This window comes from Proteiniphilum sp. (assembly GCF_034331125.1).
Classification (GTDB): Bacteria; Bacteroidota; Bacteroidia; order Bacteroidales; family Dysgonomonadaceae; genus Proteiniphilum; species Proteiniphilum saccharofermentans.
In genome coordinates this window covers 57,672-115,342 of the sequence record NZ_JAXQGC010000014.1, presented here as the reverse complement: position 1 = coordinate 115,342, position 57,671 = coordinate 57,672, and the positions used below count along the sequence as shown (strand labels likewise).

The following is a 57,671-nucleotide window of genomic DNA, read 5'->3' as shown; positions in this document are numbered from 1 at the left end:
AAAAGCTGATTGTCTTCGATAGGAATGTCGTTTTGAAACCTGACGACAAGACGTCGGTCTATTTTGATGATTTCATTACTACCGGGGATAATTCCGAGTCGTTGGCATTGGTGAATGCCAGGTTGAAGCAACTGGATAATAACGACCTGGCCACTATTATCTATACTTCAGGGACTACCGGTGAGCCGAAAGGAGTGATGCTGACACATGCCAATTTCTCTGAGATATTCAGGATACATGATATCCGGCTTACCGATTTGTCGGAAAAAGATCTTTCCATGTGTTTTCTTCCTCTTACCCATATCTTTGAAAAGGCCTGGAGTTATTACTGTCTATACAAAGGAATAACTGTGGCAGTGAACAAGGAGCCGGGGGAAATCAGGGAAACCATTAAACAGGTGCGTCCCACATTGATGAGCAATGTCCCCCGTTTCTGGGAAAAGGTATATGATGGTGTGAAAGAGAAAATGGACAGCGCTTCGGGAGTTATGAAATGGCTGTTTACAGATGCCGTGAAAACAGGCCGCCGTCATAATTTGGAATTTATAAACGAAGGGAAGAGGCCTCCGATAGGTAACAGGATAAAATTCTTTCTCTACAGGCATACCGTTTTTTATCTGGTAAAACGGGTAGTGGGTATTGACCGTGGAAATTTCTTTCCTGTAGCAGGGGCTCCTTTGTCGGATACCATTAACGAATTCATGCAGTCGATAGATGTGCACCTGATATATGGTTACGGCCTTACAGAAACTACCGCCACAGTGAGTTGTTTTCCTGCAAGGGGATTCCGTATCGGTACCGTGGGAAAAGTAATGCCTGATGTGGATGTGAAGATCGGGGAGAACAATGAGATATTGGTAAAGGGGGCAACAGTGACGTGTGGGTATTATAATAAACCGGAGGCAACGAAGGCTGCTTTTACCGGGGATGGCTATTTCAGGACAGGAGACGCCGGTTCCCTTACGGAAAATAATGAGATTATTCTCACCGATCGGATTAAGGACCTCTACAAAACTTCCAATGGAAAATATATTGCACCGCAAATGATCGAAACGCGTATAGGGGAGGATAAATATATTGATCAGGTAGCGGTGATTGGAGACGAGCGCAAATTTGTAAGCGCGTTGATCGTTCCTAACTATGAAGCCCTCAAAGCCTATGCCAACCAACAGGGTATTGCGTTCGATTCGATGGAAGGGTTGGTGAACAATCCTGATATCCACGCTTTTATTTTCGGCCGCATCGAACTGCTGCAGGCACAATTCACTTCCTATGAGAAAATTAAACGCTTCGCTCTACTATCCGAGCCATTCCGGATGGAAACCGGTGAGTTGACCAATACCCTTAAACTTCGCCGAAAAGTAATCCTGGAGAGGTATGCAGATGTGATTGATAACCTGTATGTTTAGTTAAAAATTACCAATGACTAATTACTAATTACCAATTATCGGTGAAGGCATTATCGTATGGAGCATATTATCGGCGAAGCCACTATCATTGGCGTTACCCGTCCCGATTTATCGGGATTGGCATATTAATCTCATTGACATATTAACTGCGTTTCGCTCCGTTGAACGTTGTTTGGCATATTATTCACATTAATCATCACATCAACAAATCATCACTACCTGTCCCGACTTGTCGGGATTAGCACATTAAATCATTATCTTTTCATAATACAGGATGCACCTCGGAAAAGTTCAATAAATTAGATTATTCCTGCGTTCGGCAAAACAAGTAAACTCGTTCTGCTCTCTCTTAACGGAATAATTCAAACAAGTTTGGCTCTTCTCTCGGCTTTCACTATCTTTGCACCGTTTTTAAAGTGTAAAAGAATGGATTACAATTTCAGAGAGATAGAAACTCGTTGGCAGCAGTACTGGATTGATCATCACACGTATAAAGTGAGCGAAGACCGGTCGAAACCCAAGTTTTATGTGCTTGATATGTTCCCGTACCCTTCAGGAGCAGGGTTGCATGTAGGGCATCCACTGGGATATATCGCATCGGATATCTTTTCAAGATATAAGAGACTACAGGGATTCAATGTGTTGCATCCCATGGGATATGATGCCTATGGTTTGCCGGCCGAGCAGTATGCCATTCAAACCGGACAACATCCGGCCATTACTACTGAAAACAATATCAGACGTTACCGTGAGCAACTGGACAAAATAGGGTTCTCTTACGACTGGAGCCGTGAAGTACGTACCTGTGATCCTGCCTATTATAAGTGGACCCAATGGGCATTCATCCGTATGTTCCATTCCTACTATTGTAATCAGGCACAACAAGCCCGCCCCATTGCCGAACTGACAGAGGTCTTCTCACAACAGGGAACTGCCGGTCTCGACCTTGCCTGTAATGAACCGATGGAGTTTTCTGCCGAAGAGTGGAATGCCAAATCAGAAAAAGAGCAACAAGAGATATTGATGAACTACCGTATCGCCTATCTGGGAGATACCATGGTAAACTGGTGTCCGGAGTTGGGAACGGTACTCGCCAATGACGAGGTAAGTGAAGGCCTTTCTATTCGCGGAGGTTATCCTGTGGAACAGAAGAAAATGCGGCAGTGGTGCCTGCGGGTATCTGCTTATGCGCAACGCTTGCTCGATGGATTGGATAAAGTAGACTGGACCGACTCTTTGAAAGAAACACAGCGGAACTGGATAGGACGCAGTGAAGGGGCTGTGATGCATTTTAAGACCTCCCGGGGTAGCACTTTCGATATTTTCACCACCCGTGCTGATACCATCTTCGGCGTGACATTTATGGTGCTTGCGCCCGAAAGTGAACTGGTGGGCGAGCTGACTACCGATGGACAGCGTGAAGCGGTAGAGGAATATATCATCAAAACCAAGAAAAAAACCGAACGGGAACGTATTGCCGACAAATCGGTCAGTGGCGTATTTTCCGGGTCGTATGCCATACATCCCTTTACGGGAGAACAACTTCAGATATGGATTTCGGATTATGTGCTGGCGGGATATGGGACCGGAGCCATTATGGCAGTACCGGCGCATGACAGCCGTGACTATACCTTTGCCAGGCATTTCAACCTGCCTGTCATCCCCCTGGTCGAGGGATGTGATGTGTCGGAAGAGAGTTTCGATGCCAAAGAGGGGATCATGATAAACTCAGATTTCCTGAATGGAATGACCGTAAAGGAAGCTATCCCCGCAGCCATTGATGAGGTAGAGAAACGAGGACTGGGTTATAGGAAGATCAATTTCCGACTCAGGGATGCTATTTTCTCCAGACAACGCTACTGGGGTGAACCTTTCCCTGTCTATTACAAGGACGGAATGCCCTACACTCTTGATGAAAGCGAATTGCCGCTGGAACTTCCGGAAGTGGATAAATACCTCCCTACTGAAACAGGTGAACCTCCGTTGGGACGTGCTGCAAACTGGTATACCAAAGAGGGCTATCCGCTGGAATTGAATACGATGCCCGGATTTGCGGGATCGTCGGCCTATTACCTGCGCTATATGGATCCGCAGAACGACAATGCATTGGTATCGGAAGATGCCGGCAGCTACTGGCGCAATGTAGACCTTTATATAGGGGGGACGGAGCATGCTACCGGACACCTTGTCTATAGCCGTTTCTGGAATAAATTCCTGTTTGACCTGGGTGTCTCCTGCGAGGAGGAACCCTTTAAAAAGCTGGTGAACCAGGGGATGATCCAGGGAAGGAGCAATTTCGTATACCGGATAAAAGGATCCAATACATTTGTGTCGCTGAATCTGAAAGAGCAGTATGATGTGACACCTATTCATGTGGATGTTAACATCGTGCACAACGATATCCTCGATATAGAAGCATTCAGGAACTGGAACCCCGAGTACAAGACGGCGGAATTTATCCTGGAGGATGGAAAATATATCTGTGGATGGGCTATTGAGAAAATGTCGAAATCGATGTTCAACGTGGTCAATCCCGATGATATAGTGGAGAAGTATGGTGCCGATACGCTCCGTCTTTATGAGATGTTCCTTGGGCCGCTTGAGCAATCCAAACCGTGGGATACTAACGGAATTGATGGTGTACACCGCTTCCTCCGCAGGGTATGGAATCTCTTTTATAAAGAGGGCAATTTATCAGTGACTGACGACGAGCCGACGAGAGAGGAGTTAAAGGCGCTGCATAAACTGATTAAAAAGGTGTCGTTCGATATCGAACATTTTTCTTTTAATACGTCGGTTTCCGCCTTTATGATTTGTGCGAATGAACTCACCTCATTGAAATGCTCCAAAAGAGCGATCCTGGGCGATCTGGTTGTTTGCCTTGCTCCTTTTGCTCCACATATGGCAGAAGAGCTCTGGCACACGTTGGGTAACAACACAACGGTATGTGATGCGGAATGGCCGGTGTGGAACGAAGAGTTCCTCAAGGAGGATGCCTTCCCTTATGCGATCTCTTTTAACGGGAAATCACGGTTTGTATTGGAATTCCCGACAGATGCAACCAACGAAGAGATCGAAAAAGCAGTGCTTGACCATCCCAATTCCCAAAAATGGATAGAAGGCAAAAGCCCGAAAAAAATAATTATTGTACCAAAGAAAATCGTGAATGTGGTGATATAAATGGGAAAATTACCTGAATTCAGCCTGAAGAGGTTTTACTGGAAAGACTACCTGGTCATCGTCCTGGGTACTTTCATGTATGCATTGGGTGTTACCCAGTTCATTATGCCGCACCATTTTGTGATGGGTGGACTTGCAGGAGCCGCTTTGCTTTTAAATTATGCTTTCGGGTTACCTGTGTCGTTGATGGTATTTGTAATGAATGCCGTGCTGTTATTGGTAGCCTTTAAGGTGCTGGGATGGCAGTTTCTGGTAAAAACTATCGTGGGAGTTTCATTACTGTCCTTTTTCCTGGGTATGTTCGAGAGTTTTCAATGGCAACCGATTATGATGGACGAGCCGCTTATGGCAGGACTGATCGGCTCCATCGTGGCGGGTTCGGGAGTAGGGTTGGTAATGTCGGTCAACGGTAGTACTGGTGGAACTGATATTGTAGTGCTTATTATCAATAAGTACAGGAATATTACCCCCGGCCGCACAATGTTGTTTGTCGACCTTGTCATTGTGGCCTCTTCTTTTCTTATTTTCAAGAGTATGGAGACCATTGTATTTGGAATCATTATTATTGCGGTGATGGCTACTTCGGTCGATTGGGTGCTGAACGGTATTCGACAATCGGTGCAGTTCTTTATCTTCTCAACCAAGTATGAAGAGATCGCTACCCAGATCAATCTCCAGTTACACCGTGGCTGTACCGTATTGGATGGCGTCGGATGGTACTCCCAAAAGCCACAAAAGGTACTTTTGGTGATGGCCAAGCGAAATGAGTCTACATCCATTTTCCGGCTGGTAAAACAGATCGATGGCAATGCCTTTATCTCACAAAGCAATGTGGTGGGCGTCTATGGACAGGGATTTGACCGGATGAAATAATTTCAGGACTTTCCACTACTCGCCTTATCCACCAGATAGATCATAGATTTATAGGAAATACCACTGTTTATTGATAATCCTATCTCACATGTCCGACTGTTGGAGTATCCCTCTGTGGCATCTCGAATTCCTTGCCTTAGTGGTGCAAGTGCCGAGTTGTTGAGCTCAGGATAGAAAAACCCCCTATCGCCCGCCCAACCACAACAGTTGATATTTTCGGGGATGATCACCTTTTCTGCACAACGTGACGCCACTGCACGAAGTTTCTCTTCCAGATGCATCTTCGTAGAGCTGCAGGTAGTATGGATGGCAATAGATATAGGTTGTAGGGTAAATTGCAGCCGGTCGAGTAAAAAATCGTGGATAAACTCTACCTGGTCATACAGCCTAAGGCGCTTGTCGAGTGTTTCGCGCATATGCAGCAGGCAGGGACTCATATCACAGACAATGGGCAATTCACCGTTTCGACTAGCTTTCAATAGTGCCTCGTTCAACTCATTCTCCTTTTTTTGTGCCTGCTTCCGGAATCCCTTACTGCTAAAAGCCATTCCGCAACACAGGTCATCTTTTCCCTCAGGAATAATAACCGCATAGCCTGCTTTTTTCAGCACTGAAAGCATTTTTTGAGGTATATCTTCCTTCTCTTCATAACCGGATGAAGGACCACCCATGGCACGGGTGATACATGCAGGGAAATAAACAACCATAGGTGCATCGGGATTGGTAGCAGGGAAAATATTGCGTTTGATTTTTTTACTGCCGGAGGGCGTATGGCGTGTCCATAGCGGGAATGCTCCGTCACCTAACCGGTAAAGCCCTTTTGTCACGCTTTCCATCGTCCGGTACCCTACACTCTTTCCGATGTAATGAGGGATCGGTAACAATCTGCGTAACAGGGAAGTCATTCCTGCCATATTATCGGCAATGGTGTCGGCAACCCGGTTGGCGAGCCTGTTGTTTTGCTGCCATCGCAACTCTTTGATAAGTTTTCCTGTATCGATCCCTACCGGGCAGGCAATACCACACAATCCGTCGGTAGCACAGGTCTCTTCCATAGGATAGGAGATATCTCTCAGCTGTTCCTGTACCGGGCTTTTTTTCTTATTCCCGGAAACTGCCTGCTCTGACAGATGCCGGTAAGCGATGATCCGTTGCCGGGGGGTAAGGGTCAGATTCTTTGACGGGCAGCTCACCTCACAAAAACCACACTCGATACATTTATCAATAATAGGATTGGCTTCCGGAATCCGTTTCAGGTTCTTGATAAAGATTTCATGGTCATCATTGATCAATACGCCCGGGTTGAGTATATTTCTTGGATCGAAGGCCTTTTTGATGCGTTTCATCAATCCATAGACTCCTCCACCCCATTCTTTTTCTACAAAAGGAGCCATATTCCGGCCGGTACCATGTTCCGCCTTGAGGCTGCCATTGTGTTTCACTGCGACCAGTTCACAGAGCTCCTGCATGAAAACGGCATATTTTTCTACTTCCTCGGGAACATTGATGTCGGGGAATACAGTGAAGTGTACATTCCCGTCTAACAGATGTCCCCACATCACTGCATTTCCATAACCGGTACGGACAAGTAATTCGCGAACGTCGGTAAGTGCATCACCCAGAGACTCGGCCCTGAATGCGATATCTTCAATAATACTGGCTGTACGGGGTGGGCGGGTAGCGGCTGCCGAAGTGAAGAGCCCGTTCCGGACATTCCAGTAGAGGTTGTATAGATGTTTGTCGGTAGTGAATCTGATCGGAGTAAGCGTATCTATATGTGCCAGCTTTTCTTCAATCTCAGCCATTTGTGCCAATAAAGTCCCTTCGTCGTCGGCTGAGGTATCGATTAACAGTGCGGCAGCACCCTCCGGTAATGACCTCAACTCTTCGGGCATACCCTCCTGGTCTTCCACGGCACGTAACGCGTTACGGTCCATCAACTCGGCAGCGCTTACCTGGCAACTCCGCAGCGGAATGATCGTATTACTCACATCGTGAAGGTTGGAGAAATAGATCATCGCCGTAGCTTTAAGAGGCGCATCGTGAACTGTCTCGAAGGTGGCCTGTGAAACAAAACCCAGGGTTCCTTCCGAACCGATCATCAGGTGCTGGATAATCTGGATGGGATCGCTGAAATCGATCAGCGAGTTCACCCCGTAACCGCAAGTGTTTTTCAATTGGAATTTTGATGTAATCTTTTCCCGGATAGCTTCGTTATTGACAGTCTCTTTGTGCAACTGTTCTATTTCTGCAATAAGCTGAGGATGGTCGGCAATGAAGGCACGGCAACTCTCTTTATCTGCGGTATCCAATAACGAGCCGTCGGCAAAAATAATACGCATCGACCTGATAGTATTATAACTGTTATACCGGATACCGTAGCTTGATCCACTCGCGTTATTGGCAATGATCCCTCCAATCTTGGCAGAATTGATGGAAGCCGGTTTGGGTCCCAGCTTACGTTTATATCTCATCAATATACGGTTGGCGGCAGCACCGGTGAGTGCGCAGCCGAATGTGGCAGTAGCTCCCTCATCAGTGATGGTGGAGAATTCAAAACCATTCCCTGCTTCCATTAATATGGAGTCGGAGATGGTCTGTCCGCTTAAGCTGGTGCCGGCAGCTTTAAATGTTACAGGCATATTTTCTGTCCGGCAGAATTCCAATAAGCGGATTACCTCATCTTCGGAGTTCACCCTTACCACCGCTTTGGGGATAAGCCGGTAGAGCCCTGCGTCAGTTCCTTTGACAAGACGCGAAAGTTCATCAGTGAACACCTGATCCTGAGGGAGTAATTGTAAGAGCCGGTTGCGTAATTGTTTAACTTCCATACTGCAAAGCTACGTATATATTCTTAAAAACGCAATAAATATGTATTGGAAGATATGGCACTAAAATATTGATATGAAACCTATTAAAAACTTTTTACAAAACGTTTAGCGATGGTGCAGTCATTCTTTATTATGAACCGACAAACGAAAGAATAAAAAAAGCTGTCGTTTCGGACAGCTTTTACACACTTTTTCATTTAAACGATGAGTTTCCTTGTCAGCTCAATGATGCGAAGACTTCTTTTTCTTCGGCTTCCAAAGCAACTTTTCCTTCTCTTGCCAGCCATCCCAGTGCTGCGTAGAGGTCTTTGTCGGTTAATTTCGTTGCTTTTTTGATCTCTTTTACATTCTGCCGGCCATTCTCGTCCAGAATTGTCCATACTTTACCGGCGTTGATTCCAATTTGTTCAACCATTCATTTTGATTTTTAAAAATAGTATAACCTAATAATTTCGGAGCAAAGTTACAGTTATATTTGCAGAAAAACAACAAATCAGGATGATAATCAATCAGGTAGTGTTTTCATGTCAATTTTTAGTTACCTTTTTCATCAGGTCTGAGACTTGACTGATGAGTGAATGCCGGTTGTCATTACAGATCACATAATCGGCATATTTTATTTTTTCCTCTTCAGGGAGTTGGCTGTCCATCCGGGCTTCTACCTCATTGCGTACCGACCCGTCACGTTGAATGACCCTTTCAATGCGAAGCTCTTTTGGGGCTTGTACCATGATCACTTTGTCCACAAATTGGTGAAAACCCGCCTCTATGAGCAGGGCGGCGTCGAGAATCACCATAGGGTAATGTTCCCGTTGCAGGCACCATGCCGTAAAATGTCTCGCCAGTTCGGGATGGATAATGGAATTGACAATGGCGAGCTTACGACTATCATGAAAAATGATGGAAGCTAACTTTTTTCTATCGAGCTTGTCATCTATATAGAGATCTTCTCCGATTTGTAATGTCAGTTGTTCTCGGATATGCGGTGATGAATCGTTCAGTTTTTTTGCTTCCAGATCAGCATTGTACAAAGGAATCCCGTGCAGATGAAAAATTTCTGATACAACTGACTTGCCGCTCCCTATTCCTCCTGTGATGCCAATCCTTATCATCTCTTAGTCTTACTTTCAAACAGGAATTCCACCGAAGTGGGAGAAATACGGGGATTGATAATAGAAGAGGGTGCGTCGGTGAGTTCAAGTACCACACGCCCATCCTCGTTAGAATGAAACTTCCTGTAGTCGAGCTTAATGGAGAAATCTTCCGGGACGATCTTCTTGTACTCATCAAGTGTGACAGAGAAAGTGACATTGGCGCGTGACGGGAAAAATTTTACATCGAGGTTTGACGGTATATGGGTGGCGGTAATGGGAACCTCGATGGTCCGTTCTGTATATTCACGTATGGGAATATATATATCTACCTGTGAAGGTATAAATTTTACCCCTTCTACATTGTTTATTTTGACTGGCAGTTGCGAAGTGGCTTTCAGGTTTTTGAATACGGTATATTCGGTTACAGCACCTTTCAACTTGTCTAGCGACTGCTGGGAACCGTATGCCATTACTACTTCCGGTATAAAGGTCGCACTGTCTGCCACTAAATTGGCCCTGCTTGTGGTAATCTCACCATCAAAAATTACAGGCAATTCTTTGTTCTGTAACTTAGAGGTTGCCAAAGAGATATTCATAGGATAATAACCCCTTATGGTAGTGCTGGGAAATAACTGGTTCCTAATAAGTTGCCTGTACTGGTCACCCTGAAGTACCGTATTGTTGCCTTCAGTAATTTCGGCAACATCGATTTCGAGTGAATCTCTTTTTCTCATATCGAGACGAAAGATCTGCGCTCCATTATCGGCTACACTTACCTCTAAAAAGGAAGGTAAGGGGTTGTCAAACACCACATCGTCGGGGATGTTCGTATATTTTAACGGTATCCTGTAAGTGCCCTCTACGTTTTCTTTCTGAAAGAAGAGCATTAACCAGAAAATAAAAGCCAGCACTAGAAAGAAAAGGAAAGCCAGTACATTTTTCCACTGGACAGTGGAAAAAAAGGCCTTAATCCCAGGGAGCCATTTTTTGATGATAGCTTTTACTTCCATCACAAACGCAGTTTACTTGGTCTGTTGTGCTACGTCGGCCGGTGAGGCGTATACTGAACCCTTTTCAAATTTTAATTTTACGCCATCAGCTACTTCCACTAAAAACCATGTGTCGCCTACCTCTCTGATCCTTCCATGGATACCCCCTGAAGTAACAACCTTATCTCCCGCTTTCATTGCTTCGCGGCTTTTCTGCAATTCTTTCTGTTTTTTCTGTTGCGGACGTATCATAAAGAAATAAAATACGGCGAAAATGGCAACCATCATTAACAGGGTACCGCCCATGCCTCCTGCACCACCTGGCGCTGCTTGTAATAAAACATTCATAAAAATTATTGTTTAGGTGTTTATAATTAATTTTTAAAGATACGCTTTTCTTTTTTTATCTCCTGTACAATCGCATCCAAAATTCCATTGATAAAGGTGCCGCTTTTGGGTGTACTGTATGATTTGGCGATCTCGATATATTCGTTTAGTGAAACATTGGTTGGAATAGACTCAAATGTAAATATTTCGGTAAGTGCTACCTGCATTATGATAAGATCCATGAATGCAATGCGGTCGAAGTCCCACTTTTCGGTGTGTTTCTCGATAAGTCCGCGATATTCCTTCTCGTCCAATATGGAATTATGGAGTAACTTCAACGCGTACTCCTTATCTTCTTCGTCCTTAAACATTGGCAGCAGAGGTTGTTTATCGCCATTCTTTGGAGAAAACCGCTTGATGGTCTTCATTACAAAAGTTTGTACGATCTCCACATCGTCATTCCAATAAATGCACTCATCCTCCAAAATATCATCCAGCTCTTCGTTCACGTAGATAAACTGTTTGAACGTTTTCCGCCAGAACTCCTGGTCCTCTTCGTAAGAAGGAGAAGCAATCGCCGTATACTCTTTGTAAGTTTCCGAAGATAAAATCTCGTCTAACAGGCTCTTGATAAATGCCTCGTTAGACTCCCATGACATAGGACGTTCCGCAAGCTGTTTTTGGAACTGTTTGTTCTCGCGCAACTGCAGGATGAACTTATTGTCAATAAGATGGGTGTTGGGATGCAGATCCTCCTCCGTCGGCAAAAATTTATTCCGTTTTGTCTCAATCCTGTTTTGATACGTATCGGTGAGCTCTACCATCAGAAGAAGTAGAAAATAATAAAGATCATATGATTTTTGTAAGCCGAACAATAATTCTTTTTCAGCGTTACGCAAATCTCTATTCGTATTTTGGTACCAAGCATAAACCAATTGTACAACCCTGATACGAATTAAATTCCTGTTAATCATTGTTTTAATGAACGTTTTCGTTAAGCTAAATGAGCATAATACAAACTTGCGTGTATTATGCCATAGCGAGAATTGAAAATCGAGGAGCGAAGGCGACTCAAATTGTCTAACTTTAGTAAACTTAGTTTTAGAGTTGCAAAAGTAGCTATTTTTTTGGTATTAAACACACTGTTGGACGAAAAGTAAGCATATGGGGGTGAAATTAGGACAGTGACCGGTGAATTATTTCAACAAATTTCGTAGATTTGCGTGTATTGTGGAAAAGTGGGAGAGACTGGAGGGGAAATGATGGTGTGCTTCGCACGATAAAAGTGGACTGGGGAGACAAGGAGATCTACATCCTACATCTGAAGTCTTACATTTGAAATTAAAACTAAGTTATATGAAGAAAAGAATTTTTATACTTGCACTTATGTTGGTCGGTATATCGGTTATGGCACAGCAACAGGAACGGAATATTTCTATTATCCCCGAACCTGTTTCGCTTCTTAAGAAAGGAGGGCATTATGTGTTGCCCGATGAAATAATTATTTCAAGTCCGGCAGACAAAGAAACTGCCTACATAAGTCGATTATTGAAAGAGAAACTTTCAACGGCACCCGGGAAAAAAGTGAAGGTAACCACCTCCGCCGCCAATGCGAATATCCAGATCTTATTGAATAAGACGGCCGATAAGGAGATTGGCAGCGAAGGATACCGATTAGAAGTTACACCTGAGAAAGTGGTCCTAAAAGCCAATAAGCCTGCCGGCCTGTTGTACGGGGTGCAGACGCTTTTCCAGCTTTTACCTCCCCAGATCGAGAGTGATAAAAGAGAGGAGAATATTTCATGGCAGATACCGGTGGTGGAGATTGTGGATTATCCCCGGGTAAAATGGAGGGGATTGATGCTTGATGTCTCACGTCATTTTTTCACGGTAGATGAGGTGAAGCAATTTATCGATAACATGGTGAAATATAAATACAATATATTTCACTGGCACCTTACTGATGACGAAGGTTGGCGTATTGAGATCAAGAGCCTGCCGAAACTGACAGAGGTGGGGGCCTGGCGCACCGAGCAGATAGGCTGGTTCGGCAGCCTTTCCGATCCTGATCCCGATGCTGCTAAGAACTATGGCGGTTTTTATACCCAGGATGAAATTAAAGAGGTGATTAACTATGCTATGGAGCGCAATGTCCAGGTGATGCCTGAGATAGACGTGCCGGGACACGCTTCTGCGATACTCGCAGCCTATCCCGAATTGGCCTGTTTTCCGGAGAGTGGCGACCATTTTGTGCGTACGGGTGCTCCTTTCCTCGACTGGAATACCGGAGGGCGACCTGCTGCCATTTATGAGAATACGCTTTGCCCTGCCAATGAAAACGTCTATGAATTCATGGATAAGGTGATTACTGAAGTGGCGGAACTTTTCCCGTTTGAGTACATTCATACCGGTGGCGACGAAGCTCCCTATACTTTCTGGGAAAAGAGCCCGGCTGTCAAACAGTTAATGGCCCGTGAAGGAATAGAAGATATGGCCGGCGTACAATCCTATTTCGGTAAACGGGTAGAACAGATCATTCTTTCCAAAGGGAAAAAAATGATGGGTTGGGACGAGATCCTTGAAGGCGGTATCACACCCACCACCGCATTGATGAGTTGGCGTGGGATTGAACATGGAATTGAAGCTTCCAAATCGGGACATTATGTAGTGATGAGTCCGACTAATTATGTATATATCGATTATATGCAGGGTGATCGTTCTACTGAGCCAATTGTATATAACAGTCTGCGATTGAATCAAACCTATCAATTCGACCCTATACCGGAAGGTGCCAATGCACAGTATATATTGGGTGGACAGGCAAACTTGTGGACTGAACAGGTATATAATATCCGTCAGGTGGAATATATGGTTTGGCCGCGTGGATTTGCCGTGGCTGAATCGCTCTGGTCTCCAAGGGAAAAAAAGGATTGGACCCGTTTCACCTCCAAGACGGAAGATCATTTTGCGCGCTTGGATTATGCGCAGACTAAATATTCCCCGGCGATGTACGATCCTATTGTAACAGTAACAAAAGAAGGGGAGGAGCTTGTTGTGACGCTCACGACGGAGATCGATGGGTTGGATATTTATACCAGTTTCGATGCCTCTACTCCCGACAATTTCTATCCGGTCTATAAGGAGCCGTTACGGATTCCAAAAGATGCTTATATGCTGAGAATTATTTCCTATCGTGACGGGAAACCTATCGGGCGACTGATGAGTATTTCCGCAGAGGAACTCAGGAAAAGAGTAAAATAAATAATCTCTTAAAAAATATTGGACTGTTGTTTAATAAAAAGAAAATCATTACCTTTGCGCCGCTTTTTTGAAAGCTCCCGTGTGATGGGAAATAAAGAAAGCACTTTATTTTGAGTAACACAAACAAATTGTAAAAATGAAAACATTTGAATTGAAAGGCGAGATCAGAGACGATTTCGGAAAAAAAGCGGCCAGGGCATATCGCAGCGAAGGGCTGATCCCGTGTGTTGTATACGGAGGACATAGCGAAGGCAATGTGAACTTCGTAGTGAAGCAGGGCGACGTGCGTAAATTGATTTATACGCCGGAAGTCTTTCTGGTAAATCTCGACCTTGGGGAAAAGAAATTACAAGCCATCGTAAAAGAGTTACAATTTCATCCGGTAAAAGATACCATTCTTCATATCGACTTCCTGCATGTGGTTGAAAATGCACCTGTAGTGATTGAAATTCCTGTTCGTCTGGTTGGTCTGGCTGCCGGTGTGAGAGCTGGTGGTAAGTTGTCACTCGATACACGTAAACTGAAAGTAAAAGCATTGCCTTCCAAATTGCCCGAAGAATTGGTGGTGAACGTAGAAAAACTGGAATTGGGTAAATCTATCCAGGTTGGGCAGTTGAATTTCGACGATGTGGAAATATTGAATGCCAAGAATGCTGTCGTATGCCGTGTGCAGTTGACACGTGCTGCAAGAGGGGCAGCAGCAAAGGCTGAGTAAAAAGAGAGAGGTATGAAACGAGCATGAGAGCTGTTCCCATCCGGAAACGTTTTCGATAAGCGAATACAGAGGAAAAACTTGTTTTTACTATGTTGAGCGTAGAATTGAAAATCGAGGAGCGAAGGCGACTCAAAACGACTAACTTTAGTGAACATGACAATATGCGAGTTCCATACAAACTTAGTGTTTAAAATTGATATTGTCGTATGAAATATTTGATTGCGGGATTGGGAAATATCGGACCCGATTATGAGCAAACCCGCCACAATATTGGATTTATGGTATTGGACGCTTTTGCTAAAGCGTCCAATACTGTTTTTGAGGACAGGCGATATGGCTTTGTCGCAGAGATGCGGCTTAGAAATAAATCGCTTATCCTGCTCAAACCTTCTACTTTTATGAACTTGAGTGGAAATGCTATCCGCTATTGGTTGCAGAAGGAAAAGATTGAAAACCAAAATCTGCTGGTGGTGGTCGACGACCTTGCGTTGCCCTTTGGAACATTGCGTATGAAATCTAAGGGGAGCGATGCCGGCCATAACGGATTGAAGCATATCCAGGGTCTGATAGGACAGAATTATCCACGGCTCAGGTTCGGAATCGGAGATAATTTTCCGCAGGGGCGACAGATTGATTATGTGTTGGACCGGTTTTCGGAAGAAGAACAGCGACTGTTGCCCGAACGGATCGATATGGCAGTAGACATGATCCGCAGCTTTTGTCTGGCGGGTATTCATATTACAATGAATCAGTACAATAACCGATAGATCCTGTCTGTACGAGCAGGCTTGCTGCTGTGAATTTTCTCCCGTCTGATGATAGTCTTGGTTCTGTTAATTTACTAATCTGAAAGAAATGGATGAAGTAAGGATAGATAAATGGTTATGGGCAGTGCGTATCTTTAAGACACGTACTGCCGCTTCCGAAGCTTGTAAGAAAGGGCGGGTGATGATCGGTAACGTTGCCGTAAAACCTTCAAGGAATATCAGGGCAGGGGAGATCATTGAAGTGCGAAAATCGCCGGTTACTTTTTCATTTAAGGTGCTGGCATTGGCCGACAAACGCATGGGTGCAGCCAAAGTGCCCGAGTTCATGGAAAACGTGACCCCTCCCGATCAATACGAACTGCTGGAGTTGAATCGGATCAGCGGATTTGTCGACAGGCAAAGGGGAACCGGCCGTCCTACCAAGAAAGAGCGGCGTGACCTGGAGCAGTTTACCGACTCCTTCGATTTTGACGAATCTGATTTTTGAAAAAACTATCCAGGTTGACAGGAGTTTGAGACAATAGGATAAACCAGTTAATTTATGGGTATTTTTACAAATAAAAATCATCTCGTCCTTGCTTCTAACTCACCACGGAGGAAAGAATTACTTTCGGGTATTGATGTGGAATATGAAGTGATGGCTCTACCGGATATCGACGAGTCGTATCCGGACGACATCCCACATGAGGAAATTCCGGAATACCTTGCAAAGAAAAAAGCATCGGCATATATTTCAATGATGCAAGATGACGCGCTGCTCATTACCGCTGATACAGTGGTATTGCTGCATGGTCGTATTCTTGGAAAGCCGCTAGACAAAAGAGATGCAAAGCAGATGCTTAGAGAACTCTCCGGAGAAACACATCGTGTGATTACGGGAGTTTCCCTGACCTCGAAGCAAAAACAGGTCAGTTTTTCGGATACGGCTCATGTTACATTCGGACAGTTGACAGACGAGGAGATCGATTATTATGTGGAAAAATATAATCCTTCAGACAAAGCAGGTGCTTACGGTGTACAGGAATGGATAGGATATGTGGGAGTAGAAAGGATCGAAGGGTCTTACTTCAATGTGATGGGGTTGCCTATTTTTAAAGTATACCGGGAGTTAAAACGATTCTGAAATCAAATTTCTCCTGTCGGTTAGCATGAGAAAAATAAAAAAATGTATCTTTGCGTCCCGTGTAGGAGCGCACTATGCGTGGTAGATGCTGTGCATGATAATGGCTTCGCCGATAATGCGCCTAGTGAGATAAGCAGAAATTTTATGTTTTTCACTCAAAAGTCCTGTATATCGGTTCTTGACTCTATTTAATTCACAATTCACAAATCATATATCATATATGCTGACAGTAGAAAAAATCGGAGGCACCTCCATGTCCCAATTTCAGGATGTACTTCAAAATATTATCAAAGGAGACCGTAAAGGAGATGAGTTGTATAACCGTATCTTTGTGGTTTCGGCCTATAATAATGTAACCAACTGGTTATTGGAGCATAAGAAGACCGGTGAGCCGGGGATCTATAATAAATTCCTTAACGGAGAGGATTATAGCAGTGCATTGGATTCATTCTGTCAGCGCCTGCTCCTGATTAATGATGGTTTTGCAGATTGGGGGCTCGACCTGAAAGAGGCACGGGACTTTATCCGTTTTCGGATAGATCAGGCAAAGACGGTGCTGTACAGCCTGGGGAAAGTGCTAGCTTCGGGATATGTGGATCCTAAAGCGATACACCTGGCCGCCCGTGAAATTCTGGCATCTATTGGAGAGGCACACTCGGGATGGAACTCTGTGAGTATTCTTAATAATAACGGGATAAATGCCCGTTTTGTGGATCTGTGCGGATTTAATGATAATGAATCGTTGACTATTGATGAACGAATCCATAAGGAATTCAGCGATATAGATTTCAGCAGTGTACTTTGTATCGCTACAGGGTACACCAAAGGTACCGAGGGGATTATGCGTGCATTTGACCGGGGATATAGCGAGGTGACCTTCAGTAAGATCGCTGTGGAAGTGAAGGCCGATGAAGCGGTCATTCATAAGGAGTACCATCTCTCAAGTGCAGATCCCAAGATTGTGGGAGTGGAGAATAGTATTCCCGTAGGACATACCAATTATATCATTGCTGACCAGTTGGCCGACATCGGCATGGAGGCCATTCATCCCAAGGCAGCTAAACCATTGGAACTGGCAGGTATCAATATTCGTATAAAAAACACATTTGAACCAGGCCATCCCGGAACATTGATATCTCGTGATTATGTCTCACCCGAGCCACGTGTGGAAATCGTTTCAGGCTCACGCAAAGTACTCGCTATCGAAGTCCATGACCCGATGATGGTGGGTGAAGTGGGGTTTGATGGCCATCTTATGCAATATTTTGTGAAGTTTGGGGTCAGCTATATCCTGAAATCGACCAATGCCAACTCCATAACAATGGTGGTTTGGGATAGTGAAAAAAGTAGGGAACTGGTGAGAGTTCTTCAGGAGCAGTTTTATCAGGTGACAGCCGAACCAATGGCTATTGTCTGTGCCATGGGTTCCAATATAGCACTTCCCGGTTTCCTCTACAGGGCGACTAAAGCATTGTATGAGAAAGGAATCAATGTGGAGAGCTTCGGGCAATCGTTGATGCAGGTTAACATGCAGTTTGTGATACAACGAGAGAGATACGAAGATGCGGTGATCGCACTGAACGAAGCATTGTGTAAACGATGAACTTACGTTAAATATATTTAAATGGACTCTTCGGATACGGAGAGTTTATTTTTATTTATTTACTTTGCATTTCAAAGTACTTTTTAATATGAAACGAGCAGAGGGATCATTCTTACACAAGGTACATGATTATAGCGAGTTCCATACGACCTTAGTGTAAAAAAATTAATATTGACGTATGAAAGATAACGAAGCAGTTGAAGCAGTAAAAGAGATACGGGTAATGATGGAGAAATCGTCCCGTTTCTTATCGTTCAGTGGAACATCAGCCATACTTATCGGTGTATATGCATTGGCAGGAGCATTTATTGTCCATAGAATTATATGGTCAGTTGAAGATATTCCCGGATATTCGGTACCCGGATGGATAGGTATTGTGCCTGATATTGTTCTTGTGGCTCTGATTGTATTCGTATTATCGTTGGTTACAATCCTGTTTTTCTCGGCCCGCAAAGCGAGAAAAATGAATTCCTCTTTTGTCAGTGGAGTGGCTTACCGTACTTTTCTGAACTTTTTCCTGCCCCTTGCTACAGGTGGAGTTTTCTGCCTTGCACTTCTTGTCCGGGGAGAGGCTGGGATTATTGCTCCTGTCATGTTGCTATTTTATGGACAGTCACTCATTAATGCATCAAAGTACACATATGGAAGCATTTTCTGGTTGGGATGTGGACAATTGCTGCTTGGTCTTATCTGTGCATTTTTTCCAGGAACAGGACTTCTGTTATGGTCGATCGGATTTGGAGTCCTGCATATTATCTATGGTATCTATTTCTATTTTCGTGTTGAAAGAGAATCTGCAGCATGATTGAGCATCTGGAAGATATTAATAAAGCATTCGAGAGCAAGGTTCGGCTTGGAGTTATGTCGGTTTTGATGGTAAATGACGAGATTGATTTTAATTCATTGAAAGAGTTGCTGGGAGTGACTGACGGTAATCTGGCGAGCCACACCCGTGCGCTGGAAAACCTGGAATATATTGCTGTCAGAAAACAATTTGTCGGTAGAAAACCGAGAACCACGTTTGCTCGAACCGAAAAAGGAGAAAAAGCATTTCGGGAACATCTTCATGCACTGGAATCTTTCCTGAATAAGGTGGAACGGTGATAATGAAGGTGGGAAGGAGATTAAGTGGTAATAAATTTGTAATTGATAATTGACAATATGGAAACAAGGGATTCTTCAAATCATGTGACACCGTTGCTGCCGGAAGGGAACGGGAACAAGAGAAGTTTTATCGAACGCTACTCTGCAAGTATTAAGTTAGTGGTAGTCGGATTCTTAACTCTTTTGCTGTTGATCCCGTTAGGGATGATCCGCGAGCTTATCAATGAACGAAAATTCACAAAGTCCAATGCCGTTCTGGAAATTACTTCGAAATGGGGTGGTGAGCAGATTGTGACCGGTCCGTGCATCGCTATTCCCTATACACAGGAGCGGATTGTGAACGATAAGCGTGAAATAATCACCAGGGATATCCTCTTGTTCCCGGAAATGCTCGATGTACAAGCCGATGCAACAGTGGAGAAACGCAAGCGTGGTATTTACGATGTTTCAGTCTATAAAGCTGAGATTACCTTAAAAGGAGCTTTTGATATGGGAGAGATTGAAAAGTCCGGGATTAAAAATGAAGAGATACAGCTTGATAAAGCCCGTGTTATCATGGGAATAACCGATCTGAGAGGTATCCGGGAGGAGGTCTCCTTGCAACTGGGTGGGGAAACCATGCTCATGGAGCCCGGAATTCCAGTGGAAAATTTATTTGCCGGTCCGAACCCCGGCATAAATGTGTACACTTCGGGGACAGAAAAAACGGTAGCCGCACCGAATGTCCCTTCAGGGATATTTGCCGCAGGGCTGAATGCCCGTACGGATTCGTCGACCATAGCTACAACGCGGGATGGGAATGTACCCTTTTCGGTAACGTTGTATCTGGACGGGTCAATGGGATTATATGTTGTGCCGGTGGGGAAAGTTACGACGGCAACTTTCCAGTCGGACTGGAAAGCACCTAGTTTTGGAGGTGGCTTCCTGCCCGCTGATCATGAAATAGGTGATGAGGGTTTCTCTGCCAATTGGAAAGTACTGGATCTTAACCGCAGTTACGGGCAGGTAGTGCGAGGCGATGATAGTTCAGCCATCAACATGGTGGCTTCGTCTCTATTCGGGGTGAAGTTCATTCAGCCGATAGATCAGTACCAGCAGAATTTGCGAAGCGTAAAATACGGGATACTGATTATTTTGCTTACGTTTGTGGTAGTCCTTTTTATTGAACTGATCAAGAAAAATCCGGTCAATCCGTTTCATTATTTGCTTGTGGGATTGGCATTGGTACTCTTTTACGCATTACTTCTTTCTATGTCAGAAATATGGGGATTTAACCTTGCCTATGTCGTAGCGGCATTTATGACTATTGTAATGATCATACTCCATATGGGGGCTATCCTCCGGAATCGCAAACAGGGTGTGTTGGTCGGTATGCTGCAGGCTTTCCTCTATCTCTTTGTTTTCCTGCTGATCAGAATGGAAAGTTACTCACTTCTCGTAGGCAGTTTGGGACTATTTGCTATTTTAGGAGTAATTATGTATTATGCGAGGAAGATAAGGTTGTAATGATTGAGCATTGTTGGTTATCTTTGTTGATGAAAAAGATTAAACTAAAAAAAGATGATTGATATTGCAGCCAAGGTACATGATAAGTTTTCCATTGAATTTAAGGTCGGGTTTCTGGTTCACCGTAAAGGCGAACAGAGTAACTTTGCCATCAATACCTGGATGTTCATCCCGAATAGTCTGGATATCAATTCCCTTACTTATGATAAAAATCATTTTTATCGTGATGTGAAAAGCTATATCCGGTTGATAACCCCGGTCTTCCTGCTGCGAGAGATCTCCGGAGGCGAAGCGGTTCCTTTAAAGAATCTGGAGAGGGTTTTCCATAGAACAGCGAGTGAACCTACAGGTACTGCTATCAAGGAATATGAGTCCCAGATAAAAATGTTTACTGCGATCTTTAAAAGTGCTATCCGTAATGAGGCTGTTCATATACTGAATAACAATATCAAGGATGATATGGAATATCTGGTTACCTCTTATGTGGAGAGTATCAGGGATATAGTTTCAAAATTCAGGAATCTGAGGCGGATTATCAATGTATCGACTATTTCTTCTGGATACCTTAACTACTATTTCTTTGCTGACGAATATATCAGTAATCTGGTCGACCAGAGAACCTGCTACCTTATAGGTTTCTTGCAGTCAAAAAAAAGCAGAAAATATAAAAAATCGATCGCTCTTCTCTCCTCGCTCTGGCATGAGGAAGCCGCATACCGTAAAGATAAAGGATATATCAGTGTAGATAAGGATAATCCGGGCAAGAACAGAGAGTTTATTTTTCGAAGGAGCATATTAAAGAAATATGTTGAAAGTGATCTCTTTTTGCGTGCCCGTAAGAAGAAAGACGGGGTATTGGTGGAACAAATCTACTATAGTCTTGCTGCTGGACTCTCTATGGTTTTTGCTACGGCTGTGGCATTTTCATTTCAAATGAAATATGGTAATTTTACGATGCCGCTCTTTATTGCCTTGGTGGTAAGTTATATGCTAAAAGACCGTATCAAGGAACTGATGCGATATTACTTCGCCCATAAGCGGCTTAACCGGTATTTTGACAATAAAACCAAGATAGGGGTGAAGGACACGACAATAGGTTGGATCAAAGAAGGTGTGGATTTCATTTCGGAGAAGAAGGTACCTCGGGAAGTGATGAATCTTAGAAGCCGGACTCCTCTGGTTGAAGCGGAAAATCGTATCACGGACGAGAAAATAATCCTTTATCGTAAGCAGGTCTTCTTAGACCGGGTAGAAATTACTAAAAATAGCGACTATCCGATAGCGGGGATAAATGATATTATGCGCTTTCACCTGTCACGTTTCATGCAAAAAACGGATAATCCTGAGGAGGCGATTTATTACCTTAATGAAGAAGGTGAATCCGTTGAGATCTATGGTGAGAAAATTTACTATTTAAATATTCTCATGCAGTTGAAATTCGAAGATCAGATAGATTACAAACGTTTCAGGATTGCCTTTACCCAGGCCGGCATTATCCGCCTGGAAAAATTGGCGTAGACGCTTAGTCTATTCTTTCTGCTGCTCCCGCTGAAGGAAACGGGGCCACCAGCAGAAGGTAGCTGGCATTTGATCGCGGATCCGAGTATAAAAATGCTTATTCTTCCTCATAATTCTGATACAGAAAATCATTATAAGGGAAACGGGTGATATGGATCTCTCTTACCTTGTCATAGATGATTCGTTTCAGATCCTCGATATTTGTTTTCTCCCTGGCTGAAATAAAGATGCAGTCCTCTTTCATCTTTTGCATCCAGCTTTGTTTCAATTCTTCGAGCGTATAATTTTCCCGTTTCTTCGGTGTAAGGTCGTCCTCATCCTTTACCACATGCGAAAAAGCATCTATCTTGTTGAATACAAGGATGGTGGGCTTCTCCGTATCATCGATCTCAAACAATGTTTTTTCTACCACTTTTATCTGTTCTTCAAAGGCGGGATGTGAAATATCCACTACATGTACCAGGATATCGGCTTCGCGTACTTCGTCGAGGGTAGATTTGAATGATTCTATCAAGTGGGTCGGAAGTTTGCGGATAAAACCGACTGTATCCGTCAGAAGGAATGGCAGGTTTTCAATGGTTACCTTGCGTACGGTAGTGTCGAGTGTGGCAAAGAGTTTATTTTCGGCAAATACTTCACTCTTACTGAGCAGAGTCATTAATGTGGATTTTCCTACGTTGGTGTATCCTACTAACGCTACGCGTACCAGTTTTCCCCGGTTCTTGCGCTGGACACTTTTCTGTTTGTCGATCTCTTTCAATTCCTGCTTCAGGCGGGAAATCTTATCGAGGATGATTCGACGGTCGGTCTCTAACTGGGTCTCCCCCGGTCCACGCATGATGGTGCCGCCACCCCCCCGCTGCCGTTCGAGGTGCGTCCACATTCGGGTGAGTCGCGGTAACAGGTATTGGTATTGCGCCAGTTCCACCTGCGCTTTGGCGTGTGCTGTCTGTGCCCGCATGGCAAATATATCGAGAATAAGACTGGTACGATCCATAATGCGGATTTTAAGCTCTTTCTCAATATTACGAAGTTGGCGGGCGGAGAGCTCATCGTCGAAGATGATTACGCCTGTCTCATTCTCCTCCTCTTTCACGAAGTTCTCAATCTCCTGTAGTTTCCCTGTCCCTACAAACGTGGCTGTATTGGGAGTATCTAACCGCTGCACAAAACGTTTTACGGGTGCCAGTCCGGCCGTCTCGGCCAGAAAGGCCAGTTCGTCGAGGTACTCATTCACCTTCTCTTCGTTCTGGTCAGGAGTGATGAGACCTACCAGTACGGCATTCTCATTTTTTATTTCGTTGGTAATAAAATCTTTCATTTTTTGTCAGATTCAGGATTTGTCTTACGTCAATTGCTAATTCTCAATCTCAATTTTTATCTTTTATCCTCTATCCCTAATTTCAATTAAATCAATAAATAAATTCTCCCACTTTTCCACTTTCAATACTAAAACCAGAATCCAATTCCGGCACTGAAAACCACTTGGGAGTAATCCGGGATGAACTGGTATTTTAATTCGAAATTGGCCCGTACCCTGTAAGCTATATCGTGCTGCATTCCCAGGCCAAGGTTGGCGCCCAAGCGATGTTTTGTCCAACCCTCATCGGCAGGGTCGCTGTTCTTTGAAGCATCGTACTTCCATTGGGAATAATGGAGTCCGGCAATCGGATATAACGAAGCCGAGTAAGAAACCGGAAAAATATAATGAGCGTCTGCATCCGTCATCCACATGCCCACTCCTTTCCTTTTCAGGAAATAAGTAAATGAAGGGGCAAAACGTATATTGTTGGTATAATAGTAATGGGCATGTATACCCCCTCCTATGCTGTTAATCTCTGTTCCATATCCTGCGTGGACACCCAATCCGAAGGTACCTTCAAACTGTGCCTTCATTTTTGGAATGAATAGCAGCGATAAAAAACAGACCAAAATAAATATTCGTTTCATATTTTTAAGAATAAAGAGTAAAAAACAAAGATTTTTAGAACCAAGTATTCCAAAACGTTTTCACCGTCCAAAAAATGCGTTTAAACTTTTGTTTCTTAAGAGAATCAAGACTGTGTAAGTGAAAAATTAAGAGTGAAAGCCATCTCAACCGCTTAGGCACCTAATCACTTAGGCTCCTCTCCACTTTTTTAGTAAATCATTCCGCTTCCGAGGCAAAGTTTTTTCTCCTTGTCGTAAATCACTCCGAATTGACCCGCAGCAATACCCTGTATGGGTTCTGAAGAGTGGATACGGTACATGTCACCGATCCTTGAGACCCTTCCCGGCGTGAAGTCCGGTGTATGCCTTATCTTGAATGTGATCTCTTTTTCATCATCAAAATCATCCCAGATATCTTTGGTAATAAATTCAAATCCCTGCAGATTGATCACATCTCCGTATTGATGTTTTGTGTCATATCCCTTGGAGACATAGACGATATTCCGCTGTATATCCTTTTTTATCACGAACCAGGGACCGCCACTCAGTCCCAACCCTTTGCGCTGGCCAATGGTGTGGAACCAGAATCCCTGATGTTTGCCAAGGATATTTCCGGTCTCTAATTCTACGATAAGCCCTTCCTTCCTGCCCAGGTAGCGTTCGATGAACTCATTGTAATTTACTTTTCCAAGGAAGCATATCCCCTGACTGTCTTTCCGTTGGGCCGACGGCAACTTTTCACGTGCCGCGATAGCACGCACTTCTGATTTTAGCAGATTACCGATCGGAAACATCAGTTTAGAAACTTGCAGATAGCTTATCTGACCCAGGAAATAGGTTTGATCCTTTACATGGTCTTTCGCCGTGGAAAGCCAGGGCAGCCCGTCGATTTCGGTAGTAGTAGCGTAATGGCCGGTCGCTATTTTGTCGAACTGATGACCCCATTTCTGTTCGAAAACACCAAATTTGATCAGTTTATTACACATCATATCGGGATTGGGAGTCAATCCGCGCTTCACTGAGTCGATGGTATATCGCACGACACTGTCCCAGTACTCTTCGTGCAGTGATACAACCTCAAAACGGCAACTATATTTCCGGGCGATGAATGATACGATTTCAATATCTTCTTCGGACGGGCAATCAATATAACCATCCTTGTCTTCCATCCCTATTTTTATATAAAAGATGGTCGGGTTGTAGCCCATCTCCCTTAGCTGATGTACCACAACCGAACTGTCCACTCCTCCTGATACCAGTGCCGCAATCTCCATTCTTGCATCGAATTTTAATATACAAAGGTACAAATAAGAATTGAATCATGGAAAATGGGTTATTTATTACCAATAAGAAAAAAAATAGTATTACCTTTACAACTTCGGAATGGTGTACCAGTTCGCCATTACTGAGATTTTTTCCGGCAGGCCCCTTTGTGGTATTCCAGCCCTACCCCCGAAGCCTATTCGGGATTTGAGAGAGAAAAGAAAAAAACGATATAAATGACTTACAGATGGAATTATTCAACCCTTACAACCGACCAAAAAAATAAAAAAAATGAATTAGCGAAAGAATTAAATTTGCATCCCGTTCTTGCTGAATTGCTTATCAAAAGAGGTATAGAGACAAAAGAGAAAGCAATCGCATTTTTGTATCCAAAACTCAAGGAATTGCACGACCCTTTTCTCCTTCCCGATATGGATGTGGCGATCCGACGGATTGAACGGGCTCTGGGCAACAAGGAGCGGATCCTTATTTATGGGGATTATGATGTGGATGGTACGACTGCGGTTTCGTTGGTGTACAAATTCTTTCGGGGAATTACAAGTAATATTGATTATTATATTCCAGACCGGTACGATGAAGGGTATGGCATTTCGTTTCAAGGAATCGATTATGCCGTGGAGACAGGCGTAAAGCTCATTATCTCTCTCGATTGTGGCATTAAGGCCGTAAGTAAGGTTGCCTATGCCAAAGAAAAAGGTATTGATTTTATTATTTGCGATCATCACATGCCGGATGATCAACTTCCGGATGCCGTAGCTGTTGTCGACGCAAAGCGGCTCGACTCCACTTACCCGTACAGCGACCTGTCCGGCTGCGGTGTCGGTTTTAAATTAGTACACGCTTTTTCACAGCGAAACGGGTATCCTTTTTCTGATATCGAACCGCTACTCGATCTGGTGGCAGTAAGTATTGCGTCCGATATTGTCCCGCTTACGGGTGAGAATCGCATCCTGATGTATCATGGCCTGAAGCAGCTTAATTCTAATCCCAGTTTCGGACTGCGAGGTATTATTGAGATCTGTGGGTTGCAACGCAAACATATTACCGTTAACGATATTGTCTTCAAGATAGGTCCGCGCATCAATGCTTCGGGGCGGATGATGAACGGGAAAGAGGCGGTCGACCTGATGATCGAGAATGACATGACTTCTGCCAGGGAGAAGAGTAAGAATATTGATAAGTATAACGAAGACCGGCGTGAGCTGGATAAGAAGATCACAGACGAAGCAATAGCCTACATCGATAACCATATTGATATTATTCAACAGAAAAGCATTGTAATTTATAATGAAACATGGCATAAGGGGATCGTGGGAATCGTGGCATCAAGACTGACCGAGAAGTATTATCGCCCGGCAGTGGTGCTTACCAAATCGGGAGAAATGATCTCCGGATCTGCCCGTTCGGTTCCCGGGTTTGATGTATATAAAGCCATTGAGTCGTGTCGTGATATCCTGGAGAATTTTGGAGGGCATACCTATGCTGCAGGCCTGACATTGCGGGAAGAGAATCTGCAGGCATTTACCGAACGGTTTAATATGCTTTCTTTTGATGGTGTTGAGGCGCGGATGATGTTACCCCAGATTACTGTCGATGTGGAGATATCACTTTCACAGATAACCCCGGCACTCATAAACGGGCTCGACTTGTTTAATCCATTCGGCCCTGAAAATGAGAATCCCATATTTCTTACCAGAGAGGTGTATGATGCCGGAAACAGCAGGCTTGTGGGAAAAGAAAGCCGCCATATTAAGTTGGAGATTGTGGATAAGACAACTGACAGGCCATTTCCCGGCATCGCTTTTAGCCAGCACAATTTCTATCAACGTATTAAAGCCGGCCTGCCGGTGGATATTTGTTATACCATCGAAGAAAACAGGCATGGTGCCAATTCCTTTACTCAGCTTATTATTAGGGATATAAAGGAGTAATAATATAGGGCGTTTGCATATGCAATCGGATCTTTTTCATAATATACTGCGTGAAAACTGGGGGTATTCCTCATTTCGGCCTTTGCAGGAAGAAATTATCCAGTCTATATGGGAAGGACGGGATACCTTGGGGTTAATGCCTACCGGCGGCGGTAAATCGTTGACCTTTCAGGTGCCGGTATTGGGCATGAAGGGGATCTGTCTGGTGGTGACACCGCTGATAGCGTTGATGAAAGACCAGGTGGACAATCTGCGTGAGCGGGGTATCAAGGCGGCAGCCGTCTACTCGGGGATGTCGCGTGAAGAGATTATTACCACACTTGAAAACTGTATTTTCGGGGATTATAAGTTTCTCTATGTCTCCCCCGAACGACTCTCATCCGAAATTTTTATCGCAAAGTTGCAGGCCATGAATGTGTGTCTGCTGGTAGTAGATGAATCGCATTGTATCTCGCAATGGGGATATGATTTCCGTCCCTCTTACCTGAAGATTGCGGAAATCCGTAAACTGTTGGAAGGTGTTCCTTTGCTTGCACTTACTGCTACGGCTACCAGGGAAGTGGTAGATGATATCCAGGAGAAGCTGCTTTTCAAGGAAAAAAATGTATTCCGGGTAAGTTTTGAACGGGAGAACCTGTCGTATGTGGTACGGACTGTGGAGAACAAAACGGGGGAACTTTTGCATGTTCTTCAATCGGTTCCCGGATCGGCTATCGTTTATGTGAGGAGCCGGCAAAAGACGGCAGAGGTTGCGCAATCGCTCCGGAAAGCAGGTATTTCGGCCGATTTCTTTCATGCAGGCCTTTCTTACGAGGATAAGGTATTCAGGCAGAACGCCTGGAAGATGAATGAGTGTAGGGTGATGGTCGCTACCAATGCTTTCGGGATGGGGATCGATAAGCCCGATGTGCGTACCGTAGTCCATCTGGATCTCCCTAATTCGCTTGAAGAGTATTTTCAGGAGGCGGGTCGTGCAGGACGGGATGGAGAGCGTTCTTATGCCATTATTCTATATACAAAGGCCGATAGCGCCAAATTGAAAAAAAGGATAACAGATTCATTTCCTGCCCGTGATTTTGTACTGAGAGTCTATGAAGCGCTGGGGAATTATTACCAGATAGCCGTGGGGGCAGGGTATAACGATGTATATGATTTCAGCCTTCAGGAGTTTTGTCAGCCATATAAACTTCCTTTCCTTCAAACCCATCATGCGCTTAAAATATTGGAGCTTGCGGGATATATTGAGTATACGGAAGAGATAGACATGCGTTCCCGTATCCGCTTTCTGATCTACCGGGACGATATCTACTCGTTGCATCTGGAGAAAGAGATGGACGCCCTTTTGCATGCTATCCTGCGTAATTATACCGGTGTTTTCTCGGACGATGTATATATTGACGAGTCGTTACTGGCTGTAAAGACCGGAAAGAGCCGACGTGAGATTTGCGAGATGCTTATTGCCCTCTCCAGGGCAAAATATATCCGCTATATACCGCAGAAGAAAACACCTTTTATCGTGTTTACCACTTCCCGTGAAGATGCTCAGTTCGTATCCATTCCCCGTACTGTCTATGAAGAGCGAAAAAAACGTTTCGAAAAACGAATTTTTTCCATGATCGATTATGCGGAGGAGACAGATGTTTGTCGTGGCAGGATGTTGTTGATCTATTTTGGAGAACTTTTGACGGAAGATTGCGGACACTGCGACGTTTGTCTGAAGAAAAATGCGACCGGCCTGCCGAACTACCTGTTCCGCCGGATTGGAATAAAATTAAAAGATCTTTTATCGCAACGGGGGTCTCTGCGCTTTAATGAACTGGTGGATGCCGTGTCGGATGAAAATGAAAATCCGGATGAAAACAAAGAGAAGGTTATTCCTGTGCTCCGGTTTCTGATTGATATGGGAGAATTGGTATTGAATGATGATGTAGTGACACTTGTGGAGAAGGCTGAAAATTAAAAAGATATTTAGAAGAATAAGTTTTTTGTTTTAGTGCTGAAAGTGTATTACAAGGAATAAAATACTATAGGATCCACATTTTCTCTTTTGCTAATTATCCTTCGAGTAAAAAGAAAAAACACTTACCGAAAATCATCGACAAGTGTTTGATTGTTAGCGTGACTCCGACAGGATTCAAACCTGTAACCTTCTGATCCGTAGTCAGATGCTCTATTCAGTTAAGCTACGGAGCCCTCATTTGCGGGTACAAAAATACACTAATTTTGTCAAAACACAAAATAATTTGATGATTTGTTTTCAGATTCAAGATTGCGAATTCTGAATTTCTCCACTTCTATTCTTTATCTCTTATCGTGCGAAGCGTATTATTCTTTTCCAGCCTCCCCTTTTCACCTTAGTCACATCGGTATATTAGTAAATTGGTACATTAGTTTATTTTGGGTTCTTTGTTCTTTATTCTGAATAAAATAATAGAAAATAGTTTGTTGATTTTCTGAATTATTGTAACTTTGCAGTCCGATTATTAGTTTTTATCAATTAAGAGTTTGATTCATAGCTTTTTATTTGCCAAAACCCACCTTAGCCGGGCAAGATAAGGAGCAGTGAGGATCGACTTCACAGTAATTTACTAATTAAAATCAACAAAAGTGGATACACTAAGTTATAAAACTATTTCTGTAAACAAGGAAACGGCACAGAAAGAATGGGTTGAAATTGATGCCACCGGGCAACCGTTGGGCCGTCTCTGTTCCAAAGTAGCCAAACTGCTGAGAGGAAAGTACAAGGCAAGCTTTACCCCGCATGTGGATTGTGGTGATAATGTAATCATCCTGAATGCCGACAAGGTTGCGCTTTCGGGTAACAAATGGACAGATCGTATTTATTTGCGTTATTCCGGTTATCCCGGCGGACAACGCGAATATACTCCTGCCGATTTGATGGCAAAAGGTCCCGACAGACTTTTCAGAAAAGTAGTGAAAGGGATGCTGCCGAAAAATAAATTAGGCGATGCTATCATCAAGAACATGTATGTTTATGCAGGAAACGAACATCCCCACCAGGCCCAGAAACCCAAAAAATTAGATATTAATACGCTAAAATAATATGGAAGCAGTAAATGCAATAGGAAGACGCAAAGCAGCCGTAGCCCGTGTTTTTGTTACAGAAGGTACCGGCAAGATTGTGATCAATAAACGCGATCTGGAGAACTATTTCCCTTCTTCTATCCTTCAGTTTATTGTAAAACAGCCGCTCAACACCCTGAACGTAGCTGATAAATACGACATCAGGATCAACCTCGATGGCGGTGGTTACAAAGGACAATCGGAAGCAGCCAGATTAGGTATTGCCCGCGCATTGGTAAAAATCAATGCTGAAGATAAACCCGCATTGAGAGCTGCAGGCTTCATGACCCGTGACCCCCGAGTGGTGGAAAGAAAGAAACCGGGACAGCCCAAAGCCAGGAAAAGATTCCAGTTCTCCAAGCGTTAATACTCTGGCCATACGATCCGGAAGATTCCCGTTGTTGGTATCTTTTCGGGGTATGCCAATAAAAGCCGCTTAGCGGCTATAACGTTTAGTATCTAAATCGTAAGGACGTTATCCGACATCAATGAAGAATTGGGGTAATTTACCTTACGATTCGGTTTAGAAAAAGAATGTAAACGAATAAATTAAAAAACAAAAATGGCAAAATTAGAATTTGACCAACTTCTTGAGGCCGGAGCGCATTTCGGTCACTTAAAAAGAAAATGGAATCCTGCAATGGCTCCTTATATCTTTATGGAGCGTAACGGAATCCATATTATCGACCTCTACAAAACTATCGCTAAGGCAGAAGAGGCTGCTGCCGCTTTGAAACAGATTGCCAAAGCAGGTAAGAAAATACTCTTTGTCGCAACTAAAAAGCAGGCGAAACCTGTGGTTGAAGAGAAAGCGCAAAGCGTGAATATGCCTTATGTGATCGAACGTTGGCCGGGCGGTATGCTTACCAACTTCCCCACTATTCGCAAGGCAGTGAAGAAAATGGGTAGCATCGATAAGATGATCAAAGATGGTACGTTCGATACGCTCTCTAAACGTGAGAAACTACAAATTACCCGTCAACGTGCGAAGCTCGAAAAGATGCTGGGTTCCATTCAGGATCTTACCCGTCTTCCTTCTGCAATTTTTGTGGTAGATGTAATGAAAGAACAGATTGCGGTGAAAGAGGCTGAACGTCTAGGCATTCCCGTATTCGGTATTGTAGATACCAATTCGGATCCCTCCAATATTGATTTTGTGATCCCCGCTAACGACGATGCCGCCAAAGCGGTTGACCTGATCCTTGGATTCCTCTGTGATTCCATTAAAGAGGGATTGGATGAGCGTAAAGTGGAAAAAGCTGACGCCGCCGCTGCCGAAGAGCAGGACGAAGACGCTCCGCAACGCAGGGAACGCAAATCGAAAGCAGCCAAGAAAGAGCGCGTGAAGAAAGAAGATACCGAAGCGATGAAAGCTGCCGTAGTGAGCAAGTTTACGAAGGATGTAGAAGTTGACGAATAAGATTATAATCAAAATATAAGTATATAGAATATGGCAGTAACAATGGCAGATATCCAGCATCTACGCAAAATGACCGGTGCGGGGATGATGGATTGCAAAAATGCACTGAATGAAGCGAACGGGGATTTCGATGGTGCCATGGAAATAATCCGTAAAAAAGGACAGGCTGTAGCTGCAAAACGTGAAGATCGCGAAGCATCTGAAGGTTGCGTATTGGCAAAGACAGAAGGTGATTTTGCTGCGGTAGTGGCGTTACAGTGTGAAACAGATTTTGTGGCAAAGAATGAAGAATTCATCGCTTTGACACAGCAGATCCTTGATGCGGCCATCGCCCACAAACCGGAGAGTCTTGAACAACTACTTGCAGTGGAACTTTCCAACGGTACGGTATCACAACTGATTACCGATAAGATCGGGGCTACAGGTGAAAAAATGGAATTAGGATTCTACGAATACATTACCGCTCCTTATGTTACCTCTTATATCCATATGGGTAACAAGCTGGCGACCATCGTCGGTTTTAATAAGGCTGATGTGGATGAGCACGTAGCGAAAGATGTGGCAATGCAGGTCGCTGCCATGAATCCGATTTCTGTTACACCCGAAGGTATTCCTGCCGAAGTGAAGGAAAAGGAATTGGAAATTGCACGCGACAAAGCACGCGAAGCCGGTAAACCGGAAAACCTGCTCGACAGGATTGCGGAAGGAGCATTGCAGAAGTTCTACAAGGAATCGACTCTTCTTCAACAAGAATATGTGAAAGACTCCAAGAAGACCATTGAACAGTTTCTGAAAGAAAGCGATAAAGAGTTATCCGTTACTACATTCAAACGTGTATCGTTGAACGTGTAAGATATATTTTTGCGATTTAATAAATAGAACGCTCCGGAAGTTTTTTCGGGGCGTTTTTGGTGATTACCAATTACCAATTACCAATTACCAATTACTAATTACTAATTACCAATTACCAATTACTAATTACTAATTACCAATTACTAATTACTAATTACTAATTATCAAATCATGAAATCTTGACTCTTGGCTCTTGACTCTTGAATCTTGAATCTTGAAATCATCCTACGACCCATGTAAGCACATAGTCGGGATGTACTTCATAGTGTATATTGAAAGTACGGTTATGGTCGGTTTTGGTTTCCGTGGCTGTTATAATTCCTTTGGATGCGGGAGTGAACGGCTGGATATGGAGATGGTGCTTGAAATGGATCTCATTCTCTTCCATCAGCTTGAACATACTCTCTTTGGCAGACCAATGCAATAGTTGATGTACTGTTTTCTGTGAAGGATCTATGTACTCAGTATCCCCGATAAATTTGTCGGCTACCTTTCTGACCCGTTCCGACCGGATCTCGATATCAATTCCTATTAGATGGGTCTTATGTAGATAAATGGCCGCATAATCTTTTGTGTGGGATATGCTGATATGGTGGGTTCCGTCTTCCAAATAAGGTTTACCGTCCGGATGGTTAAGAATGGTTTTTTCTTCGTTTAACAGCATGAACAACAGGATACGGGTGGAGAGCCATTCGGTGGTGCGTCTTTCGGAACGAATGGTCTTTATATGTTCAACCGCGTCGGATCTCATATGTTCCGGAAGAAGTTGTAAAAGTTCTGCACGAGATTCATCCATCTTCCAAATCCCCAACAATCCTCCGTTATCGGTATGTTCTCTTCTGATCAGCATTTATTCCTCATTATTTACTGTTGGAGGGATGTAACGCACTTTGGTAATCCGTTTCTTGCTCAGGTCTTCTGCCTGGAAAGTATGCTTTTTGTAAATGAAACTCTCTTTCCGTTTCGGAAAATCGCCTTTCAATTCCAACAGTAACCCGGCAAGGGTGTCCACCTCTTCCGACATCTCCTCGAAATCTTTTGCCGGTAATTGGGTGATCTTGATAAAATCCTCTAACTGGGTTTTTCCTTCGAAAATATAAGAGCCATCTGCTTCAATAGTATAAAAAGGCAGTTCCTCATCATATTCATCACTGATATCGCCGACAATTTCCTCAAGGATATCTTCCATCGTGACCAATCCCGACGTGCCTCCGTATTCATCCACTACGATAGCCATATGGATCTTCTGGGTGCGGAACTCTTCCAGCAGGTCGTCGATACGTTTTGTCCTCGGCACAAAATAAGCCGGTCGGATCAACGTTTGCCATTTAAAAGAGGGTGTTTTCCCCAAGTGCGGTAGTAGATCTTTTACATAGAGGATTCCTTTGATATTATCAGCATTTTCCTCAAATACAGGAATACGTGAAAAACCGGCATCTACGATAAAATCAATCAGTTCTGTAAAAGGTTTTTGTAACTCAATAGCCACTATATCGCTTCTGGAGACTAATACATCATCTACCAGTTTATCCTTGAAACGGATAATTCCCTCTAACATCTCTTTTTCCTGTTCATGCGTAATCTCGTTAGACCTGATTTCAAGCGCCTTGGATAGGTCATTTGCCGAGATCTCATGCTGCCGTTGCGATGGAGTACGGTTAAAGGCGGCGGCATTTTTTGCGAGCAACGAAGAGAAGGGGCTTGCCAGTGCATTTATTAATCTGATAAATAGGATATTGTTTTCTGCGAAACGGAGGGGATATTGAGAAGCATAGAGCTTGGGAAGGATATTGCTAAATAAAAGAATAAGAGAGATAATGACAATTATTCCCGCTACAGAGAGATCAATGCTGTTCCCTCCGAAAAGGGTCGGACGGCTCAGCAGCCAAATGAGCAGCGCGGTGATGGAGACTTGCAGGAATAACTGGGCAACCACAAGGGATGCCAATAATTTTTCCGGTTTTTTGAGTAGGTTTGAAATGCGGATATTTTTTGGTTCTTCAGACGTGTGGAGGTCGTCGGCAAATTTCTTTTCCAGTGTAGTAAAAGCTACTTCAGCACCTGAAGCAATTGCATTTGAGATAATAAGCAGGAGAAGCAGTACCGCAATGATATAATCGGGCAATGCATGCAGACTTGCCGTCAGGTATACGTTTAATAACGATAAAGGGTCAGGGTCCAAGTGGCAATTTTTTAGTGAAACAAAGAGAGAATGTTTTAGCGCTTGATTTCCAGAAGGGAAGCGATAAAACATTCTCCCGCAAAATTACAATGTTTTATTTAAAATGGCAAATCATCTGCGTCTGAGATTTCGTCCTGCTCGTCGCTAAGGGCACTGCCCGACGAAGCGGCGTGATTTTGTCCATTTTCATTTTCCCTATTTCCAAATCCCTCGTCACTACCTCCCCTGCGGCCCAGAAGTTCCAGATTATCTGCCACAATTTCGGTAATGTACCTTTTCACCCCATTCTGGTCATCGTATGAACGGGAGCGGATTTTTCCTTCCACATACACCAATGTACCTTTCTTTACAAATTTTTCAGCAACTTGCGCCAATCCTCTCCAACATACAATGTTATGCCATTCCGTACGTTCAGGCACCTGCGTGCCGCCAGAAGTTGTGTAACCTCTTTCGCTGGTTGCCAGCGAGAAGTTCGCTTTAGCAACATCATTGTCAAAATACTTCATTTCCGGGTCTCTTCCCACATTCCCTACTAAGATTACTTTGTTTACCGACATAATTTAAAAATTTTTGGGTTTAGAATAGCTATCACTGTAAAAACAAAATTAAGCATTTATTTGTAATTAGCAACAATAAATATTCATTAAAATAGTCATTTTAAGTCACCTTTACTCCTCCATTTTTAATTCTCACAATGATAAAGTTCAACTCATATTGCTTAACTGATTAATTTAAATTGTCTCGAGATATTTGTGGGTTAATCTTGATACCGGATATTCCAAAAGTTGTTCATCATCAATTCTAAATATCTCCTTGGGAGGATTGAATGGAATCTCATCGGGAATAATTATCCGGTAAAAGTGAGTGTGTATGGCCTGGTGGGTAAGTTGATGTTTGATTGCCAGCCGGTGGTCGACTGAAAAAGTGGATATCCCGGCGAAGAGCTTCCTGAAGGGTTCTCTCTTTTCCAATTCTGTAAAATCGGATGGCAAAGTTGTTTCAATCAAAGGGAATTCGAACAGGTTTTTCCAGATATCCGAACCGTTACGTTTTTGCAGAAACGTGCTGCCGTTGTGTAATATATGGAAGTAGTGGAAATACCGGTTCCTGATGGAGATTTTCCGATCATTCACCGGAAGTTCACCCACCCGGTTCCCAGCAAAAGCGGTGCAGTAATCCTGAAGTACACAAGCTATGCATTTGGGCTGGGCAGGGGTACAGATCAAAGCTCCGAAGTCCATCACTGCCTGATTATATCTTCCGGGGTCTTGTGTGTCAAGCAGTGACTGGGCAATCTCTCTGATCACTTTTTTTCCTTCCGAGCTATGTATCGACAATGAAATGCCGAATAGACGGGCAATTACCCGGAATACGTTACCGTCCACTACGGCATAAGGCTCGTTGAATGCAATCGATGCAACAGCCGCCGCTGTGTATTCACCTACACCTCTCAGTGAAATGATATTAGAGTAAGTCGAAGGAAATACACCGTTAAAGATGCTCTTCACCTGTTTTGCTGCGGCATGTACATTGCGGGCACGGGTATAATAACCCAGACCTTGCCATAGTTTCAATACTTCATCTTCTTTGGCGGCAGCCAGTGATTCCACAGTAGGGAATCGCTCGATGAACCGAAAATAGTAATCCCTTCCCTGTACGACCCTTGTTTGTTGTAAAATTATTTCCGAGATCCATATTTTATATGGGTCAGTAGTTTCCCGCCACGGTAGATCACGTCCTTTTTTTTCGTACCAGCTCAGTAAAAGCGATGTAATCAATGAGTTCCTGTTATTCTCTTTCATTTCTTCTCCGTTCTGTTCTTCTTTGTTCCGGCAAAGCTAATGAAAAAAGTGGAAAGGTGGAAAAAGGTGGATAATGGGAAGGTACCTGAGTACCTGGGTGGTTAAGTGCCTGGGGGTGACTGGGGGGATTGGGGAAAGTAGCTGGCTGGGAAACGGGATGATTGGAGGTGAAGAATTGAAAATAGAAAGAGGGATAGAGGGAAAGTTGATTTTAATCTTGAATTTTTTAGATATTAAATCACAAATCTGAGGAAATTCGGAAAAATTCCATGCATTTATTTTTCGTGTTGAAAAAAAAGCTATATATTTGCAATCCAAAATTTTACTATTCAATTACCCCAAGGTATTATTATTAATATTAAAATATAGATAAAATGACTAAAGCAGACATTGTAAATGAAATTGCGAAAAAGACCGGCGTAGATAAGGCATCGGTATTGGCAACAGTGGAGTCTTTCATGGAAGTGGTAAAAGACTCTTTGGCAAATAACGAAAACGTATACCTCAGAGGTTTCGGAAGTTTCATTGTAAAAAAAAGAGCACAAAAAACAGCTCGTAACATTTCCAAAAATACAACTATCATCATCCCCGAACATAATATCCCCGCCTTTAAGCCTGCCAAAACTTTTGTAGGCCAGGTAAAAGGTGATAAATAACATATAATAAAAATAGGAGAAAAAGCATATGCCAAGCGGAAAAAAAAGAAAAAGGCATAAAATGTCTGTACACAAACGTAAAAAAAGACTTAGAAAGAATAGGCATAAGAAGAAGAAATAGCCGTCTTACTTTTTTACTCACTAATAGAGGAACAAACTTAAAAGAACCAATTGGCTATTAAGTTTGTTCTTTGTGTATAAAACAGGGTGAAGGTTCTGGCGAGAGCCTCCTTTCTGTTGTGACGACAGAAGCCTAAAGTATTGAAAATTAATTTATAAAACGAACAATTGTGACAAGCGAACTTGTTGTGGATGTTCAATCCAAAGAAATTACCATCGCGGTTCTCGAAGACAAGAAACTGGTAGAATTGCAACAGGAGAGCCAGGATGGTTCATTTGCGGTTGGAAACATCTACGTGGGCAAAGTTAAGAAACTGATGCCCGCCCTCAACGCTGCATTTGTGAATGTGGGACATAAAAAGGACGCTTTTCTTCACTACTTGGATTTAGGGGTTGAATTCAACTCTGTTCTCTATTTTCAGAAACAGGTTGAAGACAAAAAGAAGATACCGCAGCTCCAGAAGATGAAGCTGCAGCCCGAGATCGAGAAAGAAGGGTCAATCGCGGATATATTGAAAGTAGGGCAGGAAATATTAGTGCAAGTAGCCAAAGAACCTATTTCAACGAAGGGTCCGAGATTGACGGCCGAAATCTCCTTCGCAGGACGATTTATGGTGTTAATACCATTTATCAACAGGGTATCGGTATCACAAAAGATTAAATCGCGCGAGGAGCGTGCCCGGCTGAGACAGTTGATGCAGAGTATCAAACCGAAAAATTTCGGAGTGATCATACGCACCAATGCTGAAGGTAAACGGGTAGCCGACCTCGATGCGGAACTCAAGGTGCTGCTAAAGAGATGGGAAGATAATATCGGCAAGATACAGAAAGCCAAGGCCCCCTCTTTGATTTATGAGGAAACGGGACGTACAGTAGCACTGTTACGCGATATTTTTAGTCCCTCTTTCGAGCAGATCCATGTCAATGACCAGGAAGTAGCCCGGCAGATTGCCGATTATGTGAGTGTGATTGCCCCCGACCGTAAGAATGTGGTCAAGGAATATAAAGGAGCACTCCCCATTTTAGATAACTTCGGCATTACCAAACAGATTAAATCGCTCTTTGGAAAAACTGTTACGTTTAAAAACGGTGCTTATCTCATTATTGAGCATACCGAAGCATTGCATGTGATTGATGTGAATAGCGGAAACCGTAACAAATCAAAACTCGGTCAGGAAGAGAGTGCTTACGAAGTAAATGTGGCTGCCGCCGAAGAGATTGCCCGCCAGTTGCGTTTGCGGGATATGGGAGGTATTATCGTCATCGACTTTATTGACATGAATAAAGGGGAGCATCGTAATAAGTTGCTCGCCAAGATGCAGGAGTTGATGGCTAAAGACAGGGCCAAGCATAATATCCTGCCATTGAGCAAATTCGGATTAATGCAGATTACGCGCCAGCGTGTCCGCCCCGAAATGGAAGTTGCCACAAGCGAGGTTTGCCCCACCTGCTTTGGTAAAGGAAAGATAAAGTCGTCGATTCTTTTCACAGACACATTGGAAGGAAAGATCGATTATCTAGCGACCAAGCTAAAAGTGAAGAAATTCAGTCTGCATATACATCCCTATGTTGCAGCTTATGTTCAGCAGGGTCTCTTTTCGTTGAAGTACAAATGGAGAAAAAAATTCAATGTAGGTATGAAAATTATCCCCGACCAGAAGCTCGGGTTCCTGCAATATGAATTTTATGACAAAGAAGGAAACGAAATAGATCTGAAAGAAGAAATTGAAATGAAATAATATCCCGTACTAACGGGACGAAAAACTAATAAAAACCGGTATTCTGTATTGAGTACCGGTTTTTTGCGTTTTTACACCCAGTCCACATTATAATATAGAAGTATTTGTTTGAGATCGCCATTCCCCTTGAGGCGGGATTCTGCTGTTTTGATCAATTCCCTTACTTGGGAGGGAGAGAAGTGATGGTCGATTTTCAGTAGGACTTCACGAATATGTTGTTGTTGAATACGGCTGATTATAGGTTTGTTGGGACCTAACACTCTGTTCCCGAGTGATTGTCTTAGTTGTTGACAAATAAATGCTGCTCCGGATTCCACTTTCCGCTCATCCTTATGTTTTAGGGTAATGGAGATCAGACGGGTGAATGGAGGATATTTAAACAGTTTCCTCTCTGTGATTTGGGACTGATAAAAACTTTCGTAATCGTTACGGATGATAAACCTGTAAATCGGTTGTTGGGGGTCGACAGTCTGGATAATGACCACTCCCTGCTTGTCTCTTCGTCCTGCCCTACCTGCCGCTTGGGTAATCAACTGGAAACCGCGCTCGTGTGAACGGAAATCAGGGTAGTTCAACATCGAGTCTGTTGCAACAATACCTACCACACGCACATTCCCGAAATCCAACCCTTTTGAGATCATCTGTGTGCCGACCAGTATCTGAATCCGGTTCTCCTGAAAATCGTTGATGATACGCTCGAATGAATCCTTGCCGCGTGTAGTATCACTGTCCATTCGGGCCACTACTGCGTCGGGAAAGAGTTGTGCTACCTCCTCTTCGAGCCGTTCAGTACCGGTTCCGAGCGATTTCAACTCTCCTTCGTGGCATGAAGGGCATCCGGATGGCAAAGGGTAGGAGGTATTGCAATAGTGGCATATCAGGCTGTTAGCTTTCTTGTGGTAGGTAAGAGTGACATCACAGTGGTTGCATTTCGGTGTCCAGGCACATGATTTACATTCAACCATTGGAGCAAAACCGCGACGGTTACGGAAAAGGATGGCTTGTTCCCCGTTTTCCAGCGCCTTATTGATCTCGTCCATCAATACAGGGGCAAGTAAGTTCTTCATTTTCTTCCGACGACGCAGATCTTTAGTATTTTGCAGGCTGACCAGGGGTGCCTCTATATTGCCGAAGCGCTTATTCAGGGTCACCAGTCCATATTTACCTGTTTGGGCATTGTAATAGGACTCAATGGCAGGAGTTGCCGATCCCAACAATGTTTTTGCACCTGACATATGTGCCAGCATGATGGCCGTATCGCGTGCATGATAACGGGGTGAAGGCTCCTGTTGTTTGTAGCTGGTTTCATGTTCTTCATCCACAATCACCAACCCTAACCGCCGGAACGGAAGGAAAAGGGAGGAACGTACACCCAATATAATTTCATAGGGTGTCTCTGACAACATCTTTTGCCAGATTTCTGTCCGCTCCTGGTCGTCAATCCCGGAGTGGTAAATACCTATTTTATCACCGAAAACAGCCTGCAGCCGTTGGGTGAGTTGTGTGGTCAGGGCGATTTCCGGCAGGAGGTAAAGTATCTGTTTGCCTTCGGTAAGAAGTTGATGGATAAGATGGATATAGATTTCTGTTTTTCCGCTGGAAGTGGCTCCGTGTAAAAGGACAGTCTGTTTATCGGAAAAACTGCTTTGAATAGTGTCTAATGCTTTCTGTTGTTCTTCGCTCAGAGGGTAGGGGGTACGAGTCGGTGCTGTTTTTTGGTGGAGGCGGCTTCTCCCTACGGAAAAAAGGTGTAGTATCTCTTTCCGGAGTAGTCCGTTCAGTACTGCCGGGGAGTAGCCGGTCAGCTCTTTTACCTCTCTCTTGCTGATACTTTCCCTACCGGTTTCGGTGAGAAACCACATAATTTCGTCCAGCAGTAACTGCTGTTTGCGCGCCTTTCCAATGGATGCGCTAATAGCAATATCATCCAGTGTAGGATTGATCCGTAGATATATTTCACTTTTCGGGATGAAGCCGGGTTGTAGGTCGGCCGGCATCATCGGGGAGGGAAGTGCTGCTTTGAACACATCTCCTTGTGCGGAGAGATAATAAAAAGAGATCCATTCCCACAATTCCAACTGTTGTTCGGTTACAACAGGGGTCGAATCGAGAAGGGACTGGATCTCCTTGACGGTGAAATTTTCAGGCGATTGCCGGTGTATTTTTGTGACGATGGCTGTGTAATATTTTCGCCTTCCGAAGGGTACGGTTACCCTGAATCCTCTCCCGATCTTGTGTTGCATTTCCGCCGGAATGGCGTATGTGAACAGGCCGGAAAGCGGAAGTGGCAATATTACATCAGCATACATGCATTAAAAGTATACGGCTGCCGTCAGTGACCAGGTGCCTTTTTTCCCGTTGAACGCGTCGGTCCATTCCGGTTTGTCCACCGAATAGTTGTCGGTCATTCGTATCCCGTAGTTTACCCCTACCGCCAACCGGCTGAATAGTTCGGCGCCTAATCCGAGGTTAACTCCCGCTTCAAAGCTTTTCGCCTCCACTTCGCCTTTTATCGTCTCCCACGTGAAATCATCACTTGCAATCAGGAAACGCGCATAGGGACCACCCGCCAGATAGGCTTTTACGGGAAGAAGGAACCCTATCTTGTATTTCAGGTTCACCGGTACATCCAGATAGTGGTTGGATACTTTCTGTACTATGCTTTGGGCTCCCTCTTCTGAAACGTCTTTTACGTTCATCCGGTCGTTGCTGTACAAGATGGCTCCTTCCACTCCAAGGTTCACCACCGGCAGCATAAATTCAGCCGTAGGCCCTATTTTGAATGAATTCAGGTTCTCCACTTCGAATACTTCTTCCGAAAAAGATGGTTTGTTGAGGCCTACTTCACCCCTTAACCCGAAGCGTAATTGTGCGTTGGCTGTTGCTCCTATTAGGAGGAAAGCGGCCAGTGCACTTAAGAATAATGTTTTTGTTTTCATATCTAGTCTGTTTAGTAAAACATTGTGTTAGTTTGTCCAATCAAAAGACAAATGTACACATATGATATTGGTAAAACAAAAAAGATTAGAGATAGGTTGTTAAATAAACCATAAAATGAAATAACAGTTCCTATGAATGAGATGCGGTTGTATATGTGAAAAAGCGTTTAACTCCCTTTAATACAGGAGAAAACGCTTTTTTGCAGTTATAAATTATAAGTTATGAATTATCACTCCTTGTCCCGATTTATCGGGATTGGCATATTAAAATCACTTCTTATTTCTAAGTTCTAACGTCAATCCGCAAACTTTGCTCTCAGGAACTCGCGGTTCAACCGTGCGATGTTGGTGATAGAGATGTTCTTCGGACATTCTACTTCACAAGCACCGGTGTTGGTGCAGTTTCCGAAGCCTAGTTCGTCCATCTTGGCCACCATAGCTTTGGCACGTTGTTTCCTTTCCACACGTCCTTGCGGCAGTAAAGCGAACTGGCTTACTTTGGCAGATACGAAAAGCATGGCCGAACCGTTCTTGCAGGCTGCCACACAAGCACCGCAGCCGATACATGCCGCGGCATCCATTGCCATTTCGGCGTCGTCGCGTGGGATAGGGATCGCATTGGCATCCGGGACACCGCCGGTATTGACCGATACATAACCACCTGCCTGGATGATCTTATCGAAAGCCGAACGGTCTACCATAAGGTCTTTGATAATGGGGAAACCGGCAGAGCGCCAAGGCTCTACAGTGATGGTGTCGCCATCGTTAAAGCGGCGCATATGGAGCTGGCAGGTAGTGATTCCTTGGTCTGGACCATGCGGATGTCCATTGATATATAAACTACACATACCGCAGATACCTTCGCGGCAGTCGTGGTCGAAAACCACCGGCTCTTTACCTTCATTGATTAGTTGTTCATTCAGGATATCGAGCATCTCCAGGAATGAGCTTCCCTGTGAGATATTTTCCAATGGGTAAGTTTCGAAGTGCCCTTTGTCTTTCGGTCCGTTCTGGCGCCAAACTTTTACTTTTATGTTGATATCTTTATCCATGATCGTTTTGTTGTTTTAAAGTTTACCCGTCATTCATCAACAGTCTAAGATTTGTAATTCCTTTGCTGGCGAACCACAAACTCATAATTAAGCGGTTCCTTGTACATCACCGGATCTTTTTCTTCTCCCTGGTATTCCCAGCAGGAAACATAAGAGAACTGATCGTCGTGGCGTAAAGCTTCACCTTCGGGCGTTTGATGCTCCAGGCGGAAATGTCCTCCGCAGGACTCTTCGCGGTCGAGTGCATCGTGTGCCATCAGCTCGCCGATCTCGATAAAGTCAGCCAGGCGCAACGCCTTTTCGAGTTCCACGTTGAGCGTTTCTTTGTTGCCGGGAATGCGTAAGTTGGTCCAGAAATCCTTTTTCACCTCTTTCAGTTTTTCGATCGCTGTCTTCAATCCTTCCGCGTCGCGGCCCATACCTACGAAGTCCCACATGATATGGCCCAACTCCTTGTGGATATGGTCAACAGAGTGTTTCCCTTTGATATTCATCAGACGGTCGATCCTCTCGTTGATCTCTTTTTCGACCTTCTCAAATTCAGGTGCGTCGGTCTTGAAGCGCGGCACGTTGATCTGGTCGGCCAAATAGTTTTGTATGGTGTAGGGAAGTACGAAGTAGCCGTCGGCCAATCCCTGCATCAGTGCAGATGCTCCCAGACGGTTGGCACCGTGATCGGAGAAGTTGGCTTCACCGATGGCAAACAATCCGGGAATGCTGGTCATCAATTCATAATCTACCCAGATACCTCCCATGGTGTAGTGGATGGCAGGATAAATCATCATGGGCGTCTCATAAGGATTATCATCCACGATCTTTTCATACATCTGGAAGAGGTTGCCGTAACGGGCTTCCACCACATCCTTGCCCAGGCGGTTGATCGCTTCGGCAAAGTCGAGGTAAACAGCCAGACCGGTATTGCCTACACCATAACCTGCGTCGCAACGTTCTTTGGCGGCACGGGATGCCACGTCACGTGGAACAAGGTTCCCGAATGCCGGGTAACGGCGCTCCAGATAGTAGTCGCGGTCTTCTTCCTTGATATCTGTTGGTTTCAGCTTACCCTCACGGATAGCTTTTGCATCTTCTAATTTTTTCGGCACCCAGATACGTCCGTCGTTACGCAGTGACTCCGACATCAATGTCAGTTTCGACTGGAACTCTCCATGTACCGGAATACAGGTAGGGTGAATCTGTGCCATACAGGGGTTGGCAAAGTAAGCACCTCTCTTGTAGCATTGCCATGCAGCTGAACCGTTGGAGGTCATCGCGTTGGTCGACAGGAAGAAAGTATTTCCATATCCTCCTGTGCCAATAACTACGGCATGGGCGGCAAAACGCTCTAATTTACCTGTGACTAAGTTGCGGGCGATAATACCTCTTGCCCTGCCGTCGATGATGACCAGGTCGACCATTTCGTAACGGGTATAGAGTTTCACCTGTTTTTTGTGTATGGCACGGCTCAAGGCTGAGTAGGCACCGAGCAGGAGCTGCTGACCCGTTTGTCCACGCGCATAGAATGTACGGGAAACCTGTGCTCCACCAAACGAACGGTTGTCGAGCAAGCCGCCGTATTCGCGAGCAAAAGGAACGCCCTGTGCCACACACTGGTCGATAATACTGTTCGATACTTCTGCCAGACGATATACATTGGCTTCGCGGGCACGGTAGTCACCCCCTTTGATTGTATCGTAAAACAGACGATAGACAGAGTCACCGTCGTTCGGATAATTCTTTGCTGCATTGATACCTCCCTGCGCTGCGATAGAGTGTGCACGGCGGGGAGAATCCTGGATGCAGAAATTCAGTACATTGAACCCCATCTCACCTAATGAGGCGGCTGCCGATGCACCGGCCAGACCGGTACCTACCACAATGATATCGAGGCGGCGTTTATTGGCCGGGTTCACCAACTTTTGATGGTTTTTGTAATTGGTCCATTTCTCGGCGAGAGGTCCTTCGGGGATTTTGGAATTTATCTTGTTCATAATATTCAATTGCTTTTAGTTATCCTAATAGGTTAGAGTATCCGAGGTATATTGCTATGGGTACAATAAAAAATCCCAGACAGATAATGGTTGAAATTACATTCCCTAGCACTTTGATGCGTTTCATCCATACGCCGTTGTTTACTCCAGCAGAATGAAGTGCGCTCCAGAAACCGTGCATCAGATGGAACCAGAGAGCAATGAAAGCTAGTTCATAAAAAATTACAACCCAAATGTTGGAGAATACTTCTGCCACCAACTGGGCGCTGTCATGCCGTGCCCCTTCAATCATGAATAGCTCCTTGAACTGCATCTGATACCAGAATTGAAAAAGATGTGCGATTAGGAACAGCAGTAAAAACAGTCCTAGGACGAACATGTTCTGCGATGACCAGGTGGTCTTGGTCTTGCTCGAAGACTCATACCTTTCTTTCCCGCGAGCTTTCCGGTTCTGTATCGTGAGGATAATCCCCCAGATAATGTGGATCACGAAACCTGCCGCGATAACTCCCGTCCCGACAATAGCCCACCAGTTCGCACCAAGGATTTCATTGGCGAGAAAGTCGTACGTCTCATAGTTGAAGAGCAGTACCAGATTCATCGACATGTGGAATAACAGGAACAGAATCAGAAAGAGGCCGGAAATACTTTGGACAAATTTCCGCCCGATAGATGATTTGATTAACCAACTCATAAAGTTCTCTTTTTTAAATTATTTTGATGTATTAATTTTTTTATGTCCCGCTTTTACTGTTACCGAAATAAGATATTCTGTTCAGCACTGCAAAAGTACAACTTTTTATCTGTTTACCCAGAACAATTTAATGAAATATTTCTTTAATTGTTCTTTGCCGGAGCAGGCGCCCTCAATTGCTGATATTTTGTTATCTTTGCATGTTCAACAAAAACGATATTGAATCATTATGGATATAGTATTAAGTGGTATTCGCTCTACCGGAAAATTACATTTAGGAAACTATTACGGTGCTTTACGCAACTTCATCAGGATGCAGGAGGAAAACAGGTGTTATTTCTTTATTGCCGACATACACTCCCTCACCACGCATCCCGACCCGAAGATGCTTCATGAGAATGTGAAGAACGTATTGGTGGATTACCTGGCTGCGGGGATTGACCCCGAGAAGTCGGTGATCTATGTGCAGAGCGACCTGCCTGAAACAGTAGAACTATATCTTTACCTCAATATGCATGCTTATCTGGGAGAACTCTCCAAAACCTCTTCATTCAAGGAGAAAGCACGCAAACAACCTGAGAACGTGAATGCGGGATTGCTTACCTATCCTACGCTGATGGCTGCCGATATCCTTATCCATCGTGCCGATAAAGTGCCTGTGGGAAAAGACCAGGAGCAGCATCTCGAAATGACGCGCCGCTTTGCCCGCCGCTTTAATCATTTCTATGGAGTGGAATACTTCAAGGAGCCGGTGGCCTATAATTTTGGGGAAGAACTGGTGAAGATACCCGGACTGGACGGTAGTGGAAAGATGGGGAAATCGGAAGGTAATGCCATCTACCTGGGTGAAAGCCCGAAAGAGATAGAGAAAAAGGTGAAAAGGGCGCTTACTGACTCAGGCCCGACCGAACCCAATTCCGTGAAACCCGATTATATTGAGAATCTTTTTACCCTCCTTCGCGTGGTCTCTACCCCCGAAGTGGTGCAGCATTATGAAATGCAATGGAATACCTGTGCCATCCGTTACGGTGACCTGAAAAAGCAACTGGCCGAAGATATTATTAAAGTTACAACTCCCATCCGTGAGCGGATCCAGGAGATTGAAAAAGATGATGCTTACCTGCGTAAAGTAACCCTTGAGGGTGCGGAGAGAGCAAGGGAAAGTGCCCGGAAAACCATTGAAGGTGTAAGGGAGATAGTCGGGTTCAAGCCTTTTTAAGAACTGTAGTTCCTTCTCAACAGATTCCTTTTTAAACTTTTCAGTCGATCGGTTGTTCACCCAAAGTAACAGGAAAAAGAAAAGTATGTCCTTATGCTGACATTTAAATCGCTTGAATTAAAAGACAAAGATATCATCAATTCCTATCTGCGGCATCAAAACTATCGGGCTTCAGACCTTTGTTTTACCAATTTGTATTGCTGGGGAAAAAAATTCGATACGCAATTTGCGATAACGTGCGATTGGTTGTTTATCAGGTTTAAAGATAATAATGTCCGGAATTCCTATCTTAAACCGGTAGGGAGAGGCAACCTGAAAGAGGCTATTGATCTCATCCTGGAAGATCATTCGTCATACAGCACCCCTTTTCAGATGAGAGGGTTGACAGAAGAGATGATCGGCGAGATTGAGGCAGTGATGCCCGGTCAGTTCGACTACAAACTCAACAGGTCGGTCTCTGACTATATCTATACGACCGAAAAACTGATTCATTTGAAAGGCAAGAAACTGCAGAGTAAACGAAATCATATCAACCGGTTCAAACGGGAGAATGTCTGGAAGTACCATTCTCTAACCGGCAACCCGGCATTGGTGGAAGAGTGTAAGAATATGCTCGACAAGTGGATGGAAATGAATAAGGAGGAGAAAGATCCCTCGCTGATTTATGATGATTATGCCACTACCCTGATGCTTGATAATTTTGAATACTTTGGTTTGAAAGGTGGGTTGATTTGTGTGGATAACGAGATTGCCGCTTTCACTATAGGCGAACCACTTACCGAAGATACTATCGTGGTGCATGTGGAAAAAGCGTTTACCGCCATTCATGGTGCCTATACCATCATCAACCAGCAGTTTGTAGAAAACGAGGCATCCCAGTTTCTTTATGTGAACAGGGAAGAGGATATGGGGATAGAGAATCTCCGACAGGCCAAGCTCTCTTACCACCCTGATATCCTGCTCGAAAAATACAACGCGAGATTTAAATAATTCGTGCTTTGTACGTTATTCGCTTTGCGTTATTCAGCTTCGCTGTTATTCACTTCGTGTTATTATTTGTAACAACTGAACAGTAATTGGACAACAACCGAACAACAACTGGAAATCTATTGAATAGCAATGATCCAATTTGCCGACGAAACGATAAGGCCACAGGTCCGGGAGATATGGAAGACCGTCTTCGGCGATCCTGACGACTATATGGATGTCTATTTTCGACACAAGTACCGTGACGAAAACACCCTGGTATACGTGGTAGAGGGTAAAGCTGTCGCATCACTGCAGATGTTGCCTTATCTTTTTACCTTTTGTGGAACGGAAATTCCCATCCTTTATATTGCCGGTGTTTCTACTCTTCCGGAATATCGAAGGAGGGGGTATATAAGTCAACTGCTGGCCAGAAGTTTTGAAGAGGCGGCCCGTAGAGATATATCGTTGATGCTGCTCGTTCCGCAGGAGGAGTGGTTGCTGGAATTTTATGACCGGTATGGTTTCGCACAAACATTTGATGCCGGAATAACGGAGTTACCTTCATTGAAGGCGTTAGTGGAAAAATATCCCGGCGACCTGCATGCGGCCTTCCGGGAATTCGATACCCTGTTCAGGCGGAAAGATATGACCGTACAGAAATCATTCGATGATTTCCGTGCTATCGTGGAGGAAGCGGCACTTTATGATTTTCCACCTGTGAAGAATTTAATGGGGATGGCGCGTGTGATTGATGCGGAAAAAATAGTTCGTCTTTTTTCTGAACGCCACAGCCGGAATTCTTTTTCAATTACCGTTAATGACGAGCTATTAAAAGAAAATAATACCCTATTCACGATTGAAAACGGAAAAGTGAAGAGGGGGGCTCCTATCGTTGAACCTCTACTTACAATTGATATAAGGGAGTTGGCTCAGTTACTACTTGGATACCATACCTCAAAAAAAGAAGAACCCTTTAACAAACTCTTCCCCGAAAAACAACCCCAAATGCATTTTATGTTGGAGTAACAATTCAATGTGCCAATGATAATAATATGCTGAATGCTAATAAATTTGAATGATATAATGCTTTAATGATTCAATTAACACATTACCATATTCGTAAATTAGCACATTCATTATAACCACTTCTTCTTTTTAAAGAAAATCAGCAGACCCACTACCGGAAGAACCATCAGCGCAATGGAAAAAGGATAACCTAGTACCCACTCATACTCGGGCATATAGGTAAAATTCATTCCGTAAATACTGGCAACAAGGGTCGGCGGCAGAAAGATGACATTAAAGATGGTGAATATCTTGATGATTTTGTTCTGTTCGATGTTTACATACCCGAGGAAGGTGTCCTGCAGATAGTCGAGGCGGTCGAAACTGAACTTGATATGCTCTACCAGCGAGTTGATGTCCTTGATGATAATGGTGAGCTTGGGTTGTAGTTCGGCCGGGATAAATTCACTCCGCAACATGCTGGATACGGTACGTTGCTTGTCGATGATATTTTCGCGGAGCATCATTGTCTTTTCCTGCAGGTTCTTGATTTCCGACAGTAACTCCTCATCGGCTTCTTGTAAGGTAAGCGTATTACTCAACTGGGTAATCTTCTGGGTCATATTCTCAATCATGTCGGCATCGAATTCCACGCGGGTTTCCAGGAGCGCCACCAACACATGTGCTCCGGTGGGGTAGTTCCGCGGGTTGGCCGATATCTTCTTTACCGTCTCGTGGAAAGAGATCAGCTCTTGACTCCTGACAGTTACCAGAATGTTGTTTTTGAGGATAAATGATACGGGGTCGGTTTCGAAATTAGACAACAGGAAATTGGAGTTGACGACTAGCGTGTCGTTGGTTTCAATGTAACGCGACGACATCTCGATCTCAATCATCTCTTCCTCTTCCTGGATATATATCTTGAGAAAATCCTCGAGTTCGTTTTCAACCTCCTCATCCACGTCGTTGAGGTCGATCCATAAAAAATTGCCGATTGGGTTTGACTTTAGGAAATCGAGGCTGCGGCTCAATCTCACGATGCCGTCTTTATGATAAAAAAGTTTTACTTCCGCCATGGTGTCTCTTTTTTAATCGTGATTCAAATTAGTTCAAAAATGGTCTATTTCTCTTCCGGTTGGGCTCGGCTGATGAACGGTTCCAGTAAATTGGTCAGCTCTTCGAATTGCTCGATCGACAGTTGCTCCGGTCGTTTCATGAGCATCGGGTCGTCGGGCAAAGGATCCTCTCCGGACAGTAGTGACTTGACTGAGTTGCGGAGCATCTTTCGCCGCTGGTTGAATCCTGTCTTCACTACCATTTTGAATAACTTTTCATTGCAGTTGAGCCGCTTTCGCTTGTTACGGGTAAGCCGTATAACTGCCGATTTGACTTTGGGCGGAGGGATAAACGCCTGTTCACTCACCGTGAAAAGGTACTCTATATCGTACCATGCCTGCAGCAAGACAGTGAGAATGCCATAAGTTTTGCTGCCCGGTGAAGCGACCATGCGTTCCGCAACCTCCTTTTGAATCATACCCGAACAACAAGGGACGGAGTCCTTGTTATCGAGCACTTTAAAGAAAATCTGTGATGAGATATGATAGGGATAATTGCCAATAATGCAGAAAGGGGTGTCGAAGTGGTTGGCAAAATCCATCCGCAGAAAATCCTGCTCCAGAATTTTACCATTCAGTGTAGGATAATGCTCTTTGAGGTAGGCGACCGATTCGCGGTCGATCTCTATCACGGTAAGCTCTCTCCGGTTCTCCAGCAGGAATTCCGTAAGCACACCTGTCCCAGGCCCCACCTCCAACACAGGTAGCGAGGGAAACTGATCGAGGGTGGCCGCGATACGGCGCGCTATTTCCTTGTCCTTAAGGAAATGCTGCCCCAGGTTTTTTTTTGCTTTTACCGGAAACATTGCAATATGGCGATTATTCCTTATCTTTACCGCCGCAAAGGTAACATTTTATTACGTAAAACAGGATAAATGCGTTCATAAAAAAAGAGATATGGCCGTCGGACGGCTTATGTCCGCATGCCTTTGCATTGAGGTGATAATCATGGTTGTATAAGACAATAACGGATTACAGGTGAAAATAAATAAGGATTCGTTCAAGAGCCTGTTAAAGATACTGTTTTCCTTGTCGCTCGGATTACTGATTTTTTGGGCGATGTATAGGAATACTGATATAAAGGAGTTATGGGCCATTATTAAATCGGCCAATATAGGTATCATTATACTCTCACTTATCTTTGGCCTGATAGGTAACACCATCAGGGGTTTGAGGTGGGAGTTGTTTTTGCATTCGCTCGGGTATCATCCCCCCAGGGCCAGTATAATCTATGCTACGTGGGGGAATTTTGCCGTCAATTTTGTATTGCCTCGGGCAGGAGATGTGTGGCGTTGCGGTGTGGTGAGCCGGTACGATAAGATCCCTTTCTCCAAAACTCTTGAAACCTTTTTTGTCGATAAGATGATGGAGGTGGTCACGGGACTGGTTATTATTTTTGTCAGCGTATTGCTCTATATCGATTTCTTTGTCTCCTATCTGCGTGATAACCCCCAGTTTGCCGAAGGTTTTACAAATCTGTTTGCTTCAGCCTGGATCTATGTGGGGTTGGCTGTTGTAGTGCTGTTTATAGTGCTTATGCTTACGGTTTTCAGGAAAACCGCACTAATGGTGAAGATTGATAAATTCATTAGTACGCTTAAGTATGATCTGAAACTGATCATGCAGATGAAAGAGAAAAAACGTATAATAATTTACACGATACTGGTCTGGTTATGTTTTTATTTGTATTTTTACATTTGCTTTTATGCGTTTGATTTCACGAAAGATCTTGGCCCTTTGGCCGGTTTGATCGTCTTCGCAATGACTATTATCGGTATTTCTGTCCCTGTACAGGGAGGAATAGGGCCGTGGCACTTTACAGTAATCTCTTCTCTCCTTATCCTGGGAGTGGCAGAGAATCATGCACTCGCGTTTGCCGGAGCAGTGTTTACCGTCCAATCGGTATGGCAGATACTCTACGGACTTTTTGGCGTACTCGCCATGCCGTATGTGAAAAGAGAACAAAAATTATAATGATATGGCTGCAGTAGAAATTTTGAATTTAGACCCGCAAAGAGTTTGGAAGCATTTTTATTCACTTACACAGATACCCCGTCCCACCGGACAGATGGAAGAGGTGACCCGTTTTGTGACGGATTTTGGGAAATCGCTCAATTTGGAAACAAAACAGGATGGCGTAGGTAATGTGGTGATAAGAAAACCGGCTTCAAAAGGGTATGAAAGTAGTAAAGGAGTGATCCTGCAATCACACCTTGATATGGTACCTCAAAAAAATGCGGGTGTGAAGCATGATTTTACCACAGATCCCATAGAAACATATATCGACGGAGAATGGGTAAAAGCCCGTTCTACTACGTTGGGTTCCGACAACGGCATCGGTTGTGCCATGATGATGGCTGTGCTGGAAGATGACTCCCTGCAGCATCCTCCGCTTGAAGCACTTTTTACTATCGATGAGGAGGTCGGAATGGATGGTGCGAATGGTCTGGGGAAAGGATTCCTGGAAGGTTCAATAATGCTCAATCTCGATACTGAAGAGGATGGGGAGCTCTGTATCGGCTGTGCCGGAGGCAGGGATGTGAATGTCTCCTTCCGTTTTCAACCCGATAAAGAGATTGAAGAAGGTGATGTGGCCTATAAAGTGAGTTTGCAGGGATTGAAGGGAGGACACTCCGGAGTACAGATACATCTGGGACGTGCCAATGCCAACAAACTGATGAACCGATTCCTGAAAGATGTCGTGGCCAATTACGAAGCCCGTATTGCCAGCATACAGGGTGGGTCGCTGCGTAACGCTATCCCACGTGAATCATTCGTGGTACTGACTATCCCCGGGCAGCTTTCCGACGACCTGATCGATCTGGTGGGTGAATATGAAGAACTCTTCCGTGAAGATTTTGCCGGTATTGAAGAGAATATCTCATTCAAAGTGGAGGAAACCGATATGCCTGAGGCACTTTTGCCCGAAGAGATGCAGGATGATATTATTAATGCGGTAGAAGCTTGTCCTAATGGTGTGATCAGCTATCTGGCCGACTTTCCGGGGGTGGTGGAGAGTTCGCTGAACCTCGCACTAGTCCACTCTTCAGGTGATAGTGTCGATATAAAATTGTTGGTGCGTAGCTCTTCTGAAAGCCGTAAGGATTGGATCTGCTCTTCAGTAGAGAGCCTCTTCCATCTGGCCGGAGCAAAAGTTGAATTCGGCGGTGATTATCCGGGATGGCAGCCCAATGCAGCCTCCGAATTATTGCACACCATGGAGAAGATCTATCTGGAGAAATATGGTGAAAGGCCTAGGGTAGTTGTGATCCATGCCGGATTGGAATGCGGTATTATTCAGTCGAACGTGGAACAAAAATTGGATATTGTCTCTTTCGGACCGACTATCACGGGGGCACACTCGCCCGATGAAGCGGTTCAGATATCTACTGTGGGGAAATGCTACGATTATCTTGTTGAAACGTTGGAGAATTTGAAATAGCCACCCATGGACAATACGCTGATTGTCTTTGCATCCAATCACGGCACGGTAGAAAAATGTGCACGGGAGTTGTTTAGGCGGATAGACGGTAAGGTGGATATCTGTAACCTGAACAGAAGGGATTTTCTGCCCGATCTCTCAGGCTATGAAGCCGTCATCGTGGGAGGATTCATCCATAGTGGAAAGATACAACAAGAGATATCATCTTTTTGCAACGACAATCTTGAATTACTCGCCACAAAACGGCTCGGCCTGTTTATCAACTGCATCTATTCGGGTGAGAGAGCACAACAGCAACTCGATGACGCCTTCCCGGAAATCCTTAACCATAAAGCTGTAGTACGCGATTACTTTGGTGGAGAGATTGACAAATTGAAACTGAGTTTCTGGGAACGTGTAGTCACTAGCCGGATGATAGAGAAGGGAGACCTGGTCGTTGCGATCTCGAAAGAGAAAATTGAACGTTTTGCGAATGTAATGTCGTCAGTCAATGAGCCGAAAGATTAAAAGACATATACTCTTCCCGATGGTCTTGCTGGCCTATTTTGCCATTATGGCCGTGATGGCTTATCCCCGATATAAGGCATCCGGAGACTGGAGCGAGTACTTCGGGATTATCGGGATCTGTTTGTTGATGGCAATACTGCTCTTCTTTATCCTTAAGAGGAGACAAAAAATAAGAGATCGATTCTCCTCCAAAAAAGATTTGAATCAATGAGGTATTTGTTCCTGTTTTTTTTATCCCTTTTTACACTCCTCGCTTCCGGGCAGACGCCGTACCATCCGCAATATTATAAATTCCGTGTCTATCTGAAAGACAAAGGAAATATTCCCCATTCCCCCGATAAGCCTGAAACCTTTCTCTCCCGACGCGCAATCGAAAGGAAAAAGAAAGAAAAAGTGGCGATTGATAAGTCGGATCTGCCTATCTCATCCGACTATTTTACACTGGTAGAGAAAGCCGGTGGAAAAGTTATCACATATAGTAAGTGGTTCAGTACCCTTGTAGTGGAGGTTAGCGACAGTGTTAGGATCGGAAATATCGAGTCTCTCTCGTTTGTCGATTCGGTGAAATATATCTGGCGGGGAACCGGTTTGCCTGCCGGAGAAAGGGCTCGTCCCCGTTTGTTGCCGGTGGATTGTGATGAATATGTGGTGGCTGATACCGAATATGGGGTTACCGATGCACAGTTCAGGATGCATAATGCTGTTGTAATGGCCGACGCCGGATTTAAAGGTAAAGATATGCTGGTAGGTGTGATCGATGCGGGATTTACCAATTTTGATGTGATCCCTCGCTTTGAGTCAGTCCGGTTGGGAGGATATATGGATTTTGTGCCATCCGGAAGTATATTTGCTTCCAGTGACCATGGTACCAAAGTGTTGTCCACAATGGCGACCGATCTGCCGGGAGTAATGATGGGGTCTGCACCGCAAGCGACCTATTGGTTGCTGCGGTCTGAGGATACTACGAGTGAGTTCCCGGTAGAGGAGGATTATTGGGTGCGTGCTGTTGAATTTGCGGATAGCCTGGGAGTGGATATTATCAATACATCATTGGGGTATAACTCTTTTGACGACAGGTTATTGAACTATACGCATACCGAACTGGATGGAAGTGTGTCGATAATGTCGCAGGCTGCCGATATAGCCTACGAAAAAGGAATATTAATAGTAGTAAGCGCCGGCAACGAAGGAAATAAGTCATGGCAAAAAATTACCCCGCCGGCTGATGCAAAAAATGTACTCGCAGTGGGAGCTGTGGGTACGGACAGTATTATTGCCTCTTTCAGTTCCCACGGGTTGACGGCTGATAACCGTATCAAGCCGGATCTGGTTTCCGTGGGGAAAGAAACCGTTACCATTGGCCGGGATGGAGCGATCGGGCACACGAACGGTACTTCCCTCTCATCTCCTTTCCTGACAGGACTCATAACCTCACTCTGGTCGGTCAACCCTTCCCTGCATCGTTCGGAGTTGGCAGATATTGTGAAGCGCTCCTCCGACAGGTATCTCACCCCTGATTCCATATATGGACATGGCATTCCTGATTTTCATCGGGCAATGAAAGAGGTATTGGGGAAATTGGAGATCTATCCCCAGAAAGTGGCCGACAACGGATGGGATATTCGTCCGGAGTTATCCGGCAATTATGTAGTGAGTCTGTCTGATCCGGTGTTTTCACCTTCTTCCTACTCCTTCAGGGTTCTCGATGAATCGGGCTATTTGATTTCTGCACATAGATTCAAAGATGAGAATACACTACTTGTTCCACTTCAGGAAGGGATTCTCAAAAATAACCGATTCCTCTATTTCGTGACGGAAGAGCCGTTTAAGCAACGTATATATAAGGTGGAGATCTGATTATGAACGAATCTTCTCTTACATTATCTGAACTCAACCGTCAGGTGAAGGATGCTATCCGCGATCATCTGCCGGGAACCTACTGGATGCGGGCGGAGACAAGTGATGTGCGCCGTAACCGCAACGGGCATTGTTATCTCGAATTTATAGAAAAAGATGCTGTAACACAATCCATCATTGCAAAAGCAAGGGGGGTGATCTGGGCGAACGTCTTCCAGATGCTGTCTGCCTATTTCGAAGATGAGACCGGTCAGCAGTTCACGTCGGGGATCAGTGTATTGGTGCGTGTCTCGGTTGAGTTCCATGAACTTTACGGGTATTCACTTACCGTAGTAGATATCGATCCTTCATTCACCCTCGGAGAAATAGCACGTAACAGGCAACTCATATTAAAGCAACTGGAGCAAGAAGGGGTTTTAACACTTAACAGGGAGTTGGAGTTGCCGGAATTGGCAAACCGGATCGCGGTAATTTCGTCGCCTACTGCCGCAGGTTATGAGGATTTTTGTGATCAGTTGGCAAACAATCCGGGGGGACTAGTTTTCTATACCAGATTGTTCCCGGCGATTATGCAGGGAGACAGGAGCGAGGCTTCTATTATAGCAGCCCTGGAAAAAGTCTTTCAATACAGGGATTTGTTCGATGCCGTGGCCATTATCCGGGGTGGGGGAGCATCGTCAGACCTGAGCTGTTTCGACTCTTACCTTCTGGCAACGAATGTAGCGCAATTCCCTCTTCCGGTGATAAGCGGCATCGGGCATGAAAGGGATGTCACCGTATTGGATATCGTGGCCCATACCCGCGCGAAGACCCCCACAGCGGTAGCCGAGTTTTTTATAGCTCGTCTGAACCGTGTGGCGACAGAACTTCTCGACCTGGAAGAGAGGATAGTATCTGAAAGTGAATCGAGGTTATTGAAAGAGCAAACGGATCTTTTTTCGTTGTCCAAAGAACTGGTGCATCAATCCTCCCTTATGATACAAAGAGAAGTATCTGTAATACAGCAGCTTTCAGGAAAGATGAAATATGGGGTGAAGCACTTGTTGCAGCATCAATCCCATCTGTTGGAAAACAGGGAGCAATTCATTCAGATGGTCTCTCCCGTGAATATCCTCAAACGCGGCTATACCCTCACACTAAAGAACGGAAGAATTGTGACTTCGTTGAATGACCTCTCCGTGGAAGATGTTATAGAAACCCGTTTTAGGGATGGTTTTTCTACCTCTGTAATCACTAACATAGATAAATAGTAGGTTCATTTATAATCAGCAAAGGATATAATATGGCAAAGATGACCTATACAGAAGCTAAAAAAGAACTCGAAGCAATTGTTTCAGTGATCGAATCCGGCGAGTTGGATGTGGATGCGCTCACAGAGAAAGTGAAAAGAGCATCGGAACTGATCGCTTTTTGTAAGGAAAAGCTTACCAAGACCGATAAAGAACTACAGAAAATTTTAGATGATATCGCATGATCCCTGAAAAGAAGCAGAGCGTCATTATTGTAGCCGGAGGTAAAGGACTACGGGCAGGAGGGGAGTTGCCTAAACAGTTCCAACCCATCGGGGGTGAACCCATGTTGATAC

The 57,671-nt window shown here is 44.3% G+C and carries 53 protein-coding genes and 1 tRNA gene (2 of these 54 cut by a window edge); 33 read left to right on the top strand and 21 right to left on the bottom strand.

Going from position 1 to position 57,671, the window contains the following annotated elements; genetic code table 11:
* The 3 genes from U2P89_RS04280 to U2P89_RS04270 form a co-directional block, all read left to right on the top strand.
* Nucleotides 1–1,409 carry the 3' portion of an AMP-dependent synthetase/ligase gene (locus tag U2P89_RS04280; RefSeq protein ID WP_091906799.1) on the top strand. The gene continues 394 nt to the left of window position 1, outside the view, so only the last 1,409 of its 1,803 coding nucleotides appear in the window; its start codon lies beyond the left edge, outside the window; it ends in the stop codon at nucleotides 1,407–1,409.
* A 426-nt stretch (nucleotides 1,410–1,835) separates the two neighbouring features.
* The gene (gene leuS, locus U2P89_RS04275; protein WP_322190706.1) at nucleotides 1,836–4,589 is read left to right on the top strand and encodes a leucine--tRNA ligase; all 2,754 of its coding nucleotides are present in this window, start codon (nucleotides 1,836–1,838) and stop codon (nucleotides 4,587–4,589) included.
* Complete coding sequence (locus U2P89_RS04270; protein ID WP_091906795.1) at nucleotides 4,590–5,462, top strand: YitT family protein; 873 nt, start codon at nucleotides 4,590–4,592, stop codon at nucleotides 5,460–5,462.
* A 2-nt stretch (nucleotides 5,463–5,464) separates the two neighbouring features.
* Here U2P89_RS04270 and U2P89_RS04265 read toward each other — a convergent pair whose 3' ends face one another.
* The 6 genes from U2P89_RS04265 to nusB all read right to left on the bottom strand — a co-directional run bounded on the left by U2P89_RS04265 (nucleotide 5,465) and on the right by nusB (nucleotide 11,677).
* Nucleotides 5,465–8,293, bottom strand: a complete 2,829-nt coding sequence (locus U2P89_RS04265) for an FAD-binding and (Fe-S)-binding domain-containing protein (protein ID WP_091906793.1) — start codon at nucleotides 8,291–8,293, stop codon at nucleotides 5,465–5,467.
* A 217-nt stretch (nucleotides 8,294–8,510) separates the two neighbouring features.
* Nucleotides 8,511–8,708, bottom strand: a complete 198-nt coding sequence (locus U2P89_RS04260) for a winged helix-turn-helix domain-containing protein (RefSeq protein WP_076931783.1) — start codon at nucleotides 8,706–8,708, stop codon at nucleotides 8,511–8,513.
* A gap of 112 nt (nucleotides 8,709–8,820) precedes the next feature.
* A complete protein-coding gene (coaE, locus tag U2P89_RS04255) occupies nucleotides 8,821–9,405 on the bottom strand; it encodes a dephospho-CoA kinase (protein ID WP_091906791.1) in 585 nt (194 codons plus the stop codon).
* Nucleotides 9,402–10,397, bottom strand: coding sequence for a CdaR family protein (locus tag U2P89_RS04250; protein ID WP_091906790.1), 996 nt, complete (start codon nucleotides 10,395–10,397; stop codon nucleotides 9,402–9,404). The genes coaE and U2P89_RS04250 overlap by 4 nt, the downstream gene beginning before the upstream one ends.
* A gap of 12 nt (nucleotides 10,398–10,409) precedes the next feature.
* On the bottom strand, nucleotides 10,410–10,733 hold the full coding sequence (yajC, locus tag U2P89_RS04245; protein WP_091906788.1) for a preprotein translocase subunit YajC: 324 nt from the start codon (nucleotides 10,731–10,733) through the stop codon (nucleotides 10,410–10,412).
* Nucleotides 10,734–10,750: 17 nt separating this feature from the next.
* Entirely contained in the window at nucleotides 10,751–11,677 is a 927-nt protein-coding gene (gene nusB / locus U2P89_RS04240; protein ID WP_076931779.1) for a transcription antitermination factor NusB, read from the bottom strand.
* Between the two features lie 382 nt (nucleotides 11,678–12,059).
* Between nusB and U2P89_RS04235 the strand changes: the two genes are divergently transcribed.
* The 10 genes from U2P89_RS04235 to U2P89_RS04190 all read left to right on the top strand — a co-directional run bounded on the left by U2P89_RS04235 (nucleotide 12,060) and on the right by U2P89_RS04190 (nucleotide 22,300).
* Complete coding sequence (locus U2P89_RS04235) at nucleotides 12,060–13,964, top strand: beta-N-acetylhexosaminidase (protein WP_091906786.1); 1,905 nt, start codon at nucleotides 12,060–12,062, stop codon at nucleotides 13,962–13,964.
* 136 nt (nucleotides 13,965–14,100) lie between these two features.
* Nucleotides 14,101–14,679 (top strand): 50S ribosomal protein L25/general stress protein Ctc, encoded by a 579-nt coding sequence (locus tag U2P89_RS04230; protein WP_092026765.1) that lies wholly within the window; start codon nucleotides 14,101–14,103, stop codon nucleotides 14,677–14,679.
* A 206-nt stretch (nucleotides 14,680–14,885) separates the two neighbouring features.
* Nucleotides 14,886–15,446 carry an aminoacyl-tRNA hydrolase gene (gene pth, locus U2P89_RS04225; protein ID WP_091906781.1) on the top strand — a complete coding sequence of 187 codons (561 nt, stop codon included), beginning with the start codon at nucleotides 14,886–14,888 and terminating at the stop codon, nucleotides 15,444–15,446.
* Nucleotides 15,447–15,534: 88 nt separating this feature from the next.
* Entirely contained in the window at nucleotides 15,535–15,933 is a 399-nt protein-coding gene (locus U2P89_RS04220) for an RNA-binding S4 domain-containing protein (RefSeq protein ID WP_091906779.1), read from the top strand.
* A gap of 54 nt (nucleotides 15,934–15,987) precedes the next feature.
* Nucleotides 15,988–16,569, top strand: coding sequence for a Maf-like protein (locus U2P89_RS04215; RefSeq protein ID WP_091906777.1), 582 nt, complete (start codon nucleotides 15,988–15,990; stop codon nucleotides 16,567–16,569).
* Between the two features lie 220 nt (nucleotides 16,570–16,789).
* Nucleotides 16,790–18,172 (top strand): aspartate kinase, encoded by a 1,383-nt coding sequence (locus U2P89_RS04210; protein ID WP_322190705.1) that lies wholly within the window; start codon nucleotides 16,790–16,792, stop codon nucleotides 18,170–18,172.
* Between the two features lie 178 nt (nucleotides 18,173–18,350).
* Entirely contained in the window at nucleotides 18,351–18,977 is a 627-nt protein-coding gene (locus U2P89_RS04205) for a hypothetical protein (protein ID WP_322190704.1), read from the top strand.
* Nucleotides 18,974–19,276: a winged helix-turn-helix domain-containing protein gene (locus U2P89_RS04200; protein WP_091906771.1), complete on the top strand. Its 303-nt coding sequence runs from the start codon at nucleotides 18,974–18,976 to the stop codon at nucleotides 19,274–19,276. Before U2P89_RS04205 ends, U2P89_RS04200 begins: the two co-directional genes overlap by 4 nt.
* Nucleotides 19,277–19,333: 57 nt before the next feature.
* Complete coding sequence (creD, locus tag U2P89_RS04195) at nucleotides 19,334–20,782, top strand: cell envelope integrity protein CreD (RefSeq protein WP_322190703.1); 1,449 nt, start codon at nucleotides 19,334–19,336, stop codon at nucleotides 20,780–20,782.
* A gap of 54 nt (nucleotides 20,783–20,836) precedes the next feature.
* Nucleotides 20,837–22,300 carry a hypothetical protein gene (locus U2P89_RS04190; protein WP_091906767.1) on the top strand — a complete coding sequence of 488 codons (1,464 nt, stop codon included), beginning with the start codon at nucleotides 20,837–20,839 and terminating at the stop codon, nucleotides 22,298–22,300.
* Between the two features lie 97 nt (nucleotides 22,301–22,397).
* On the opposite strand, the gene hflX is transcribed toward U2P89_RS04190, so the two are convergent.
* From hflX to mnmA, 3 genes are all read right to left on the bottom strand, one after another.
* Nucleotides 22,398–23,621: a GTPase HflX gene (gene hflX, locus U2P89_RS04185; protein WP_091906765.1), complete on the bottom strand. Its 1,224-nt coding sequence runs from the start codon at nucleotides 23,619–23,621 to the stop codon at nucleotides 22,398–22,400.
* 128 nt (nucleotides 23,622–23,749) lie between these two features.
* Nucleotides 23,750–24,250: an outer membrane beta-barrel protein gene (locus tag U2P89_RS04180; RefSeq protein WP_091906763.1), complete on the bottom strand. Its 501-nt coding sequence runs from the start codon at nucleotides 24,248–24,250 to the stop codon at nucleotides 23,750–23,752.
* 188 nt (nucleotides 24,251–24,438) lie between these two features.
* Nucleotides 24,439–25,503: a tRNA 2-thiouridine(34) synthase MnmA gene (gene mnmA / locus U2P89_RS04175; protein ID WP_091906761.1), complete on the bottom strand. Its 1,065-nt coding sequence runs from the start codon at nucleotides 25,501–25,503 to the stop codon at nucleotides 24,439–24,441.
* Nucleotides 25,504–25,728: 225 nt separating this feature from the next.
* Between mnmA and recJ the strand changes: the two genes are divergently transcribed.
* Entirely contained in the window at nucleotides 25,729–27,444 is a 1,716-nt protein-coding gene (gene recJ, locus U2P89_RS04170) for a single-stranded-DNA-specific exonuclease RecJ (protein WP_091906759.1), read from the top strand.
* A 19-nt stretch (nucleotides 27,445–27,463) separates the two neighbouring features.
* Entirely contained in the window at nucleotides 27,464–29,404 is a 1,941-nt protein-coding gene (locus U2P89_RS04165; protein WP_322190702.1) for an ATP-dependent DNA helicase RecQ, read from the top strand.
* A gap of 159 nt (nucleotides 29,405–29,563) precedes the next feature.
* On the opposite strand, the gene U2P89_RS04160 is transcribed toward U2P89_RS04165, so the two are convergent.
* Nucleotides 29,564–29,637, bottom strand: a tRNA-Arg gene (locus U2P89_RS04160).
* 414 nt (nucleotides 29,638–30,051) lie between these two features.
* Here U2P89_RS04160 and rplM point away from each other — a divergent pair.
* The 4 genes from rplM (at nucleotide 30,052) to tsf (ending at nucleotide 32,800) form a co-directional block, all read left to right on the top strand.
* On the top strand, nucleotides 30,052–30,507 hold the full coding sequence (gene rplM / locus U2P89_RS04155; RefSeq protein WP_019538441.1) for a 50S ribosomal protein L13: 456 nt from the start codon (nucleotides 30,052–30,054) through the stop codon (nucleotides 30,505–30,507).
* A gap of 1 nt (nucleotide 30,508) precedes the next feature.
* Nucleotides 30,509–30,895, top strand: coding sequence for a 30S ribosomal protein S9 (gene rpsI, locus U2P89_RS04150; RefSeq protein WP_076931756.1), 387 nt, complete (start codon nucleotides 30,509–30,511; stop codon nucleotides 30,893–30,895).
* A 195-nt stretch (nucleotides 30,896–31,090) separates the two neighbouring features.
* Nucleotides 31,091–31,948, top strand: coding sequence for a 30S ribosomal protein S2 (gene rpsB / locus U2P89_RS04145; protein ID WP_019538443.1), 858 nt, complete (start codon nucleotides 31,091–31,093; stop codon nucleotides 31,946–31,948).
* Between the two features lie 30 nt (nucleotides 31,949–31,978).
* Nucleotides 31,979–32,800, top strand: a complete 822-nt coding sequence (gene tsf / locus U2P89_RS04140) for a translation elongation factor Ts (protein ID WP_091906736.1) — start codon at nucleotides 31,979–31,981, stop codon at nucleotides 32,798–32,800.
* A gap of 220 nt (nucleotides 32,801–33,020) precedes the next feature.
* Here tsf and U2P89_RS04135 read toward each other — a convergent pair whose 3' ends face one another.
* The 4 genes from U2P89_RS04135 to mutY all read right to left on the bottom strand — a co-directional run bounded on the left by U2P89_RS04135 (nucleotide 33,021) and on the right by mutY (nucleotide 36,784).
* Nucleotides 33,021–33,650 (bottom strand): 4'-phosphopantetheinyl transferase family protein, encoded by a 630-nt coding sequence (locus U2P89_RS04135; protein WP_322190701.1) that lies wholly within the window; start codon nucleotides 33,648–33,650, stop codon nucleotides 33,021–33,023.
* Nucleotides 33,651–34,982 (bottom strand): gliding motility-associated protein GldE, encoded by a 1,332-nt coding sequence (gene gldE, locus U2P89_RS04130; RefSeq protein WP_175456744.1) that lies wholly within the window; start codon nucleotides 34,980–34,982, stop codon nucleotides 33,651–33,653. It lies immediately after the preceding gene.
* Between the two features lie 98 nt (nucleotides 34,983–35,080).
* Entirely contained in the window at nucleotides 35,081–35,539 is a 459-nt protein-coding gene (locus U2P89_RS04125) for a single-stranded DNA-binding protein (RefSeq protein ID WP_091906731.1), read from the bottom strand.
* A gap of 174 nt (nucleotides 35,540–35,713) precedes the next feature.
* Entirely contained in the window at nucleotides 35,714–36,784 is a 1,071-nt protein-coding gene (gene mutY / locus U2P89_RS04120; RefSeq protein ID WP_322190700.1) for an A/G-specific adenine glycosylase, read from the bottom strand.
* 73 nt (nucleotides 36,785–36,857) lie between these two features.
* Between mutY and U2P89_RS04115 the strand changes: the two genes are divergently transcribed.
* The 3 genes from U2P89_RS04115 (at nucleotide 36,858) to U2P89_RS04105 (ending at nucleotide 39,299) form a co-directional block, all read left to right on the top strand.
* On the top strand, nucleotides 36,858–37,034 hold the full coding sequence (locus U2P89_RS04115; protein WP_161947586.1) for a hypothetical protein: 177 nt from the start codon (nucleotides 36,858–36,860) through the stop codon (nucleotides 37,032–37,034).
* A 124-nt stretch (nucleotides 37,035–37,158) separates the two neighbouring features.
* On the top strand, nucleotides 37,159–37,440 hold the full coding sequence (locus U2P89_RS04110; protein ID WP_019538449.1) for an HU family DNA-binding protein: 282 nt from the start codon (nucleotides 37,159–37,161) through the stop codon (nucleotides 37,438–37,440).
* A gap of 290 nt (nucleotides 37,441–37,730) precedes the next feature.
* Nucleotides 37,731–39,299, top strand: a complete 1,569-nt coding sequence (locus U2P89_RS04105; RefSeq protein ID WP_091906729.1) for an Rne/Rng family ribonuclease — start codon at nucleotides 37,731–37,733, stop codon at nucleotides 39,297–39,299.
* 71 nt (nucleotides 39,300–39,370) lie between these two features.
* Here U2P89_RS04105 and priA read toward each other — a convergent pair whose 3' ends face one another.
* From priA to U2P89_RS04080, 5 genes are all read right to left on the bottom strand, one after another.
* On the bottom strand, nucleotides 39,371–41,608 hold the full coding sequence (gene priA / locus U2P89_RS04100; RefSeq protein ID WP_091906728.1) for a replication restart helicase PriA: 2,238 nt from the start codon (nucleotides 41,606–41,608) through the stop codon (nucleotides 39,371–39,373).
* A gap of 3 nt (nucleotides 41,609–41,611) precedes the next feature.
* On the bottom strand, nucleotides 41,612–42,238 hold the full coding sequence (locus U2P89_RS04095; protein ID WP_076931747.1) for a porin family protein: 627 nt from the start codon (nucleotides 42,236–42,238) through the stop codon (nucleotides 41,612–41,614).
* 296 nt (nucleotides 42,239–42,534) lie between these two features.
* Complete coding sequence (locus tag U2P89_RS04090; protein WP_076931746.1) at nucleotides 42,535–43,290, bottom strand: succinate dehydrogenase/fumarate reductase iron-sulfur subunit; 756 nt, start codon at nucleotides 43,288–43,290, stop codon at nucleotides 42,535–42,537.
* 44 nt (nucleotides 43,291–43,334) lie between these two features.
* Nucleotides 43,335–45,278, bottom strand: a complete 1,944-nt coding sequence (locus U2P89_RS04085) for a fumarate reductase/succinate dehydrogenase flavoprotein subunit (RefSeq protein ID WP_091906726.1) — start codon at nucleotides 45,276–45,278, stop codon at nucleotides 43,335–43,337.
* A 19-nt stretch (nucleotides 45,279–45,297) separates the two neighbouring features.
* Nucleotides 45,298–45,972: a succinate dehydrogenase/fumarate reductase cytochrome b subunit gene (locus U2P89_RS04080; protein WP_091906724.1), complete on the bottom strand. Its 675-nt coding sequence runs from the start codon at nucleotides 45,970–45,972 to the stop codon at nucleotides 45,298–45,300.
* Between the two features lie 229 nt (nucleotides 45,973–46,201).
* Between U2P89_RS04080 and trpS the strand changes: the two genes are divergently transcribed.
* The 3 genes from trpS (at nucleotide 46,202) to U2P89_RS04065 (ending at nucleotide 49,186) form a co-directional block, all read left to right on the top strand.
* Nucleotides 46,202–47,191, top strand: coding sequence for a tryptophan--tRNA ligase (trpS, locus tag U2P89_RS04075; protein WP_322190699.1), 990 nt, complete (start codon nucleotides 46,202–46,204; stop codon nucleotides 47,189–47,191).
* A gap of 93 nt (nucleotides 47,192–47,284) precedes the next feature.
* Nucleotides 47,285–48,181 carry a DUF2156 domain-containing protein gene (locus U2P89_RS04070; RefSeq protein WP_076931742.1) on the top strand — a complete coding sequence of 299 codons (897 nt, stop codon included), beginning with the start codon at nucleotides 47,285–47,287 and terminating at the stop codon, nucleotides 48,179–48,181.
* Nucleotides 48,182–48,310: 129 nt separating this feature from the next.
* Nucleotides 48,311–49,186: a GNAT family N-acetyltransferase gene (locus tag U2P89_RS04065; protein WP_091906722.1), complete on the top strand. Its 876-nt coding sequence runs from the start codon at nucleotides 48,311–48,313 to the stop codon at nucleotides 49,184–49,186.
* Nucleotides 49,187–49,296: 110 nt separating this feature from the next.
* Here the strand turns inward: U2P89_RS04065 and corA are convergent, their stop codons facing one another.
* Both corA and rsmA read right to left on the bottom strand, forming a co-directional pair.
* On the bottom strand, nucleotides 49,297–50,241 hold the full coding sequence (gene corA / locus U2P89_RS04060) for a magnesium/cobalt transporter CorA (RefSeq protein ID WP_091906720.1): 945 nt from the start codon (nucleotides 50,239–50,241) through the stop codon (nucleotides 49,297–49,299).
* Nucleotides 50,242–50,285: 44 nt separating this feature from the next.
* Nucleotides 50,286–51,086: a 16S rRNA (adenine(1518)-N(6)/adenine(1519)-N(6))-dimethyltransferase RsmA gene (gene rsmA, locus U2P89_RS04055; RefSeq protein ID WP_313379781.1), complete on the bottom strand. Its 801-nt coding sequence runs from the start codon at nucleotides 51,084–51,086 to the stop codon at nucleotides 50,286–50,288.
* Between the two features lie 172 nt (nucleotides 51,087–51,258).
* Here rsmA and U2P89_RS04050 point away from each other — a divergent pair, with 172 nt between their 5' ends.
* The 8 genes in view from U2P89_RS04050 to U2P89_RS04015 are tightly spaced (at most 32 nt apart) and all read left to right on the top strand, a layout consistent with a single transcriptional unit that may run on beyond the window.
* The gene (locus U2P89_RS04050; RefSeq protein ID WP_322190698.1) at nucleotides 51,259–52,254 is read left to right on the top strand and encodes a lysylphosphatidylglycerol synthase transmembrane domain-containing protein; all 996 of its coding nucleotides are present in this window, start codon (nucleotides 51,259–51,261) and stop codon (nucleotides 52,252–52,254) included.
* Nucleotides 52,255–52,258: 4 nt separating this feature from the next.
* Nucleotides 52,259–53,722: an aminoacyl-histidine dipeptidase gene (locus U2P89_RS04045; RefSeq protein ID WP_313379782.1), complete on the top strand. Its 1,464-nt coding sequence runs from the start codon at nucleotides 52,259–52,261 to the stop codon at nucleotides 53,720–53,722.
* A 6-nt stretch (nucleotides 53,723–53,728) separates the two neighbouring features.
* Nucleotides 53,729–54,229, top strand: a complete 501-nt coding sequence (locus tag U2P89_RS04040; protein ID WP_313379783.1) for a flavodoxin domain-containing protein — start codon at nucleotides 53,729–53,731, stop codon at nucleotides 54,227–54,229.
* The gene (locus U2P89_RS04035; protein ID WP_313379785.1) at nucleotides 54,213–54,440 is read left to right on the top strand and encodes an LPXTG cell wall anchor domain-containing protein; all 228 of its coding nucleotides are present in this window, start codon (nucleotides 54,213–54,215) and stop codon (nucleotides 54,438–54,440) included. Before U2P89_RS04040 ends, U2P89_RS04035 begins: the two co-directional genes overlap by 17 nt.
* Nucleotides 54,437–56,086, top strand: coding sequence for a S8 family serine peptidase (locus tag U2P89_RS04030; RefSeq protein ID WP_313379786.1), 1,650 nt, complete (start codon nucleotides 54,437–54,439; stop codon nucleotides 56,084–56,086). The genes U2P89_RS04035 and U2P89_RS04030 overlap by 4 nt, the downstream gene beginning before the upstream one ends.
* Before the next feature lie 2 nt (nucleotides 56,087–56,088).
* A complete protein-coding gene (gene xseA / locus U2P89_RS04025; protein WP_091906714.1) occupies nucleotides 56,089–57,336 on the top strand; it encodes an exodeoxyribonuclease VII large subunit in 1,248 nt (415 codons plus the stop codon).
* 32 nt (nucleotides 57,337–57,368) lie between these two features.
* Entirely contained in the window at nucleotides 57,369–57,560 is a 192-nt protein-coding gene (gene xseB / locus U2P89_RS04020; protein ID WP_091906712.1) for an exodeoxyribonuclease VII small subunit, read from the top strand.
* Nucleotides 57,557–57,671, top strand: partial view of a 2-C-methyl-D-erythritol 4-phosphate cytidylyltransferase gene (locus U2P89_RS04015; RefSeq protein ID WP_091906710.1) — the 5' portion only. The gene runs 578 nt beyond the window's last position; only the first 115 of its 693 coding nucleotides appear in the window; the start codon lies at nucleotides 57,557–57,559; its stop codon lies beyond the right edge, outside the window. Before xseB ends, U2P89_RS04015 begins: the two co-directional genes overlap by 4 nt.

Bases quoted from the DNA above. Each gene is read 5' to 3' on its own strand.
- leuS (WP_322190706.1), top strand. From the start codon at position 1,836: ATGGATTACAATTTCAGAGAGATAGAAACTCGTTGGCAGCAGTACTGG.
- U2P89_RS04270 (WP_091906795.1), top strand. From the start codon at position 4,590: ATGGGAAAATTACCTGAATTCAGCCTGAAGAGGTTTTACTGGAAAGAC.
- U2P89_RS04265 (WP_091906793.1), bottom strand. From the start codon at position 8,293: ATGGAAGTTAAACAATTACGCAACCGGCTCTTACAATTACTCCCTCAG.
- U2P89_RS04260 (WP_076931783.1), bottom strand. From the start codon at position 8,708: ATGGTTGAACAAATTGGAATCAACGCCGGTAAAGTATGGACAATTCTG.
- coaE (WP_091906791.1), bottom strand. From the start codon at position 9,405: ATGATAAGGATTGGCATCACAGGAGGAATAGGGAGCGGCAAGTCAGTT.
- U2P89_RS04250 (WP_091906790.1), bottom strand. From the start codon at position 10,397: ATGGAAGTAAAAGCTATCATCAAAAAATGGCTCCCTGGGATTAAGGCC.
- nusB (WP_076931779.1), bottom strand. From the start codon at position 11,677: ATGATTAACAGGAATTTAATTCGTATCAGGGTTGTACAATTGGTTTAT.
- U2P89_RS04235 (WP_091906786.1), top strand. From the start codon at position 12,060: ATGAAGAAAAGAATTTTTATACTTGCACTTATGTTGGTCGGTATATCG.
- U2P89_RS04230 (WP_092026765.1), top strand. From the start codon at position 14,101: ATGAAAACATTTGAATTGAAAGGCGAGATCAGAGACGATTTCGGAAAA.
- pth (WP_091906781.1), top strand. From the start codon at position 14,886: ATGAAATATTTGATTGCGGGATTGGGAAATATCGGACCCGATTATGAG.
- U2P89_RS04220 (WP_091906779.1), top strand. From the start codon at position 15,535: ATGGATGAAGTAAGGATAGATAAATGGTTATGGGCAGTGCGTATCTTT.
- U2P89_RS04215 (WP_091906777.1), top strand. From the start codon at position 15,988: ATGGGTATTTTTACAAATAAAAATCATCTCGTCCTTGCTTCTAACTCA.
- U2P89_RS04210 (WP_322190705.1), top strand. From the start codon at position 16,790: ATGCTGACAGTAGAAAAAATCGGAGGCACCTCCATGTCCCAATTTCAG.
- U2P89_RS04205 (WP_322190704.1), top strand. From the start codon at position 18,351: ATGAAAGATAACGAAGCAGTTGAAGCAGTAAAAGAGATACGGGTAATG.
- U2P89_RS04200 (WP_091906771.1), top strand. From the start codon at position 18,974: ATGATTGAGCATCTGGAAGATATTAATAAAGCATTCGAGAGCAAGGTT.
- creD (WP_322190703.1), top strand. From the start codon at position 19,334: ATGGAAACAAGGGATTCTTCAAATCATGTGACACCGTTGCTGCCGGAA.
- U2P89_RS04190 (WP_091906767.1), top strand. From the start codon at position 20,837: ATGATTGATATTGCAGCCAAGGTACATGATAAGTTTTCCATTGAATTT.
- hflX (WP_091906765.1), bottom strand. From the start codon at position 23,621: ATGAAAGATTTTATTACCAACGAAATAAAAAATGAGAATGCCGTACTG.
- U2P89_RS04180 (WP_091906763.1), bottom strand. From the start codon at position 24,250: ATGAAACGAATATTTATTTTGGTCTGTTTTTTATCGCTGCTATTCATT.
- mnmA (WP_091906761.1), bottom strand. From the start codon at position 25,503: ATGGAGATTGCGGCACTGGTATCAGGAGGAGTGGACAGTTCGGTTGTG.
- recJ (WP_091906759.1), top strand. From the start codon at position 25,729: ATGACTTACAGATGGAATTATTCAACCCTTACAACCGACCAAAAAAAT.
- U2P89_RS04165 (WP_322190702.1), top strand. From the start codon at position 27,464: ATGCAATCGGATCTTTTTCATAATATACTGCGTGAAAACTGGGGGTAT.
- rpsI (WP_076931756.1), top strand. From the start codon at position 30,509: ATGGAAGCAGTAAATGCAATAGGAAGACGCAAAGCAGCCGTAGCCCGT.
- rpsB (WP_019538443.1), top strand. From the start codon at position 31,091: ATGGCAAAATTAGAATTTGACCAACTTCTTGAGGCCGGAGCGCATTTC.
- tsf (WP_091906736.1), top strand. From the start codon at position 31,979: ATGGCAGTAACAATGGCAGATATCCAGCATCTACGCAAAATGACCGGT.
- U2P89_RS04135 (WP_322190701.1), bottom strand. From the start codon at position 33,650: ATGCTGATCAGAAGAGAACATACCGATAACGGAGGATTGTTGGGGATT.
- U2P89_RS04125 (WP_091906731.1), bottom strand. From the start codon at position 35,539: ATGTCGGTAAACAAAGTAATCTTAGTAGGGAATGTGGGAAGAGACCCG.
- mutY (WP_322190700.1), bottom strand. From the start codon at position 36,784: ATGAAAGAGAATAACAGGAACTCATTGATTACATCGCTTTTACTGAGC.
- U2P89_RS04115 (WP_161947586.1), top strand. From the start codon at position 36,858: ATGGGAAGGTACCTGAGTACCTGGGTGGTTAAGTGCCTGGGGGTGACT.
- U2P89_RS04110 (WP_019538449.1), top strand. From the start codon at position 37,159: ATGACTAAAGCAGACATTGTAAATGAAATTGCGAAAAAGACCGGCGTA.
- priA (WP_091906728.1), bottom strand. From the start codon at position 41,608: ATGTATGCTGATGTAATATTGCCACTTCCGCTTTCCGGCCTGTTCACA.
- U2P89_RS04095 (WP_076931747.1), bottom strand. From the start codon at position 42,238: ATGAAAACAAAAACATTATTCTTAAGTGCACTGGCCGCTTTCCTCCTA.
- U2P89_RS04090 (WP_076931746.1), bottom strand. From the start codon at position 43,290: ATGGATAAAGATATCAACATAAAAGTAAAAGTTTGGCGCCAGAACGGA.
- U2P89_RS04085 (WP_091906726.1), bottom strand. From the start codon at position 45,278: ATGAACAAGATAAATTCCAAAATCCCCGAAGGACCTCTCGCCGAGAAA.
- U2P89_RS04080 (WP_091906724.1), bottom strand. From the start codon at position 45,972: ATGAGTTGGTTAATCAAATCATCTATCGGGCGGAAATTTGTCCAAAGT.
- trpS (WP_322190699.1), top strand. From the start codon at position 46,202: ATGGATATAGTATTAAGTGGTATTCGCTCTACCGGAAAATTACATTTA.
- U2P89_RS04070 (WP_076931742.1), top strand. From the start codon at position 47,285: ATGCTGACATTTAAATCGCTTGAATTAAAAGACAAAGATATCATCAAT.
- U2P89_RS04065 (WP_091906722.1), top strand. From the start codon at position 48,311: ATGATCCAATTTGCCGACGAAACGATAAGGCCACAGGTCCGGGAGATA.
- corA (WP_091906720.1), bottom strand. From the start codon at position 50,241: ATGGCGGAAGTAAAACTTTTTTATCATAAAGACGGCATCGTGAGATTG.
- rsmA (WP_313379781.1), bottom strand. From the start codon at position 51,086: ATGTTTCCGGTAAAAGCAAAAAAAAACCTGGGGCAGCATTTCCTTAAG.
- U2P89_RS04045 (WP_313379782.1), top strand. From the start codon at position 52,259: ATGGCTGCAGTAGAAATTTTGAATTTAGACCCGCAAAGAGTTTGGAAG.
- U2P89_RS04040 (WP_313379783.1), top strand. From the start codon at position 53,729: ATGGACAATACGCTGATTGTCTTTGCATCCAATCACGGCACGGTAGAA.
- U2P89_RS04035 (WP_313379785.1), top strand. From the start codon at position 54,213: ATGAGCCGAAAGATTAAAAGACATATACTCTTCCCGATGGTCTTGCTG.
- U2P89_RS04030 (WP_313379786.1), top strand. From the start codon at position 54,437: ATGAGGTATTTGTTCCTGTTTTTTTTATCCCTTTTTACACTCCTCGCT.
- xseA (WP_091906714.1), top strand. From the start codon at position 56,089: ATGAACGAATCTTCTCTTACATTATCTGAACTCAACCGTCAGGTGAAG.
- xseB (WP_091906712.1), top strand. From the start codon at position 57,369: ATGGCAAAGATGACCTATACAGAAGCTAAAAAAGAACTCGAAGCAATT.